This window comes from Salarchaeum japonicum (assembly GCF_020614395.1).
GTDB lineage: Archaea > Halobacteriota > Halobacteria > Halobacteriales > Halobacteriaceae > Salarchaeum > Salarchaeum japonicum.
Window position 1 is genome coordinate 1,625,329 of sequence record NZ_CP085324.1, and the last position, 53,018, is coordinate 1,678,346.

Consider the following 53,018-nt stretch of genomic DNA (forward strand, 5'->3'; position numbering starts at 1 on the left):
ACCAACGCCGGCCCGTCCTCCCGGACGGCCGTCCGATACCCCACGACTTGCACGCCCGAGAGAACGGGCGCAAGAAGTAAAGCGTCTGCTATCGCCCGAGGTCGTAGAACTCGTCGTTGGGCCGCATGTCCGCGACGGTGGCCATGCGGTTGCTGAGGTTGAAGACGGCGACGACGCTGGTGATGTCCCAGATCTCCTCCCGGCTGAAGCCGGCGTCGCGGAGCGCGTCCACGTCGCTGTCGGTGATTTCGCCGGGGGATTCGGTGAGTTTCACCGCGAAGTCGAGCATCTCGCGGTGGGCGTCCCCGAGGTCGGCGAGGCGATGGTTGGTCGCGAGTTGGTCTGCGAGTTTCGGCGCTTGGTTGTAGATGCGGCAGAGCGCGCCGTGCGCGACGACGCAGTAGAGGCAGTCGTTCACGCCGCTGACGGTGACGACGAGCATCTCGATTTCGCCGCGTTCGAGCGTGGAGTCCTCGACGAGCGCGTCGTGGTAGTCGAAGAAGGGCCGGAAGTGCGAGGGCTTGTACGCGAACGCGGGGAAGACGTTCGGCGTGAATCCGGCGTCCTCGGTTTCGGCGTCGATTCGTTCGCGTACGTCGTCGGGGAGGTCGATCCGATCGGGCACCGGGAACCGACGCATGGCATCATCACCCATACCGGGATGAGTGTGGCGAGCACCAAGTAGGTTCGTGCGGGACGCGAGAACCGGACTCCTAAGTGAATCGTCGCCGTATCCGGGGGTATGACGGAGTTGGAGGGGTACGCGGAGGCGCTGCGCGAGGACGTCGGGGAGACGCTCCGAGGAGTCGCAATCGCCGACCTCCGCGCGAGAGAGTTCGACGTTATCTACATGCGCGAGGACATCTGGCAGCTGTACTCGGACGAGACCCAGCAGGAGATATTCGAGGACGCGGTGTTCGAGACGATGGGGATGGATCGAAAGGAGGACTTGTTCGAACCGCTCGGCGGCCTGGAGGCGACTGTGCGCGTGTTCGAGGGCGGTATCAACGTGCTCGCGTGGGCGGACGACCACGGCGTGTTCGTCGGTCTGGGGCCGGACGAGGACGCGATTCCGGCGGCGGTTCGGACGGCGAACGAGATACGGGAGACGCTCTGATGTGCGGGCGGTACGCGGTGTTCCTCGACCCGGCGACGTTCGAGCGGTCGTTCGGCGTGGAACCGCCCGCGGGCTACGAGACGTACAACGCCGCGCCGAGTCAGTCCCTGCCGGTCGTGCGCGAGCGCGGCGAGACGAGTGACAGAGAGGCGGCGACGCCCGCGTGGGGGTTCGTGCCGTCGTGGGCGGGCGACGACTACTCGCCGAACATCAACGCCCGCGCGGAGACCGTGCGGGAGACGTCGAGTTTCGCGGAGGCGTACCGGGAGCGGCGGTGTCTCGTGCCCGCGAGCGGGTTCTACGAGTGGCGCGAGGAGTCGGGGGAGAACCGACCGTACTACTTCGAGCGCGAGGACGGCGAGCCGTTCGCGATGGCGGGTATCTGGAGCGAGCGCGTCCCCGAGACCACGCAGACCGGCTTGGGTGCGTTCGCGGGCGACGGGCCGAGCGACCCGGAGCCGGTGGAGACGTTCGCCGTGCTGACGCGGGCGGCGACGGGAACGGTCGCGGACTACCACCACCGCGAGTCCGTCGTGGTCGCGCCCGACGACTACGGGACGTGGCTGTCCGGCGACGACCCGCTCGACGACGTGCTCGCGGAGTCCGCGTCCTTCCGCGCGCACCGGGTGTCGTCGGCGGTGAACGACCCGGGGAACGACGCGCCCGAACTCACGCGTCCGGTGTGACGGGCGGGTCGCTCGCGCGCACCGCGTCCGCCGTCTCCGCGTCCAGGCTCACGAAGTGACAGACCGGGTGGCCGGGCTGGGCGACCGGGTTCCTGAGTAATCCGACCACCAGTCCGCGGTAGGGCGCGACCACGTCCGCGGACGCCGTGCCGAAGTGGTCGTGGACGGTGCAGACCGCGTCCCCGCCGTCGAGTACCGTCCGTTTGTCCGCGTGCATCTCCACGAGGCCGCCGCGGTCGGCGCGCAGCCACGTCTTCTCCACCGTCGCGTCCACGACCCGCCGCCAGTCGGGCGTGACGCGCTCGCCGTCCACCATCCCGAGTTCCGTGAGCACGCTCTCCGTTCCGGCGAGCGCGCGCTCCACGTACGCCTGCTGGAACCGGTGGGCCTCCCCCATCTCCACCGTAATCGTCGGGATGCCGCGCGCGGTGCAAGCGGTGCGGATGGAGTTGTCCTCCTCGCCGATGCCCGCCATCACGACGTTCGCGCCGAACGCGTCCGCGAGCCGCGCCACCTCGTCGTCCGCGAGCTGGGCGCGCGTGTGGAACATCGTCGTCCGGCCGCGCGTCGAGGTGTGGAAGTCGATGCCGTAGTCGCACCGCGAGAACAGGCCGCGGAAGAGTTCGTTCGCGATGCGCTGGGCGGGCGTACTCCGCTCTTTTCCCGGGAACGCCCGGTTGAGGTCCTGGTCGTAGAGCGGGAGGTAGCGCTGCTGGGCGAGGTAGCCGGGGACGTTGACGACGTGCGCGCAGACGAGCGTCCCCGCGATGTCGCTCATACGAGAAGCGAGCGCGCGTGAGAACATAACCGCCCCGGCTCTCGTGAACGCCGGCCGGCCGCCGTCCGAGCGGCCGTGGCGCTCTCAGAGGCACAGCCGGTGTGTACACACCAGCACCAGTACCAGGAACGGCAGACGGCATTAAGCCATCCGTTGCGCGTTCGCTCACGAACTGCGCATTTACCCGCCATACGCACCAGTTTTATATTAAACGAGTGTTCACGTTGACACATGCGTGGTGGGTGGAATGACAAGTGACGCGTCCGGACTGGTCGGCCTGCTCGCACAGCGCGGCGACTACCTGGAGAGCATCGCGGACGGTGTAACGGAGAAACGCGAACTCGTCGCCGCCCACGACGCCTCCCGCTCGACCGTCGACCGCGCCGTCCGCCAGCTCGCCGACGCGGGCCTCGTCGACCGCACGCACGGCGAAGTCTCGCTCACGACCGCGGGCCGCATCGCGCTCGACGCCTACACGACCTTCCGGGACGCCGTCGCCGCGGTCGCGGACGCGAACGGCGTGCTGGACGCGGTGGACGACGACGCCGACCTCGACGTGCGCCTGTTCGAGAACGCCACCGTCGTCGAAGCCGCTCACACGCCCCAGAAACCGATGGAAACCGTCGAGAACGTGCTCCGCGCCGCGAACGAGGTGCGGGTGCTCGCGCCGCTCGTCCTCCCGAGCCACGTCGAAGTCTACCGCGACCGGGTCGCCGAGAGCGGGCTAGACGCCGACGTGGTCGTCACGCAAGCCGTCCTCGACGAACTCGTCACCAACCACCAGGACACGGTGGAGACGTTCGTCGAGAGCGACGACGCCGCGCTCTCCCTCGCGAACGACGACCTCGACTACGGCCTCGTCGTCGCGTCCCTCGACGACCGCGACGTGGTGCTCGTCGTCTGCGGCACCGGCCCCATCGCGGGCGTCCTCCGGAACGACGACCCCGACGCCGTCGCGTGGGCGGACGACCGGTTCGCGGCCGTCCGAGACGGCTCGACCCGCCTCGGCTGACCCACTGACACGCGTGTCACCTCGTTACCCGAGGGTTCGCTTACGTATAAGGCCGTGACGCGCCTACCGTAGTCCATGTCACTCGACACGACAGAGGTGCGTACCGCATGGCAGTAGACGGCGACGCCGGGATTTTCCTCCTGCTCGGCCGCCTGCTGTTCGGCCTGACGCTCGCGTTCATGGGCCTGAACCACTTCCTCAACCTCGAACAGATGACGGGCTACGCCGAGTTCAAGGGCCTGCCCGCGCCCGGGTTCATGACCATCGCGTCCGGCGTGATGCTCGTCCTCGGCGGCCTCGGCATCGCGGCCGGCGCGTACCCCGTGCTCAGTGCGGGCACGCTCGCCGTGTTCAACTTCGTCGCCGCGTTCACGATGCACGCGTTCTGGAGCGTTCCGGAAGACCAGCAGCAGGACGAGATGACGCAGTTCCTCAAGAACATGGTCATCACTGGCGGCGCGCTCGCGTTCCTCGCCATCGGCGGCCAGGACTGGGCGTACGCCGTCGGCGTCTCCCTCTTCTAACCGCTCCCCCGCGGTTCTCGCGACTGCCGAAACTACGATATGCCCGACGCCCGCGTGTTCGGGTATGATATCGGTGGACGGCTTGGCGAAACAGTACGGGAGCGTCCACGCCGTCCGCGGCATCGACTTCGAGGTCGAGGCGGGCGAAGTGTTCGGACTGGTCGGCCCGAACGGCGCGGGAAAAACCTCGACGCTGAAGATGCTCGCCGGCCTCGTCGAACCCACGTCGGGGTCGGCGACCGTGAACGGCTACGACGCCCAAGACCCCGAGATGCGGCGGACGCTCGGCTTCCTCCCCGAGGAAAGCCCGCTCTACGAGGACATGACGCCGCGCGGCTACCTCCGCTTCTTCGCCGACCTCTACGACGTGGAGCGAGAGACGGCGAACGACCGCATCGAGCGCACGCTCGACCGCCTCGATTTGGACGCCCGCGACCGCCCCGTCGGGGATTTCTCGAAGGGGATGAAGCGGAAGGTCGCCATCGCGCGCTCGCTCGTGAACGACCCGGACGTCCTCATCTACGACGAACCCGCGTCCGGCCTCGACCCCCTGACGACGAACGAGGTCGTGGAGTTCACGCGCGAACTCGCCGACCGCGGGAAGACCGTGCTGTTCAGCGCGCACGACCTCTACCACGTCGAGTCCGTCTGCGACCGCGTCGCCATCGCGAACGACGGTCGTATCGCCGCACAGGGCACGCTCGCGGAGATTCGCGACGAGTACGGCCGCATCGAGTACCACGTCTACACGTCCGTCCCCGTTCCGAACGCCACACGGTCGGGCGAGCGCTACGAGGTCACGGTGGACGGGATGAACGGCGTGGAGCGCGTCCGCGAGGAAGCCGAGTCCGCGGGCGGCGAGGTGCTCGACATCCGCACCCGCGAATCGACGCTGGAGGACGTGTTCCTCGACGTGACGCGCGAGGGCCGGGCGTGAATCCGCGCCGCGTCCTCCGCATCGCGCGCTGGGAGGCGACGAAGAGCACCGGGAACGTCGACCGGCGAACCGCCGTCCTCCTCGTCGGCGTCGTCCTCTCGCTCGCCGTCCTCGCGCCCGTCCTGGTCGCCGTCCAGCCGAGTCCCGGCGAGGGAATCTACCGGGTGGGCGTGGACGAGGACAACCGCTACCACGCCGTCGTCGAGCGGAACCCCGAACTCCGCGCCGTGAGCGCCGACCCCCGGGATGTCGCCGATGGCGCGGCCGAACTCAGCATCCGCGGGAGCCAGTTCTACGTCGGGGACTCCCAGAAGTCGCAGGCCGCGCTCGCGGAACTCCGGGCGGCCGTCGTCGCCTACAACGACTACCTGATGAGCCTCGAATCCGACCAGTCCGCCGCGTTCCCCGTCACCGTCACCCTCCAGTACCTCGAACAGGACGCTGACGACCCCGCGAACAGTGACGGCGCGAACGGCGGCGACCCCGCGGGCGGTGACGGCACGTCAGGCGGCGACGGCGGGACGGGCGGCGCTGACCCCACGACGACCGCGCCCGATGGCGGCGACGCCGGTGGCTCCGGCGGCGGCGTGCCTGCGGTGCCCGGCGGCGCGTTCGGCGGGACGCAGACCGGGACGCCGAGTTCGCTGAGCCCGCCGTTCCCGCTGCGCTCGCTCGTTCTCGCGTTCGCCTTCCTCCTCCCGCTGAACGTCCTCATCCAGGCGTACGGGTCGAGCGTCATCAACGAGCGCATCAACCGCCGGGGCGAGCCGATGCTGGTGTCGCCGGCGAGCAGGGGCGACATCGTGCTCGGGAAGACCCTCCCGTACCTCGGCGTCGCCGTCGCCATCACGGCCGTCATCGCGTTCGCCGTCGGCGGCGGCCTCGTGAGCGTGCTCGCCGTCCTCCCGCTCGCCGGCCTGTTCCTCGCGGCGACGTTCGTCGGCGCGATGCTCGCGCGCTCCTACAAGGAACTCACGTTCGTCACCGTGTTCGTCAGCGTCCCCCTGATGGCGTACGCGTTCGTCCCCGCCGTCTTCACCGAAGTCCACCCCATCGCCGCCATCAGCCCGCTCTCGCTCGTCGTCCAGGACTTGCAGGGCGCGCCCGTCGGCCTCGGCGAGTTCCTGTTCGGCACGCTCCCCGTCTCGCTCGCCGCGCTCGTCTGCTTCGCGCTCGGCACCGGCGTCTACCGCGAGGAGGACATGTTCACCCAGCGCCCCGTCCCCGCGAAGGCGATGGACGCGCTCGCCGCCCCCCTCCACTCCGTCTGGCGCGTGGGCCTGTGGACGGCGCTGTTCATCCCCTTCGCGTTCATCGCGGAGCTGTTCGCCGTCGCGAGCCTGTTCGTCCTCCCGTCGTCGCTCGCGCTCCCCGTCCTCTTCGCCGCCATCGCCGTCATCGAGGAAGCGGTGAAGAGCCTGCACGTCCGCGCGGGCTTCCTCCGCTCGCGCTTCCCCGACGACCGCCGCACAGCGCTCGCGCTCGGCGTCGCCGCCGGCCTCGGGTTCTTCCTCGGGGAGAAACTCACGCTCATCACGCAGCTGGTGGGACTCCCCGGCCTCGAACTCGGACAGGCCGCGTTCGGCCCGACGCTCGGCGCGAGCCCGCTCGTCCTCGCCGTGTCGCTGTTCGCGCCGCTCGCCCTCCACACCGTCACCGCGTCGGTGAGCGCGCTCGGCGCGCGCGGCACCCGCGCGAAGTACGTCGCCGGGTTCGGCCTCGCCGTCCTGATTCACCTGGCGTACAACCTCACGGTGGTGAACGCCGTTGCGTGACCGCCTCGTCGTCGGACGGCGCGAACTCGCGAGCCTCCGCTCCGAGAAGACCATCGTGCTCGCCCTGATAATCCAGCTGTTCATCGCCGCGTTCTCCTCCTTCCTCGTCGTCGGCCTGGTCAGCCTCTACAGTCCGAGCGCGAGCCAGGGCGACTACGTCGTGAACGTCGGCGTCGCCGGGAACGCGAGCGACGACCTCGCGCCCGTCGTCGCGAGCGACCGCCGGAACCCCGTGATGTACGGCACCGAGGACGCCGGCCTGTCCGCGTTCGCCGCGGGCGACGTGGACGCCCTCCTGCTCGCGAACCAGTACCCGGACGGCCACGTCAGGGTGTCCGCGTACGCCCCCGAGGGGAGCTTCCGAACGACGCTCGTCGTCGTCCAACTGAAGGACGTGCTCTCCGAGTACGAACGAAATCTCAGGGACGACCTCAGCAGTCAACTCACGCGGGAACCGCTCTCGCTCCCGCCGGAGTCCGCGGGCTCGACCTACTACGGGTTCACGTACACCATCCTCCTCCCGCTGTTGATGTTCCTGCCCGCGTTCATCAGCGGGAGCGTCGTCGCGGACACCCTCAGCGAGGAACTCGAACGTGGCACCTTCGAACTCCTCCGCGTCACGCCGCTCTCGATACCCCAGATAGTGGACGGGAAGAGCCTCGCGATGATCGCGCTCGCGCCGGCGCAGGCCGCGCTCTGGCTCGGCTTCCTCGGCCTGAACGGCATCCGGGTCGACCACCCGCTCCCGATTCTCGTCCTCGCCACCGCGCTCGCGGCCGTGCTGGTCGGTGGCGGCGCGGCGCTCGCGCTCCGCCTCGGCGAGCGCCGGGAGACCCAGCTGGTGTACTCGTTCGGCGCTATCGGCGTGTTCGCGCTCGCGTCCCTCCTCCCGGAGAGCCCGCAGAACGTCGTCGCGAAACTCGCGGTCGGGAGCACGACCGACCTCACCTACCCAACTATCGCGGGGTTCGTCGTCGCCGCCGTCGCGTGCTTCGCGCTCGCCCGGTACGTCGCGGGCGGGATGGACTGACCTACTGGCCGGGGCCGGCGGTGAGGTAGACCGCGACCGCCGCGAACCCGATGCCGGCGGCTTTGCGGAGCGTGAGGTCGTCGCCCAGCCAGACCGCGGAGACCAACGAACTCGTGACGATGAACATCCCGAAGACGGGCACGACGATGCTGACCGGGCCGGTGGCGAGCGCCTGATAGTACGCGAGGATGCCGACGGTGAGGCAGACGCCGGCGGCGTACACGTAGATCGCGCGGGGGTGCGTGAGGTAGGGCGTGACGGGGATATCGACGTAGAGGACGACGGCGAGCGACCCGACGACCAGCACGGCGTTCGCGACGAGCGCGGCGACCGTCGAGGGGATGTCGACCGTCGCGACCTTCATCAGGGGCGCGACCATCGTGTACCCGAGCAGGGCGACGACCGCCCACTTCAGATAGGCTTCCATAGCGGGTGGACTCGGAGCGCGCGAAAGGACGTGTCGGTTCGGAACCGTCGAGTGCCCGCGCGCCCAAGCCGGGAGCGTGCAACCCGGAACGTACACCCTCCTCCTGGAACTCGCGTCGCCCGAGACGGTTCGGTTCGGCGCGGCCGGCGAACGCGACCTCGACCGCGGGTTCTACGCCTACACGGGGAGCGCGTTCGGGTCGGGCGGCCTCAAGCGCGTCCAGCGCCACGCCGAACTCGCGGCGGGCGAGCGCGACACCCGCCACTGGCACGTCGATTACCTGCTCGGCCACCCGGACAGCCGACTCGTCGAGACGTACACCGTCGAGAACGAAGACCGCGAGTGCGAAATCGCGAGACGTCTCACGGACGCGCTCGCGCCCGTGCCGGGACTCGGCGCGTCCGACTGCGACTGCGAGACGCATCTCGCGTACGCCGCCGAACGGGAGCGCGCCGAGCGCGTCCTCGCGACCCTGTACTAGTCGAGCGGCACCCACTCCGTCGGGGAGTCGGTGACGCCGCGCACGCGCGCCTCGCGGGTGCCGTCGTCGGTGACGCGCACCTGAATCATCCCGTCGAACAACTGACTAATGGTGTTCACGACCTGCTCGTCGTGGCTGTCCGGGTCGATGGCGAACAGCCCGAGCCAGTCCCGGCTCTGAATCTGACTCGTGAACACGTGGAGGAAGCGAAAGAGCCGCTGGAGGTCGACGTACATCAGGAGCGGGCTGAGGGAGTCGAAGCCGATGCGGAGGCGTTCGACGCCGTTGTTCTCGGCCTCCCGGGCGAGTTCGGAGAACTCGATACCGATACCGGTGAGTTCGCCCGGCGAGGAGACGTTCCGCACGAAACTCATCTCGCCCTCCGCTCCGCCGCTCCGCGAACTCACGCTGTCGATGATGCGGAAGAAGCTCGTACGGTCGCCGAGGAGGTCGTTGTACTCCTCCGCGATGTCGTCCGCGGGGTTCCGGGACGTGACGACGATAGCGCCCTCGTCGTCGTCCGCGCCGCGGGCGAGCAGACGGAGCAGTAGCTGGCGCTTCCCGGACATGGCCGGCCCGCTGACGAGCAGGTTCGTCCCGGGTTCGACCTCCGAGAGGAGCTCCGGCGGAAACACCCCGTCTAGTTTGTATGGCATTTCTACAGGATGGTGGGATGTGGCGGCGACGCCTCGCCTTGGTTACGCCGACATAGGCCGACGAGGCATAAGTATGTGCGGGATATCGACGTGAGACACTGCCGCGTCTCCCGTCGAATCGGGCGGTTCGTGCCGGAATTCGGAAGGTTCAGCCCGTCCGCCCGACCCGAGACGTGGCGGCCCGACGCGCGTCGTGGTGTCGTCGGCACTCGCTATCGCCTACCGCGGGCCGCACTCGGTCTCGGACTCACGCGCATCTATCCCGACGACGCACTCCGAGGACTAAAACGCGTCGGCACCGGCGGTCACGGGGTTCCCGGCCGCACGTCCGCGAGGTCGGTGAACCGCGCGATGTCGTCGTCCGTCCCCGCGACGACGAGCGCGTCCCCCCGCTCGATGCGGAAGTCGGGCGACGGGTCGGACGCCACGGTGCCGTCGCGCTGGACGGCGACGACCGTACAGCCGGTGCGTTCGCGGATGGCGGCCTCGCGGAGCGTCTGCCCGACGAACGCCGGCGCTCGCGTCCGCACGAGGTCAACCTGGTTGTCGAGGCTCATCACGTCCTCCCCGAGCAGAGTGGACGCCAGCATCCGGCCGCTGACCGTGGCGAGCGCGAGCACGTACCCCGCGCCCGCCGCGTACAGCCGGGGTTCGGCGCGCGTGTCGTTCGCCCGGCACAGTATCTCCACATCCGGGTAGTTCTCGCGCGCGACCAGCGTCGTGAACACGCTCGCGGCGTCGTCCCCGAGCGCGAGCAGGAGCGCGCTCGCGTCCGCCAGCCCCGCCTCGGCGAGCGTCTCCTCCTCGGACACGTCCCCGACCACGTCGACGCCGGGGCGGTCTTCGCGGTCGACGACCGTGTGCGGCACGTCGTTCTCGTCGAGGATTTCGCTGACCCGCGTCCCCATGTCGCCGTAGCCCGCGACGACGACGCGCCCGCGGTCGTGCCGCCGCGCCTCCGCGAGCGTGAGCGCCTTCAACTCTGTGAGGGAGTCGTCGTCCCCGGCGACGAGGAGGATGGTGCTCCGGTCGAGTTCCCGCGTCGGGTCGGGCGCGGCGACGAACTCGCCCGCCGCCCACAGCCCGACGACGTTCGCGCCCGTGCGCTCGCGAACCCGGGCGTCGGCGAGCGTGTTGCCGTCGAGCGCGCTCCCCTGCTGTATCGGCATCTCCGCAACCTCGAAGTCGTCGCCCAGGTCGATGGTCTCCCCGAGGTCGGTGGTGACGGCGTTCGTCACCTTGTTCGCGAGGCTCCGCCCGAGAATCTCGTGCGGGGAGAGCACGCGGTCTGCGCCCGCGTACCGGACGTAGTTCGCGCGGCTCGGGTCAGCGACGAACCCGACGACGCGCACGTCCTCGTCCACCTCGCGCACGCTCAACGCGAGGGTCGCGTTCGTCTCGTCTGACGCGTCCAGCACGACCGCGCGGGCGTCCCGCACCGACACCGCCTCCAGCACGTCCGTGTCCTCGGCGTCCCCGTGCACGACCGTCACACCGTCCTCGTGGAGCGCCTGCGCCTCCTCGCGGTCGGGTTCCACGACGACGTACTCGACGGTTTGCGCATCGAGTTCGTCGATGAGCGCCTCGACGCGGTCGGTGTACCCGCAGACGACCACGTGGTCGGTGAGCGAGACGCGCTCGGGCGGATCGACTTCGAGCCGGCGCTCCACCCACGGCACGACGAACAGGGGGAGCGTCAGGAACAGCATCAGGACGCCCGTGAGCTGCATCGCGTCCATCAACAGGAGGATGCCCGCGGTGTCCCAGCGGCTCGCGTCCTCGCCGTACCCCGTGGTCGTGAACGTCTCGACGACGATGTGGAAGGCGTGGACGAGCGTGACGCGCTCGCCCTCGAACACCGCCATCCCGACCTGGTACGCGAGCGTGTACCCCGCCATGATGACCGCGAGGAGCGCGAGGTAGCCGACGGCGCGGCGCTGCTGTCTCTCCATTCACTCGTCCTTCCCGCGGCCGAAGCATAAAACGAATGCCGCTGGCCGCGGAGGACTCACACATGTCACTCGCCGCCGCGGTCGCGTCCTTCGTCGCCGACCTCGCGCTCGGCGCGTGGTTCGGCGCGATGGCCTTCTTCTCGTTCGTCGCCGCACCGACCACGTTCAGCGTCCTCGGCACCGACGACGCCGGCCCCGTCGTCAACGCAATCTTCCCGACGTACTACCAGATAGGGGTCGGCCTCGGGTTCGTCGCGCTCGGCGGCGTCGCCGTCACCGACGCGCTCGCCGGCCTCGACTACGCCTGGGTGGCGTACGGCGCGACCGCCGTCGCCATCGCGTCGGCGGCGTACGCCCGCTACCGTCTCATCCCGAAGATGGAGGCCGCGGGCGACAACGCATTCTCCGAATACCACAAACAGAGCGTCGCGCTGAACGCGCTCGCCATGCTCGCCGTGCTCGTCGCGCTCGCCGCCACCCACGCGTAACCGGCCGCCCGCCCGGTATGGTCGAGTCAGCGCTTCAGTCCGTGCTCTCCGACCACCGCGTCCTGCTCGCGTGGGCGGCCGTCGTCGCCGTCTCCAGCACGCTCCTCACGGCCGCCGGGACGTTCACGTGCGCGTACGTCTTCGGGGTCGGCTCACCGTCGGCCCGCTGATGCAGGGCGGCGTCCCGTTCGGCGAGGCCGTCCGGGACGCGTTCTACTCGGAGACGCCGTCGATTACCGTGATGGAGGTCGTCGCCATCGGGACGGACGTCTGGCTCGCGGGCGAGGCGCACATCTCGGAACCGCTGTTCTGGGCGGCGCTCGCGTTCTCGCTCTCGGTAGGATTGATCGCCGCCTACCCCGTGAACGTCGCGCTCATCGCCGCCGGCGTGAAAGAAGGAATGGGGAACCCCGCCGAGAGGGGTTAGGCGGAGGCGTCGTAGCCCGCGTCCTCGACCGCGGCGACGAGCGCGTCCGTGTCCGCGTCGCCCTCGACGGTCGCGGTGCCGAGTTCGCGGTCGGCGCTCGCGTCGGTGACGCCCTCGACGCCCGAGAGCGCGTCCTCGACCTTCTGCTCGCAGTGCCCGCACGTCATGCCGCTGACGGTGAGTGTCGTCATACCCGTACACAGGGCACCGCGACTTTTCCACGTTTTCCCTCCGACACCCAACCCGAACCCCGTCGAAACCTCAGAAACGAAGGCCGAACGAGACAGTCGGAATAACGCCTATCAGTCCGTTTCGAGGTTTTCCGGCGGTCGCCGCGCGTTTTTTGGGCGTTCTCTCCCGCATAGTTCTGGTTTTTAGCCTTGGTTTCCACGGTCGCGCGGCGGCTCGACCCCGGGAGAACAGTAACAATCCACTAAAGCGATGCGTCCGTACTCACTTGTATGACCAGGACTGCGCACGTGGACATCACGGGAATGAGCTGTGCGAACTGCTCGCAGACCGTGTCGTCCGCGCTCGAATCGCTTGACGGCGTCGCGGCGGCGAGCGCGAACTTCGCCACCGACGAGGCGACCGTCGAGTACGACCCCGACGCGGTGTCGCTCTCGGCTATCTACGACGCCATCCGGGACGCCGGCTACACGCCGGTGAGCGACACCCGCACCATCGGCATCTCGGGGATGAGTTGCGCGAACTGCGCGCAGACGAACCGGGAGGCCCTCGAATCCGTGCCCGGGGTCGTCACAGCGGACGTGAACTACGCGACCGACGAGGCGCAGGTCGAGTACAACCCGAACGACACGTCGCTCGACGCGCTCTACGACGCCATCGCGGACGCGGGCTACGAGCCGATTCGCGAGGACGACGGCGACGAGTCGGACGCGCGGGAGGTCGCGCGCACCGAGGAAATCGAGCGCCAGCGCAACCTCGTGCTGTTCGGCGCGGTGCTCTCCGCGCCCCTGCTCGGCATGCTCGTGGAGCACTTCTTCTTCCCCGAACTCCTCCCCGACGCCGTGTTCGGAGTCGGCCTCGGCTGGGTGATGTTCGCGCTCGCGACGCCCGTCCAGGTCGTGCTCGGCAAGGAGTTCTACGAGAACTCGTACACCGCCGTCGTGCGGAACCGCACGGCGAACATGGACGTGCTCATCGCGCTCGGTTCCTCGACGGCGTACGGCTACTCCGTCGTCGCGTTGCTCGGCTTACTGCCGAACGCCGGCCTCTACTTCGACACCGCGGCGCTGATTCTCGTGTTTATCACGCTCGGGAACTACCTCGAAGCCCGCTCGAAGGGCCAGGCGTCCAGCGCGCTCCGCGAACTCCTCGAAATGGAGGCCGACACCGCGACCCGCATCCGGGAGGACGGCACCGAGGAGGAGGTGTCGGTGGACGACATCGAGGTCGGCGACCGCCTCAAGGTGCGTCCCGGCGAGAAGGTGCCGACGGACGGCGTGGTCGTGGAGGGCGAGTCCGCGGTGGACGAGTCGATGGTCACCGGCGAGTCCGTGCCGGTGTCGAAGGAACCCGACGACGAGGTCATCGGCTCCACCATCAACGAGAACGGCGTCCTTACAGTCGAGGCGACGAAGGTCGGCTCCGAGACCGCCATCCAGCAGATCGTCGAACGCGTGAAGGAGGCGCAGAGCCGCCAGCCCGACATCCAGAACGTCGCCGACCGCGTGAGTTCCGTGTTCGTCCCCGTGGTCATCCTGAACGCGCTGTTCTGGGCCGGCGTCTGGTACGCGTTCCCGGGCGCGCTCGAAGCGCTCGTGAACGCGCTCCCCGTCTGGGGACTCGTCGGGGGCGGCCCGGGCGCTGTCGGCGTGTTCGAGTTCTCCGTGGTCGTGTTCGCGTCCGCGGTGCTCATTGCGTGTCCGTGCGCGCTCGGTCTCGCCACCCCGGCGGCGACGATGGTCGGCACCACCATCGGCGCGAAACACGGCGTCCTGTTCAAGGGCGGCGACGTGCTCGAACGCGTCGAGGACGTGGACACCGTCGTCTTCGACAAGACCGGGACGCTCACCACGGGCGAGATGTCGCTCACCGACGTGGTGGCGCTCGACCGCACCGCGGCGGACGGCGGCGCGGTCGCACAGGACGAGGCGGGCGCGGACGCCGAGTCGAGCGAGGAGTACGTGCTCCGGATGGCGGCGAGCGCCGAGCGCGGGAGCGAACACCCGCTCGGTGACGCCATCGTCCAGGGCGCGCGCGACCGCGGCGTCGAACTCGCCGACCCCAGCGAGTTCGAGAACGCGCCCGGGAAGGGCGTTCGCGCGACCGTGGACGGCCGCGAGGTGCTCGTCGGGAACCGCGGGTTCCTCGACGACAACGGCGTGGACACCAGCGCTGGCCGCCGGGAACTCGAACGCCTCGAATCCGAGGGGAAGACCGCGATGCTCGTTGCCGTGTCCGGCGAACTCGTGGGGTTGGTGGCGGACGCGGACACCGTGAAGGACACCGCGAAACGGGCGGTGAGCGACCTCCGCGAGCGCGGCACCGACGTGTGGATGCTCACGGGGGACAACGAGCGCACCGCGCGCGCCGTCGCCGAGGAGGTCGGCATCGACCCCGCGAACGTCCGCGCGGGCGTGCTCCCCGACGAGAAGGCGAGCGCCGTCGAGGACATCCAGCAGTCCGGGAACGCGATGATGGTCGGGGACGGCGTGAACGACGCGCCCGCGCTCGCCGCCGCCTCCGTCGGCACCGCCATCGGCTCCGGTACCGACGTGGCCATCGAGGCCGCGGACGTGACGCTGATGCGGGACGACCCGCTCGACGTGGTTCGGGCGGTGCGCATCAGCGAGGGGACGCTCGCGAAGATACGCCAGAACCTCTTCTGGGCGCTCGGCTACAACACCGCGATGATTCCGCTGGCCTCCATCGGACTGCTCCAGCCCGTGCTCGCCGCGGGCGCGATGGCTCTCTCGTCGGTGTCCGTGCTCTCGAACAGCCTGCTCTTCCGGACGTACACGCCCGACCACGACTACCGCCTGCTCGGGTGGCTCCGCCCATGAGAGGGCTGGACGACATCGACCGCGAAATCCTCTCGATGCTCGCGGCGGACGCGCGCACGCCGTACAGCGACATCGCCGACGCGGTCGACCGCGCGCCCCCGACGGTCTCCGACCGCGTCGACCGCCTCCAGGAGCTGGGCGTGATTCGGCGGTTCACCGTCGACCTCGACCGGAGTACACTCGACGCCGGCACGCCCGTCCTCGTCGAACTCGCGGTCGCGTCGGACGCGGTCGAGGCGGTGCGGTCGGCGTTGCGCGGCGCGGACGCGGTGGAGCGCGTGTACGTCACCGCCGGCGACCGCGTGCTCGCGCACGCCCACGTCCCCGGCGACGTGCGGGGGTTCCTCGACCGCGTCCTCCCCGACGAGGGCGTGCGGTCGCGGGACGTGTCGCTGCTCTCGGAGTCCGAGAGCGCGCCCGGCGTCGGGGACGTGTCGCTCGCGCTCTCCTGCGCCGAGTGCGAGAACACCGTCACCGCGGAGGGCGAGTCCCGAACGCTCGACGGCGACACCTACTACTTCTGTTGCTCGTCCTGCGAGGAGCGCTTCGTCGAGCGCTACGAGTCGTTCGCGGACGCCACAAACGCCTAAAGCGTCCGGGTTCTTCACCCATCTATGGCGACGACTGTGTCAGTCAGCGACCTCACGTGTGACGGCTGCGAACGAATCGTGCGCGACGCGCTCACCGACGTGAGCGGCGTCGAATCCGTCGAAATCAGCCAGGAGGACGGCGAGGCCGTGGTGGAGGGCGACGCCGACCACGACCGCCTCCTGCGCGCCGTGGACTACGCGGGCTACGACGGCGACATCCAGGAGTAGGTTACCGGCGAGTAACCCCGTGACAAGCCCGTTACCGAGTGCCTAAGAGGGTGGCGTCCCTTGTCCTAAACGACGATGGACGACGTACTCTCCGAGTTGCCGCCGAGCGCGAAACTCGTCGTGAAGGTGCTCGAATACAACGGCGGCCTGACCCAGAAGGAAATCGTCGAGAAGTCCCGGCTCTCCCAGCGAACCGTCCGGGACGCCCTCGACCGCCTCCAGGAGAACGACCTCGTGGAGAAGGACATCTACATCCCCGACGCCCGCCAGAACCTCTACCGGCTCGCGCTCGCGGAGAGCGACGACGAGGCGGAAGAAGAGGAGGTCGCGGAAGCCGAAGCCCTTCTAGACTAAGTTTTCGGCCGGTTCGAGGTGTTGTTCGCCCCACTCGGCGAGCGACCGCACGACCGGTTCGAGTGACTCGCCGAGGTCGGTGAGCGAGTAGCGGACGCGCACGGGCTTGTCCTGCACGACCTGGCGGTCGACGAGTCCCTTCTCTTCGAGGTCGTCGAGGCTCTCCGAGAGGACTTTGCTGGAGATGCCGTCCACGTCCTCCTGGAGTTCGTTGAACCCGAGGGCGTTCGTGCGGAGGAGGCGGTGGATGATGACCGGATGCCACTTCTTCCCGATGAGGGAGGCGGTCGCGGTGATGGAACACCAGTCGTTGCCGGCGCACTCCACGGAAAGCCGTTGGTCGGCCATACGCGAGTGGAGCGGACGCGCTCGGAAAAACTTACCTCTCGTAACCTACTTACCAGACGAACGCCCGGCGGGGTCTAGAGGTCGCCCGCGTCGGCGAGCGCGCGCACGTCGTCGGCGCGCTCGCGTATCGCGTCCAGTTCGTCCCCGCGCTTGGTATCGACGTGGTGGTAGAGGCCGGCCATCCGGTAGTTGTGCCGGAGGCGGTCTTCGTGTTCCGCGAGGAAGTCCCAGTAGAGCGCGTTGAAGGGGCACGCATCTTCACCGGTGGTCGCGTCGGGGTCGTACGGACAGCCCGCGCAGTGGTCGCTCATCCGATTGATGTAGTTCGCGCTCGCCGCGTACGGTTTCGTCGTGAACGCGTCCGTGCCGTAGACGCCCATCCCGACGACGTTCGGCGTCGTCACCCAGTGGTAGGCATCGACGTAGGCCGCGTGGAACCACGAAGTGAGTTCCGCGGGGTCGACGCCGAACGTGAGCGCGAAGTTCGACTGGAGCATCAGGCGCTCGATGTGGTGGGCGTACCCGTGCTCGCGGACGTGCGCGATGGACTCGCGGAGACACGCCATGTCGGTGTCGCCCGTCCAGTAGAAGTCGGGGAGGTCGCGGGAGTGGTCGAGCTGGTTCGCGTCCGCCAGCCCGTCCTCGCGCAGGTAGACCTGGCGCATGAACTCCCGCCAGCCCAGGATCTGTCGGACGAACCCCTCCAGCGAGTGCAGGGGCACGTCCGCCCGGGCGTCGTACTCGTCGATGGCGCGCTCGATGACTTCCGCGGGGTGGAGGAGGCCGAGGTTGAGCGCGGGCGAGAGCAGGCTGTGGTTGAGCGCCCACTCGCCCGCGACGACGGCGTCCTGGTACGTCCCGAAGTCCGCGAGCCGGTGCTCGCAGAAATCGTCGAGCGCGTCGAGGGCGTCGTCGCGCGTCACCGGCCACCCGAAGACCTCGACCGCGCCCCACGCGTCGTACTCCGCGCGAACCTCGTCGAGGACGCGCTCGGTGGTGTCGTCCGGCGGGAAGCGCGCGGGGTCGGGGAACTCGTAGTCGTCGGGCGGCGTCTCCCGGTTCTGTTCGTCGTAGTTCCACTCGCCGCCGAGCGGGTCGCCGTCGTCCATCAGGTAGCCCGTACGGCGGCGCATCCACCGGTAGAAGTCCTCGTGGGACTGGCCGCCATCGTCCCACTCGCGGAACGCCGCGGGCGAGCAGAGGAAGGACTCGTTCGCCACGAACTCGACGCGTCCGCCCGCGTCCTGGACGAGGTCGCGGAGCGCGTCCGCGCCGCCGCCCGCGGGCCGCATCGCCACCAGCGACTCCTCGGGGTGGTCGTCGAAGAACGCGTCGAGGCCCTCGCGGAAGGTGTCCGCGCGCTCGTAGCGGACGGTCACGCCGTCCTCGCGGAGGCGGTCGCGGAAGTGCCGCATCGCGGAGAACACGAGCGCGAGCTTCTGCCCGTGGTAGGGGTGGCGGGCCGCGAACGCGCGGGATTCGACCATCAGCACGCGGTCGGCGTCCCCGTCGAGGGCGCGGGAGACGGGGCCGCGGCGGGTGAGCTGGTCGCCGAGCACCCAGACAGTCGTCATATCTCCGCCTCGGACGCGACCGGGAAAGCGTCTCCGGCCGGGGCGTGCGCGTTTTATTCTCGAACCGACTATGGAGCCCGTGGAGAACGTCACCGACCGCACGAGCAACCCCTTCGGGATGAACCCGCCGCGGGAGACGCCGGTTCCCGGGTACGGGGACGCGAACGCCGACTTCCATGTCGTGGGCGACCACCCCGGCGTGCACGGCGGCGCGGACACCGGAATCCCGTTCACCGGCACGGAGCGCGCGCGTCGCCTCCAGCGCGCGCTCGCCGCCGTCGGCCTGCTCGCGGACGTGAGCGACCGGCCGGAGGTGGAGAACCTCTATCTCTCCTACCTCCACATGGCCGACGCGGACGGCAGTCCCGACGAGGCGGCGTACCGCGACCTCGAACCGTTCTTCGACGCGGAACTCCGCGCCATCACCGCGCACGTCCTGATTCCGGTCGGGGAGCGCGCCATCGACCACGTCCTGCGCGAGTACACCGCCCGGCACGCCAAGCACGCGCCAATCGACCCGGACGCCCTGCACGCCGAGGAACTGCTCGGCGCGGGCTTCCTCGTCCTCCCCGCGAAAGACCCCGGCGACTGGAGTGACGGCGACGAACGAGCGTTCGTGGACGCGCTCGCGGACGTCCTGGAGCACGACTACCGCCGCGAAACGGACCTGGGGCGCTTCCTCACCGGCCCCGACCCCTACCGCGTCCGCTAACTCCTTACTCCCCCCTGTCGAACCCCCGGGTATGCGACACATCCAGCTCGGGAACACCGAGTTCGAGGGCCGGAACAGCGTCTACCTCCTCGCCGGGGACGGCCCGACGACGCTCGTGGACACGGGCGTCGGCACGGACGGCGTGTACGACGAACTCGCGGGCGCGCTCTCCGACGCCGGGCACGCGGTCGGCGACCTCGACCGCATCCTCCTGACGCACTTCCACGAGGACCACGCGGGCCTCGCGGGACGCCTCCAGCGGGAGAGCGGCGCGGACGTGGTCGTCCACGAGGCGGACGCGCCGCTCGTCGCCGGCGACGAGGAGGCGCGTGCGGCGATGCACGACCGCCAGCGCGACCTCCTGGACGAGTGGGGGATGCCCGCGGAGAAGCAGCGCGAACTCCTCGACTTCCTCGACACCCACGACGACATCCGGGGCGAACCCGCGGACGTGACGCCGGTGGCGGACGGCGACACGCTCGCGCTCGGCCCGTACGAGGCCGAGGTCGTTCACCTTCCGGGGCACGCCGCCGGGCTCGTGGGCTACCTCGTGGAGCGCGAGGGCCGCCGGGAGGCGTTCGTCGGGGACGCCCTCCTCCCGAAGTACACGCCGAACGTCGGCGGCGCGGACGTGCGCGTCGAACGCCCCCTCCGGACGTACCTCGACAGCCTCGACCGCATCGAATCCCTCGGCCTCGACCGGGCGTGGCCCGGCCACCGCGGCCCCATCTTCGCGCCGACTCTCCGCGCGCGAGACATCGCCGACCACCACGCCGAGCGCACCGAGCGCGTGCTCTCCGTGCTCCGCGAGCGCGGGCCGGCGACGCCCTGGGAGGTGAGCGCCGACCTGTTCGGCGACCTGCACGCCATCCACGTCCTCCACGGGCCGGGCGAGGCGTACGCCCACCTCGACCACCTCGAATCGGAGGGCGTCGTCTCCCGCACCGGCCGCGAGTACGCGCTCGTCGCGGACGCGGACGCCGCCGACCTCCGGCTGGACTGATAAAACCCGTACGTGTAATGCAGGCGTAGTATCCGCGGGGAGGGCGCTTTCTTCGAATGCCTGCAGTCCGCAGGCACTGTGCCTCTGAGACCGGAAGCCGTCTCCGGCTTCCACTCTCCACCATACTCTTTGAGCCGCGCGTCCACCGTCGGACATGGACGTCTCTCTCGACCGCCTGCGGGACGACATCGAGGCGAACGCCGCGTTCGGCGCGACCGGCGACACCGGCCGCACGAACCGCACCGGAAGCGACGCGAACCGGGACGCCCGCGACCACCTCGTGGAGCGCATGGAGGACGCGGGCCTCGACGTGCGCGTGGACGCCGTCGGGAACATCGCGGGCCGCTGGGTGCCCGACGCCGCGGACGCCGACGCGGCGGCGGTGGCGTCCGGAAGCCACCTCGACTCGGTGCCGAACGGCGGCATCTTCGACGGCCCGCTCGGCGTGTACGGCGCGCTCGAAGCCGTGCGCGCGCTCCGGGAGTCCGACGCCGACTTCGCGCGACCCGTCGAGGTCGTGTCGTTCACGGAGGAGGAGGGCGCGTCGTTCGCGCCCGGCCTCCTCGGGTCGTCGGTCGCCACGGGAGAGCGCGACCTCGACACCGCGCTCGCGTACGAACACGAGGGGCGGACGCTCGACGCCGCGCTCTCCGACATCGGCTACCGCGGGGACGGCGTGCTCGACGCGAGCGCGTGGGACGCCTGGGTGGAACTCCACATCGAACAGGGAACCCGCCTCGAATCCGCGGACGCGGACGTGGGCGTCGTCACCGACATCACGGGCATCACGCACTGCGAGGCGGTCGTCGAGGGACAGGCCGACCACGCGGGCGCGACCCCGATGGACGCGCGGACGGACGCGCTCGCCGCCGCGAGCGAGTTCGTGCTCGACGTGGAGGACGCCGCCACCGACGCCGCGAGCGGGGACGGAACCGCGGTCGGCACCGTCGGGAGCCTGGACGTGTCGCCGAACGCGACGAACGTCGTCCCCGGCCGCGTCGAACTCGGCGTCGACATCCGGGACGTCTCGAAGGAGACGATGGACGACCTCGCGGCCGCGGCCCGCGACTCCCTCGACCGACTCGACGCGGAGCGCGGCGTCGAGACCGCGCTCTCGCGGCCGTTCGACGTGCCGCCCGCGCCGATGGCCGAGCGCGTCCGGGACGCCGCCACCGACGCCGCGGACGAGAGCGAGTTGGCGAGTCTCGCCCTGCACTCGGGCGCGGCGCACGACACGATGCACGTCGCGCGCGTGACGGACGCAGGCCTGCTGTTCGCGCCCTCCGAGGGCGGGTTCTCCCACAGTCCCCGCGAGTGGACGGACTGGTCGGACTGCCGGGACGCCGTCGCGGTGCTCGCGGGCACCATCGAACGGCTCGCCGGACGGTAGTTACTTCCGCCGGGGCGTCCGAGAGCGGAGCATGAACCGCCGCGCACTCGCGCTCCTGCTCGCGGCGCTCACGTATAGCGCGCTCGCCGCGCTCGTCCCGCCCGCCATCGACCCGTCCGCGGAGTTCGCGGGCGTCCTCGTCGCGTCCGCGCTCCGGAACGTCCTGCTCGCGGTCGCCGCGCTCGCCGCATTGGCCGCCGCGTACGCGCTCGTCCTCGACACCCTCCTCTCGCACACCAGCGACCGCCGCCGCCAGCACCGCCTCCGCTCCATCGTCCGCCTCGCCTTCCTCGCGGTCGGCACCGTCCTCGTGCTCGCCGTCGTCACCGACCAGTGGCTGCCCGCGCTCGTCAGCCTCGGCGTCGTCGGCGTCGCCGTCTCCCTCAGCCTCCAACAGCCCCTGCTCTCCCTCCTCGGCTGGGTGTACATCACCACGAAACAACCCTACCAGGTCGGCGACCGCGTCGCCATCGGCGACTCGAAGGGCGACATCGTGGACGTGGACTACCTCGTCACCACGCTCTGGGAGATAAACGGCGATTTGGTCTCCACGAACCAGCACTCCGGCCGCCACGTCACCGTCCCGAACTCCGTCGTGCTCAGCGCGCACGTCACGAACTACTCCCGGGACGAGTTCCCCTACGTCTGGAACGAACTCTCGATTCAGGTCGCGTACGAGACCGACCTCGACTTCGCGCGCGGCCGCCTCCAGGAGGTCGTGGACGACTACCTCGGCGACGAGATGGCGCGGAACGTCGCGCACTACCGCGAGATGCTCGCCGAGACCCCGGTGGAGATGGAAGTGAACGACCGGCCCACGGTGAACGTCGCGCAGAAGGAGTCCTGGGTGGAACTCCGCGCGCGCTACCTCGTGAAACCGCGGGCGGGAACCCGGGTGCGGAACGACCTCTACGCGCGCGTCCTCGACGAGTTCGGCGACCACCCCGAGCGAATCGCGTTCCCCGTCGGGCGGAACCGCTAAGCCCCTCCGACGGCGTCCCCCGAGTATGAGCGACGTACTCACCGACGCCGCCGCGGACGCCGTGCGCGCCGGCAACGCCGACCCCGACCCCGTGCTCGCGGAGATGACCGACTACGGCCGCGACGAACACTTCCCCATCGTCGGCCCCGACGCAGGCCGCTTCCTCCGCCTGCTCGCCCGCCTCACGGGCGCGGAGCGCGTCTTCGAGTTCGGCTCCGGGTTCGGGTACTCCGCCGCGTGGGTCGCGGACGCCCTCCCCGCCGACGGCGAACTCGTCCTCACCGACTTCGACCCCGAGAACCTCCAGAAAGCCCGCGAGTTCCTCGACCAAACCGGCGACATCGAGAAGTGCGTCTTCGAGGCCGGTGACGCCTTCGAGACGTTCGACGCCCGCGACGGCCCCTACGACCTCGTCTTCGTGGACTGCCAGAAGACCCGGTACGCGGAAGCGCTCGACCGCGCCGTCCCGGAACTCCGCGACGGCGCGGTGGTCGTCGCCGACAACGTCCTCGACGGCCCCGCATCGCCCGCCGACCTCCGGGACGCGTTCGCGGGAGACGCGCCCAGCGACGCCGCTGCCGGCATCGCGGAATACGTGGAGAAAGTGCGCAGTGCGCCGTTCGAGACCGCGATAGTCCCGCTCGGCGAAGGCCTCTCGGTCAGCCGATACAGCCCTTAGTCGCGGAGCGCGAGGAACGCCGCGCCGGTCACCGCGAGCAGGCCGACGCCGAGACCGAACCCGGGCGTGCTACCCGAGGAACCCGAGTCGTCGGACGCCGTCGTGGTGTCCTCGGACATCGTCGTCCCGTCCGTGGTCTCGTCGCTCGTCTGCGTGGTATCCGCAGTCGTCTGGGTGGTCGTAGTCGTGGTCGTCTCGTCCGTGGTCTGCGTCGTCGTCGTGTCGCCGCTGGTCGTGGTGGTCGTCTGCGTGGTGTCCTCGACGTCGAACGTCGCGGTCGCCTGCGAGCCGCTGGACTGCGGGTTGATGTCGAGGGTCACGTTGTACGACCCGGCCTGGTCGGGGTTGACGACGTCCTCGTAGACGACGACGACCTCGTCGCCCTCGTAGAGGCTGTAACTGCCGCCGAGGTCGAACGTGAGGGTCGCGCCGTTGTTGCTGGTGGAGACGCTCGCCAGGTCGTCGCTGACGTTCACGTCCACGGCGTCGCCGGTCTGGTTGTCGCCGCGGTCGATGCCGATGGCGGCGACGTCCTCGACGCTGACGTTACTCGCGTCCGCGCCGGAGCCCTGGTAGTTCACCTGGAAGCCGTTCCACGAGGAGGTGTCGACCGTGGAGCCGGCGGTGAGGGTCGCGGTGTGCTGTGCGGTCGCGCCGGGCGCGCTCGGGTTCGCGGTCAGGGACGCCGCGGACGCCGCGGCGACCCCGCCGGTGAACGCGCCGGCGACGACAGTCACTGCGAGGAGTGCGGCCAGAACGCTTCGCGTGTTTCTCATCACAACACGACACGCGATGGACGGCTTCTTGAAAGGCCTTCGGGCCGAAAAATAACTGGCTTGACTAATGAGAACCGCTCTCGCGGTACTCCGCGGCACGGTCGAGCGCCGCCGATTCCGTCGGTTCGCTCACCCGCTCGTACGCCTCGCCCGCCGGGGCCTGCGTGAGTCGGTCGTACGTCACCGCCCAGTCGCCGCCCGCCGTCTCCCGCACGGAGACGACCGCGTAACCGTCCGCGCGCTCCCACCGCCGCCCCGTGTGTGCGTCCACTTCCTGCCAGTCCATACCGGAACGCGGACGGCCAGCCACTTAGCCCCCTCGTCGGCCGCAGGGCTATTGGCGACGTAGCCCCCGCTCCCGGGTATGCCACTGCTCGCCGTCGACGCCGACTTCGAGATACCCGACGCGGACGCCGACGCGCTCACGGAGCGCCTCACCGAACTCTACAGCGACCACATGGCCACCGGCACCGGCCACGTCGCCGTCGCCGTACGCGACGACCAACACCTCTCGCTCGGCCGCGCCACCGACGGCCCCCTGTTATTCCTGCAGGCGGACGTCCGGGAGGGCCGGTCGTTCGACCGCCGCCGCGCGTTCGCGCTCGCCGCGATGGACGAGGCCCGCGACCGCTTCGGCGTTCCAGAGCCGAACCTGAAAGTCGCGTTCACCGAACACGCCGGCGACGACCTGATGGGGTACGACCGCGTCGGCGGCGCGTGGTCGCCCGAGGAGGATGCCTGACGTACTCGTCGCGGGCGAGACGCTCGTCGACCTCGTCCCCGACAGCCCCCGGCCGCTCCCCGACGTGGAGTCGTTCGCGCGGCGCGCGGGCGGCGCGCCCGCGAACGTCGCCCTCCCCGTAGAAAGACAGTTAGTGGATACGCAAGAACGCCCCGTGTATGTCGGACGACGCCCTCCTCCGCTCCATCCGCCGCTGGCTGGTCGTGCTCGCGTTCCTCGTAGACCTCGTCCTGCTCGCCGCCGCCAATGGCACGCCGCTCGCGCTGTTCGCGGCGTTCGTCGGCGTCCTCCTCCTCGTTCGGTTACTCTGGTCGTTCCTCGCGATGTTCGACGAGGCCTAGATTACGTCGTCGGGGTCGTGGTCGGCGCGCATCCGCTGGGCTTCGGCGGCGTACTGCTCGCGCTCGTCCGGGTCGGTCACGCGCCCGAGGTTCTCCGGGTCGGCGTCCACGGCGGCCGTGGTGTCGCGGCGGTCGCCGAAGCTGGTGAGCGCGCGCTCCTTCCGGAAGTACCGCTCGCCGTCCGGCGTCGCGTACGTGAGGATGATGAGGTTCTGTTCGTCGTCCGAGTACGTGCGTTCGACGAGCCACACGCGAACCGGTTCGTTTTCGGTCGTGTTCATACGAGAAATCGGGGACGCGGACGGAAGGCCGTGTCGCCGCCTAGTACTGGTACTCGTCCTGGCGGAGCTGGACGTACCCGCCGTTCGCGAACTTCTTCTTCGTCTTCCGATAACTCCGGTAGAGCTTGAGGCCGTGCACGCCGACGCTCGCGGTCTTCCGACTGATGAGCGACCCGCCCGTGGACTTTTCGAGGATGCGCCGCGTCACGTCGAACGTCTTGTCCCAGTCGTCGGGGCCGTAGTCCTTCACCACGTCCGCGATGGCGACGTTCCGCAGGAGTTCGTCCCCGATGGCTTCCTTCCACGCCTCGTTGTACTCGTGGAGCATGCCCTCGGCGGCGTACTCGCCGGCGAGCGCGCCCGTCCGCATCGCGACGTGGTCGCCGCCCTCGTGGAACGCCGACGTTGTGCCCATCGCGCCGCCCGCGACCGCGATGTTCGCCTCCGTCGGGGAGTCGATGGGGCGCGTGCTCGAAATCGAATAGGTCTCCGTCCCTTTGGACTTCCCGTACCCCTCCTCGATGACGGGGAAGTCCTCCTCGATGTCGTACTCGTCGCCGTACACCTCTTCGAGGAGGCGTCGAATGTACTCCTTCCCGGACGGAATCTGGTCGTCGTCCTCCCGCAGGAGGCGGTACGCCGATTTGTCGAAGTCGTCGATGTCCATCCCGATGGGCATCGTCAGGCCGACGCGCCCGACGTTGTCCCGGTTCGGGAAGATCCAGGGGTACGCGGTCTCGCCCGGCATCCAGCCCCACCAGAACTTGATGTTGTGCTTCTCGAACACCTCCTCGGGGATCTCCCGGTACTCCTGGTAGGCGATGTGGTTCACCGTGCGCGGCGACAAGACCTCGGAGGCCGCGCGGTCTTCGGGCAGGTACTGGTCGAGGACGGGCATCGTCACCTGGCGCTGCGGGCCGTCCGCGAGAATCACGTACTCCGCCTCGACCTCGCTCCCGTCCGCGAGCGTGAGCGTGTGCGACGGCTCGCCCGAGAGATCGGTTTCGACGTTCCGCACGCTCGTCCCGACACGGTACTCCGCTCCCGCGTCCTCCGCGCGACTGCGGAGCCAGTCGTCGAGGCGCGCGCGGTGGAACGTGAACCCGAACTCGTCGTAGGAGGACTCGATGCCCGTCCGGGTCACTTCCACCGTCTCCGACGGCCCGATGAACTCCGCCTTGTCGAGGCGGTGCTGGTAGACGCCCTCGGGCATCGCCTCGACGTCCAGTTCCGCGATGTCAACCCAGTAGTCGAGGAAGCCCGCGGCGTCCGTCGAATCCGGCCCCAGTTCGGGGCGGTCCGCGCGCGGCACTCCCTTCTCGAACACCACGGCGTCAGCGCCGTGCTCCGCCGCCGTTCGGGCGGCCGACGACCCCGCCGGCCCGCCGCCGACGACCGCCACGTCCACTCGTTCCATACTCCGACATTCGGATACGACGTTAAAAGTATTCGAGATTCAACGCAGTCACCGCGGGGTTTACGTGACAGTCCACGAATACACGCTGTATGGACAGAGGGCGCGCCATCTACCGGTTCGCCGAACTCTACGTCGCGACCCTCGTGTTCGCCGCGCTCCTCACCGCCGGCTGGCTCGCCCTCCCGAACATCGCCGGCGCGCCCGAGCTCGCCGGCGTCTGGTTCGCCGTCGGCGGGTTCGGCATGCTCGTCCTCCTCCTCATCGTCTTCGGCTACCTCACGCGGTAGCTCACGGGAACAGCCCGCGGTACTCGTGCGCGCTCGCGACGCGCTCCATCGCGATGGTGTACGCGGCCGTGCGGAGGTCGGGGATGTCCTTCTCGTCGTAGACGCCGACCATCTCGTCGAACGCCATCGTCATGCGGTCGCGGAGGTCGTCGTTCACGTCTTCGAGGTCCCAGGAGTACTGCTGGGTGTTCTGCACCCACTCCAGGTAGGAGACGATGACGCCGCCGGCGTTCGCGAGGATGTCGGGGACGACGGGCACGTCGCGCTCCACGAGGACGCTGGACGCGTCGAACGTCGTCGGGCCGTTCGCGGCCTCGATGACCACGTCCGCGCGCAGGTCTTCCGCGACGTCGGTGGTGATGACGTCCTCGATGGCGGCGGGGATGAGGGCGTTCACGTCGAGGCGGAGGAGGTCGTCGTTCGTGATGCGCTTTGCGTTCTCGTACTCGGAGAACGTCTTCCCGTCCGCGACGTGCGCGGCCACGTCCTCGATGTCGAGGCCGTCCGGGTCGTAGATGCCGCCCGTCACGTCGCTGACGGCGACGACGTTCGCGCCGCGTTCGGTGAGGAGCTGGGCGGCGACGCCGCCGACGTTCCCGAAGCCCTGGATGGCGACGCTCGCGCCCTCCAGGTCGGCGTCGAGATACTGGAACGTCTCCTCGGTGATGATGGTGACGCCGCGACCGGTCGCCTCGACGCGGCCCGCGGTCCCGCCGACTTCGAGCGGCTTCCCGGTGACGACGTTCGGCACCGCGTACCCCTGGTAGACGGAGTACGTGTCCATTATCCACGCCATCGTCCGCGCGTCCGTGTTGATGTCGGGCGCGGGGATGTCCATCTCGGGGCCGATCATGCGGCGGATGCCCTCGGTGTAGCGGCGGGTGAGCTGTTCGATTTCGCCGTCGGAGAGCTCCTTGGGTTCGCAGACGATGCCGCCCTTCGCGCCGCCGAACGGGAGGTCGACGAGCGCGGTCTTCCACGTCATCCAGCCGGCGAGCGCCTCGACCTCGCCCATGGAGACGCCGGGGTGGTAGCGGATGCCGCCCTTGTAGGGGCCGCGCGAGCTGTCGAACTGACAGCGGTAGCCGTCGTAGACCTCGACGTGGCCGTCGTCGTGCTCGACGGGGAGGCTGACCTTCTGGGTGCGCTCCGGCGACTTGAGCCGTTCGTAGATGTTGTCGGGGATGTCAACGTACTCGCGGGCGCGATCCATCTGCGCCAGCATGTTGTCGAGCGGACTGTCTGCCATGCCGGTAAGGCTTACACGAACCCATAAGGGCATATCGGACCTCCGCCCGGTGTGTGAAGGAGTGGCGCGGGCGGAGGGTGGTAGACACCGTGCCTCTGGTGGCGCGGCGACCGAACCCATCCACGCGGCCGTCCGCGACACCGGGGGGGTGTTCCGCGGCGACCGCGTCCGGTCAGCGCGCCACGAGTACTCGGAGGGGCGGGCGGACGTTATAGGGTCGTGATTGTCGAACACCGTTCAGACCGTTTACCGGCCGTGAACGGTCGCCCGACAGGACTTTGACCGCCCGCGTCCGTGGTGTTGGTATGTTCGGTCGCGCCCTCGGAACGGTCGTCGAGCAGGCGCTCGACGCGCTCCCGGGACCGGCGGCGCGCGGCGTCCGCCTCGTCGCCCACCGGGGGTTCGCGAGCGTCAACCCCGAGAACACAACGCACGCGGTGACGCGAACCGCCGGCGCGGACGCGGTGGAGGTGGACGTGCGACGCGCGTCCTCGGGCGAGGTCGTGGTGTGCCACGACGCGACCGTCGATAGAGTCACGGACGGCACGGGCCGCGTCGAACGCCTGAGCGCGGGCGAACTCGGCGCGCTGTCCGTGCACGACAGCGGCGCGGGCGTCCCGACGCTCGCCGCCCTCCTGGACGCCGTGCCCGAGCGCGTGGCCGTGAACGTCGAACTGAAGGAGCGCGGCCTCGGGAGCGACGTGGACGCCGCCGCCGACCGCGTCGAGAACGACGTGTGGGTGTCCGCGTTCGACCCGGTCGCGCTCCGGGACTCCTCGCTCCCGCGCGCGCTCCTCTTCGACCGCAACCCCCGGGAGAACCTCGCTATCGCGGACGAACTCGACTGCACGGCGGTTCACCCGAGCGTCGCGCTCTGCCTCGGCACGCGCACCGTCCGGCGGGCGCACGCGCGCGGGTTCGACGTGAACGCGTGGACCGTGGACGCCCCCGGGGTCGCGTGGGCGCTCGCCCGCCGGGGGGTGGACGGCGTCATCGCCGACCGCCCGACCGTCGTGCGTCAACCCTAAATCCGGGAATCGCCCACTCCGTGGTATGCGAATCGAGAACTCGTTCATCGCCGCCGACGGCGTGGGCGAGAAGACGGAACGACGCCTCTGGCGGGACGGCGCGACCCACTGGGACGAGTTCGACCCCGGGATGGTCGGCGAGAAGACGGGCGAACGCATCCAGTCCTACATCCGGGACGCGCGGCGGGCGCTCGACGACGACGACACCCGCGCGCTCGCCGAAACCCTCCCCTCGGGCAGTCTGTGGCGGCTGTACGAGAACGTCCGGGACGACGCGGCGTTCTTCGACATCGAGACCACCGGCCTGGACGCGGCGACGAACGACGTGACGACGGTGAGCGTCCACCGCGGCGGCGACACCACCACGCTCGTGCAGGGCCGCGACCTCACCGCGGACGCGCTCGAACGCGAACTCGGGGACGCGTCGATGGTCGTCTCGTTCAACGGCAAGCGCTTCGACCAGCCGTTCCTGGAGACGAACTTCGACCTCGACCTCGATGCGCCCCACCTCGACCTGATGTACGTCTGCAAGCGCCTCGGGCTCTCCGGCGGCCTCAAGGAAATCGAGAACGACCTCGGCGTCGGCCGCGAGGGAGTGGAGGACGTGGACGGCCGGGAGGCCGTGCGTCTCTGGAAGCGCTACCAGCGACAGGGGGACGACGCCGCGCTCGACCGCCTCGTGACGTACAACCGCCTCGACACGGAGAACCTCCGCGTGATTCTGGACGACGTTTCGGGTCGCCTGCACGACGACGTGTTCGCGCGCCACGTCTGAGCCGATTCCCGGTTCCTGGAACCGACCGCACCCCCCTTACGTTCCGAGAGTATACCGTCGGGTATGTCTCAGGAACGACGCGGCATCCCGCGCCGGGAGTTCGTGAAGTCCGCGGTCGCCATCGGGGGCGCGTCCGCGCTCGCGGCCTGCCTCGACCGGTCGCCCGGCCCGATTCCGACGGGTACCGACGACCCCGCGGCGCTCCCGGAGCGCCAGCACGCGTGGAACGGCGCGCTCGCGGTTGACGACGCGGGGAACGCGCTGAACGCCCGCCACCACGTCCTCCTCCTCCTCGACTACACGGGCGACGGAAAACCCACGGACGCCGACCGCGAGACCGTCGAGGCCGCGCTCCGGTCGCTCGAACGCGCGTACGAACACAGCAACGAGGGACTCCTGTTCACGCTCGGGTACTCGCGGGCGTACTTCGACCGGTACGACGCCGCGCCCGCGGGCGTCGACCTCCCGCGGCCGGAGGCGCTCGCGCCGTTCGAAGACCCCGACGCCGACACGCCGGACGCCGTCCTCCATCTCGCGAGCGACCGCGGGGACGCCCTCCTCGGCGCGGAGGAAGCGCTCCGCGGGAACCAATCGGAGGCGAACGGCGTCGAGACCACGAGCTGGGAGGGCGTGTTCACGGTCGCGGGCCGCCGCACGGGATTCGTCGGGAGCGGCCTCCCCGCCGAACACGACGACGTGTCGGGCGTTCCCGAGGGCGCGGTGGACGAGGACTCGCCGCTCTACATGGGATTCAAGTCCGGATTCCGGGGCGCGCAGGCGAGCGAAGACCGCGTCACCATCCAGTCCGGGCCGTTCGCGGGCGGCGCGACCCAGCACGCGAGCTACATCGAACTCAACCTCGACCAGTGGTACGAGCAGGACTCGCGCTACCAGCGCGTCGCGAAGATGTTCTGCCCCGCGCACGCCGAGAACGACCGCGTCGAGGGCGTCGGCGAGAACCTCGGGGCGAGCAGCGGCGTCGCGTCCTGCGAAGCGCCCGAGAAAACGGCGCGCGAGCAGGGCGTCGTCGGGCACTCCCAGAAGATGGAGGGCGTGCGCGAGGACGGGTCGCCCCTCATCCTCCGCCGCGACTTCGACTCGACGGACGGCGGGCGCGCCGGCCTCCACTTCGTCAGCCTCCAGCGCGACATCGGCGAGTTCGTGGAGACCCGGGAGGCGATGAACGGGACGGACGCCGCCGAGGAGTCCGCGGTCGGCCAGCGAAACAACAACGGGATTCTCCAGTACATGAACGTCGTGAGTCGCGGGAACTACCTCCTGCCGCCGCGTTCCGAGCGCGCGCTCCCGAGGGCCGAACCGTGAACCGCCGTCGCTTCCTCGCGGCCGCCGGCGTCTCGGGAACCGTGGGGCTCGCGGGCTGTCTGGACGCGCTCGGGTTCGGCCGGCAGTCCTCGCCGTACGCGCCGCCGCTCGTCGAAGACCGGCCCGACGCCGTCTACTACCCGACGCACGTCGAGGGGATGAAATCGTTCGGCACCGCGACGGACGGCCCCTACAAGTGCGCGCTGACGTACAGCTACCCGCATCGGTTCTGGCTCCTCACCAGCAATCCCGACGACCCGACGAACAAGGTCGGAATCAGGAGCGAGGACTCGATGCACGTGATGCCGGTCGTCTGGCACGAGGAGACGGGCGTCGTCCCGCCCGCGGCGAACCCGAGCGTTGAGTTCGCGCTCGCGGACGGCGACGAGTCCGTGCCGTCGGTGTCGCCGTGGCCGATGCTCTCCCAGCCGATGGGCGTCCACTTCGGGGACAACGTCGCGCTCCCCCGGAACGGCGACTACACCGCGACCGTCCGCGTCGCGTTCGGCTCCACGAAACGCACCGGCGCGCTCGCGGACGCCCCGGACGCCGCCGAGTTCGCGTTCGAGTTCACGTACCTCGCGGAGCGCGTGGACACCATCGCGTACCGGACGCTCGACGACGCGGGCGAGCGCGGCGCGGTCGAACCCATGCAGATGGACGTCCCGGTGAACCAGCTCGCCCCGCCCGCGGAGCTACCCGGCAGTCTGGTCGGCACGGGAACGAGCGGCGACGCCGACGTGGCGGTGGTCGTCGCGGACGACGCCGCGCGCTTCGGCGGCCGGGAGTCCGAGCGCTACCTCGCCGTCTCCCCGCGCACGCCCTACAACCGCTTCCCGCTCCCGCTGGCGTCTGTCTCCGCGACGGCGACCACCGGGGGCGAGACTGTTCACGACGGCCCGCTGACCGCGACGCTCGACCCCGAGCTCGGCTATCACTACGGCGCGCCCGTCGCCGACGCGCCCGACGAGGTCGCGGTGTCGTTCGACGCGCCGCCGCAGGTCGCGCGCCACGAGGGCTACGAGACCGCGTTCCTCGACATGCCCACCGTGTCGGTGTAGTTTCAGGGAGTTCAAGCCCTTCGACGCGTACTACTCGATATGAGCGACGACGACAGCCACGAGCACGTCGTGCCCGGGTCCGAGGAGGAACTCGACTCGGCGGACGTGCGCGGCTACGACTTCCGCGGCGACTTCGACTTCTTCGAGATGCTCGACTCGTACGAGACCACGGGCTTCCAGGCCACGCACCTCGCGCAGGCCGTGGACATCGCGCGCGACATGCGCGACGACGACGTGACCACCTACCTCACGCTCACCTCGAACATCGTCTCCTCCGGCCTGCGAGAGACGGTCGCCTACCTCGTCCGCGAGGGCTTCGTGGACGTCATCATCACCACCTCCGGCTCCATCACCGAGGACGTCATCAAGACCGCGAAGCCGTTCAAGATGGGCGAGTGGGACGCCGACGAAGCCGAGCTCCGCGAACGCGGCATCAACAGACTCGGGAACATCTTCGTGCCCTCCGACCGGTACGTCTGGCTGGAGGAGTACCTGAACGACTTCTTCGAGGACTTCTTCGCCGACGAGAAAATCCGCACGCCGACCGAGTTCTCGAAGGAACTCGGGGAGACGCTGGACGACGAGGACTCCATCCTGAAGAACGCCGCCGACCAGGACGTGCCCATCTTCTGTCCCGCGCTCACCGACGCCGAGGTCGGGAACTTCCTCTACTACTACCGGCAGGGCTACGACTCGGAGGTCGGCATCGAGATTCTGGACGACTACGATTCGCTCATCGAACACGGCCTGCTCGCGGAGGAGACCGGTCTCATCGCGGTCGGCGCGGGCGTTCCGAAGCACCACGCCATCATGACGAACCTCTTCCGCGGCGGCGCAGACCACGCCGTCTACATCTCCACGGGCATGGAGGGCGACGGCTCGCTCTCCGGCGCGCCGCCCGAGGAAGCCGTCTCCTGGGGGAAAATCAAGGACGACGACACGAACTACGTCCAGATAGAGGCGGAAGCCACGCTGGTCTTCCCCCTGCTCGTCGCCGGCGCGTTCAAGCGCGACTAATCGTGAAAGTGTACTGGACGCCACAGAGCGAGTAGGGGGAGACGCGCACCGGCGACCCACAGTATGCGTCGATACATTCGAATACAGTAATAACAATACAAAATAATTTATACTTAGATACTATTGGTAAAATATGAACCGGCGCAGTGTACTCGTTGCAACTGGTGCAGCGACGGCCGGTCTCGTTACCACAAGCGGCTGCCTCAGCCGTTCCAACAAGGATTCTCGTGCGAAATTATGCTTTGTGCGGGTATTCAACGAAGACGACCAGCCCCGGACGCTTGAGTTCGCCGTGGAAGCACCCAGCGAAGACGGGGCCGGAACGACAGACGTATTCGTGGACTCCTACGATCTCGAGCCTGGCTCATTGAGGCGCATAGAGCCAGACGTAGGCGCCAGCGGTCAATACGTAGTTCGAGCCTCCTCCGAAAGCGAGACAGTCCGTGTTTCGTTGTCAGAGAAGGTGGCTAATGCGGAGGGACAGCCCGAGGGGATCGCGTTGACCTTTCGGATGGTCAGCGGCGACCCCTTACCGTGGGACTGGACGATATTCCCGGAGTGTTGACGGCGACACGGGAAGCATAACCAATTCTGTATCGCCGTATTCGGTTTATAGTGCGTAGCGTTTTCGGTGGTGGCGCTCCACGCCCCGGGTGATGGCTGCGCGACCACCGATGACTGACGACGGGGAGGAACCGGACGCGGTGGCGTTCGGTATCGCGGCGGTGGACGAACACCTCGAGAGTATCGACTGGCCGGCGACGCCGTCGGAAATCACGGCGGCGACCGGCGACCCGGAGGTTCCGTACGAGGCGAGCGGGCGGACGCTCGCGCTCTCCGAGGCGCTCGACGAGACGGGCAGAGCGGAGTTCGAGTCACGCCGGGACTTGCTCGACGCCCTGCATCCGGTGTTCGAGGAGCACCGGCAGTCCGCGGGGCCGGGCATCCTCTCGTGGCTCCGGAACGCCCTGCCGGTTTAACCGTTCTCGCGTCCTCCACTCTCGTATGACCGTTCTCGATATCGAGTGTCCGGACTGCGGGCGGGTGGAATCGGTTCGAAAGGAAGGGGTGGGCCGGTACAAGTGCGCGGAGTGCGGACGGGAGTTCTCGCGGGCCGACCTCAGTCGATGAACGCGCGGAGGGCGTCGGGGTCGGCGGTCTCCCCGCGTATCGCGTAGTGGGCGGCGCAGGCGTTCGCGAGCGCGAGCGACTCCACCCAGGAGCCGTCGGCGGCGCGAGCGTGTGCGAGACCCGCGCTGAACCGGTCGCCAGCGCCCGTGAATCGAACCGGGTCGCTCGTCGGTTCGTTCGGCACGAACGCGAGCACGTCCCGGGTGGCGGCGACGGCGTGTTCGACCTCGTGGATGACGAACGCGTCAGCGCCGAGCGCGTCGCGAACGCCGCTCGCGAGCGACGCGTCGTCGTCGAAGGACGTGTCGAGCGCGTCCGCGAGGAACTCGGCTTCCCCGCGGTTCGCGCTCACGACGACCTCGTAGCGGTCGGTGAGCGCGCTGACGGCGTCCGCGAACCCCGGAACCGTAGCGGGGTCGATGACGGTCACGTCGCCGGGGTCGAGGACGAGCACGCCGCCGTCGGGGTCGCGCTCGCGGAGTTCTCGAAGGGCGTCGGTCGCGTGGGGGAAGGACGCCCAGTTCGTCCACACGACGGCGTCCGCGGCGAGCGCGTCGTCGAGGCGGGGGCCGAGCGCGCGTTCGAGCGTTTCGAAGCGCCACGTCTCGATGCCCGTGGACTCCTCGGTGAGCATCACCGCGTCCGACTCGAACTCGTAGATATCGACGTGAGCGGGCGCGCCCATCGAGTACGCGTCGAACGGGAGCGTCTCGAAGATGTCGTGGTCGAGGTGGCCGGCGAGCGTGAGGTCGTCGGCGAGCGCGTGGAACTGGAGCGCGGCGTTCACCGCCTGCCCGCCGGGGTCGGTGGTTTGGTGCTCGACGTAGAACGACTTCGCCTCGCCCGCGGCGATGCGGCGGCCGAACGACTCCCGGGAGCGCACCGCGCCCGCCCGGTCTTCGACCGTGTACCGGCGGTCGACGCTCCCGTCGGGGAGGGCGGTCGCGGTGACGGACGCGTCCAGCACGCCGCGCGCGTCCGCGAGGCGGCCCGTGCGTTCGTCCATACGCGTCCCGGGGGCTTCCGCGGGGTTAACTATTCGGCCAGCGCGGCGTCCACGGCGTCGAGGAAGCCGTCCGCGTACGCGCCCGCGACGACGTGGTCGGCGGCGGCCTTCGCGTCGTCGTCCGCGTTCGCCACCGCGTACCCCGTGCCGACGGCTTCGAGTAGCTCCACGTCGTTCGCGGAGTCCCCGACGGCGACGAAGTCTCCCATCGCGTAGTCGAGGTCGGCGACGAGGGATTCGAGCGCGCGACCCTTGTGCATGCCGGGGGATTTCACGTGGTACGCGAACCCGGTGTCCACGACGTGCAGGCCGTGTTTTTCCGCTATTTCGCGGAGGGGGGCGAGCGGCTGGTCGCGGCTCACCGCGACCTCGGTCTCCCGCCAGCGGTTCACCAGGTCCACGTCGCCCCAGCCAAGACTGTGGCCGCGCGCGACGTACTCGTCCACCACGTCCTGGGCGGCCTCGCGGTCGCCGTGGAAGTGTAATCGGTCGCGGTCGCGGTCGTAGGAGACGCCGCCGTTCTCCGCGACGACGCGCTCCGGCACGCCGATAAACCCGCAGAGCGCGACCGGATACGGGAGCGCCTTCCCCGTCGCGACGACGACGGGCGCGTCCCACTCGCGGAGCACGTCGAGCACGCGGGAGTCGATGGAGCGGTCGGCGCGACTGAGCGTGCCGTCGATATCGACGGCGAGCGGCGGAACCATATCCACTCCTGTGCCGGCCGCGAGAAAAACCCTATGCGCCGAGGCCGCCAGCGTGCACGTAGTCCAGGAACTCGTCCACGATGCTCGCGTCGTACGTCCAGAATCCGTGGAAGGTGCCGTCGTCGCGCTCGCTCGCGATGAGCGCGAGCTTCCGCGAATCCCGGCCGTCCCCGTCGTACACGACGAACCACGACTCCCGAACCTCCCGCACGTCGTCCGTGTGGAACGTGAGGTCGAGCTCGCGCTGGGGGCGCTCCCAGTCCGGAAGCCCGTACACGTGCACGTCGAGGCCGCTCCGTGCAAGCTGGGTGTAGACGCTCCACTGGTCGTCCATCTTCGAGAGCGACTGGAACCCCACGCGGAGTTCGCCGCGGCCGACGTTGTACGCGGCCACCTCGACCTCCCGGGACGCGATTATCATACTGCGTTTGTCGAAGGACGTGAACGTCGTGGTGTCGTCGTGTTCGAGCACCGCGGGGTAGCTGTCGCGCTCGAAGTCGGGATTGGAGACGATACCCGCCTCGAACGCGATGACGGAGTCCACGTCGTCCAGGTCGCTCGCGGCGACCACGTCACCGGCCTCGTGAAGCACGGCGAAGTTCGCGGGAGCGTGCTCGCCGCGGGATTCCGCGACGGTCACGGTGACGCGCTGCGGGCCGAAATAGTCGCGGAGGCGGTCGACGACGCTCTCGTCCAGGGGGTCGTAGACGGTGAGCGTTCGCCCCTCGCTCTCCACGCGTCCGACGAGCGAGCGGATGGAGTCCATCACGTCCGTGTGGGTGCGTGACGGGTATAAATCCGTGGGTCTATCAGGCTCGCCAGTCCCGCGTCGTGCGGTTCAGGCGCTCACAGCCGTCCGCGGTGACGACGACGAGGTCTTCGATGCGGACGCCCCACTCGCCCTCCCGGTAGACGCCGGGTTCGACGCTGAACACCATTCCCTCGCGGAGTTCGCGGTCGTTCCCCGCGACGATGTAGGGTTCCTCGTGCACGTCGAGGCCGACGCCGTGGCCGGTGCGGTGGACGAACTCGTCGCCGAACCCGGCGTCCGCGATGACGTCGCGCGCGGCGGCGTCCACAGTCTCGCAGTCCACGCCGGGTTCGACGGCCTCGACGGCGGCCCGCTGGGCCTCGACGACGGTCTCGTGCGCCGCTCTGTACGATTCGGTCGGCTCGCCGTCGAAGACGACCGTCCGGGTCTGGTCGCTCGGGTAGTGGGCGACGCGCGTCCCGAAGTCGAACACCACGGGGTCGCCGGCCTCGATTTCGCGGTCGCCGTGGTGGTGGTGGGGGAGCGCGGCGTTCGGCCCGGACGCGACGATGGTCTCGAAGGACGTGCCCGTCCCGCCGTGGTGGTCGAGGCGGTCGGAGACGTACCGCGCGAGGTCGGTTTCGGTTCGCCCGACGGCGTCCGCGCCGAGCGCGCGCACGTCCCGCATCGCGGCGTCCGCGGCGTCGCTCGCCCGGCGGATGGCGTCGCGTTCGGCGTCGTCCTTCCGCACGCGGAGCGCGGACAGCACGTCCGTCGCGAGGCCGAACTCGGCGTCCGGGAGCGCCGTCCGGATGTCCATGGAGAACCGCGCCCACATCGTCTCGTCGAGGAGGACGTTCGAGCCGAGGTCGAGGTCGTTCGCGATGGCGCGGACGTGCTCGACGGGGTCGTCGCCATCGCTCCAGACGCGGATGTCGTCCACCCAGGTCTCGTCGCGGAGCTGGTCTTCGTAGAGCGCGGGCGCGAGGAACGCGGCGTCGTCGGGCGTGACGAACAGGAAGAAGTGGCGTTCGCCGGGGGTTTCGTGGAAGCCGCCGAGGTAGTAGAGGTTCGGGCTCGGGAACAGTATCAGGGACTCGTCCGCGTCGAGTCGTTCCTGGCAGGCGCGGGTGCGGCGTTCGAAGGGCGTCATGTCCCGGGGTTCGGCGGCCACGACCTAAATCCGCCCGACCGGCGACGAGCTATCACGTGTCACGACGAGTATATATTCTCGGGACGCCTCTCCAAGGGTGGTGAATAGTGATGAAGAGTAGTCCCTTCGACGAGATGGATCGCATGTTCGAGCAGATGGACCGCGCGTTCGACGACATGCGGGCGCGCTGGAGCAACGAATCCGGTGATTCAGGCGTCTACGGCGGCCTCCACGGCCTGACGCACGACTGGCAGACCACGGACGACGCCCACACGCTCGTCGTCGACCTCCCCGGGTTCGAGCGCGAGGAACTCGACGTGCACGCCGAGGACGGCGTCGTCGTCATCGACGCGGAACACGAAGCCGACGCGGAACACGGCGTCCGCGGGCGACGCGTCCACGAACGCCTCAGCCTCCCCGCTGACGCCGACGTCGAGAACGTCCAGGCGACCTACCGGAACGGCGTGCTCGAACTCGCGTTCGGCCGCACCCACGAATCCGGCCGCCGTATCGACATCCAGTAGTCGGTCGCTACGCTTTTTCCCCCTCGCGCGGAGAGGTGACGTATGGCGTTTCCCTCGTCCCTCACGACTGCGCTGACTTCGCGCCCGAAACAACTCCTCGGAGCCGGGTTCGGCCTGCTCGGCACGGGCCACTTCGCGTTCTGGACGCAGTCCTCCGCCGCGCTCTCCGACGCCGTCGCCGCCGGCGACTACGCGGCCGCGATTGCACCGCTCTCCGAGTACGCCGCCGGCCACCCCGCGTACTTGCTCGCCGTCCTCGCCGGTATCGCGCTCGTGTGGGCGCAGTGAGTACGACCGACTCCTCGCGGAGCTGGCGCGGCGTCACCGCGGTCGCCGCCTGGCAGGTCGTCGCGTCCGCGACGTACTACGCGGTGTTCGCCGCGACCTCCTCGTTCCGCGACACCTACGGATTGAGCGGGTTCGAGGTCGGACTCGTGGTGTCAGTGATGACGCTCGGGTACACGCTCTTCCTCTTCCCGATGGGGGCCGTCGTGGACGCGTACGGCGACCACCCCGCGATGGTCGGCGGCCTCGGCGGCCTCGCTATCGGCGCGGCCGGCGTCGCCGCGTCCGGCGCGGGCCTCCCGCTCGCCGGCACCTACCCCGGCCTGCTCGTCGCCGTGTTCGTCCTCGGGTGCGCGTACGCCACCGGGATGCCCGCGACGAACCGCGCGGTCGCCAGCCGCGCCCCCCGCGGCCGGTACAACCTCGCCGTCGGCCTGAAACAGGTCGGCGTCACCGCCGGGAGCGCCATCAGCGCCGTGTTCGTCACGAACCACCTCGTCGTGCCGACGTGGCCCGCGAGCTTCGCCGTCATCGCCGCCGTCGGCTTCGTCGTCGCCGCCGGGTACGCGCTCACGTTCGACGGCACGGGCGGGAGCGGTCGCATGGAGTTCCCGGACATCCGCGCCATCGCCGCGAACCGCCTCCTGCTCGTCCTCTCGCTCGCCGGGTTCTTCCTCGGGGCCGCCATCTTCACCCTCACCGGGTACACCGTCCCCTACATCGAGGACGCGACGCCCGCGACCACCGCGTTCGCCGGCGCGACGCTCGCCCTGATGCAGGTGTCGGGGAGCGTCGGCCGCATCGGCGCGGGAAGCATCGCAGACCGCATCCGCGGCACCGCCGCGCGCGCCAGCCTCCGCGTCCTCACCGTCCAGGTCGCCGCGGCCGCCGTCCTGTTCTTCGCGCTCCCCGAGGCCAGGGGCGTCTGGCTGCTCGTCGTGTTCGCTGGTCTCGGCCTCGGCCTCCTCGGGTTCACCGGTCTCTACCACGGCGCGGTCACCGCGCTCGCCCCCGAAGGGAAGTCCGGGGCCGCGACCGCCGCCGGCCAGATCACGCTCAACATCGGCGGGCTCGTCGTCCCGCCCCTCTTCGGGCTGGTGGCGGACACCGCCGGCTACACGCTCGGCTGGTACCTGCTCGGCCTCGGCGTCGCCGCCTCCACCGCGATGGTGGTGTTCGCGCTCGCCCGCTACGACTGACCCCTCGTTTCTGGCAGTTTGCGTCTGGAATCACCCGGGCCACGCCGTCCCGCGCCGGACTCGTAAACTCTATTTCGCTCTATCAAACCACTGTAGGAATCGTCAGGAGTCGGGCGCGACGGAACGTTTTTGACTGACCGGTCAGTAAATCCAGTGGAGTGCGGAGCCAATGACCGACATCACCGGCGACATCGAACGCGAACTCGACCGAACCCTCCCGACGGACGACGCCCTCCTGGCCGGCCTCCGGGAACCGCTCGACACCGACCACTGGTACGGCGAACTCTCCCTCCACGTGCACGACGCGCTCGCGGACGCGCGCCACGACGGCGCACCGGCGGCCGCCGCGGGCGTCGAGTGCCTGCGCGCGTACGCTCGACTGCGCGGCCGCGTGCTCGTCCAGTTGAACGACGACGTGGCGCACTCGTTCACCGCCGACCCGACGCGCGCCCTCCTCGCGAGCGACCACCTCTACGCCGCCGCGTACGCCGCGCTCGGGCGGAGTGGCGGCCCGGCAGAGCTGTTCGGCGCGGTGACCCGGGTCTCCCAGCGCATCGCCGCCGCGTTCAGCGCGCGCTACACCGAGGACTCCCGGGACGTGCCCGACCCGGGGTCGCTCGTGGACGATACCACGGGCGCGCTCGGCGAGGCCGCGGCGACCGTCGGCGCGATTCTCGCGGACGCGACGCCCGCACAGCGCGACGCCGCCAGCGCGCTCGGGCGCGGCCTCGGCGCGCTCGAATCCATCCGCCGCACGGACGACACCGCGCCCGGCGACCGCCACGTCGTCCTCCCCGACGTGGACGAGTCCCGACTGGACGCCTACGCCGAAACCCGCCGCGGGGACGTGCGGCGCGCGCTCACCGACCTCGCCGCGGACGCTGACGTGTCCGCGCTCCGCGCGCTCGTCCCCGAGTGACGTGCGAGGGGCTTTTACGCGACTCCGTGCAATCCCGTGGTATGTCGGAGGCCCGAACGACCGGCGAGTACCGCGTTCGCTCGCGGACGCCCGACGGCGCGGCGTTCGTGCTCGTCCCGCTGGACGGCGACGACCCGGTGCGCGTCGAGGACGACGACGCCGACGTGGAACCGGGAAACCGCGTTCGGGCGACCCTCGCGTGGACGGACGGCACCGCGCGTTTCGAGACGGTCGAAGTCGTCGAGGACACCCGAATCACGTACGTCCGCGGCGCGACCGGCCTGTTCGAGGACGCGCTCGACGCCATGGAGGAAGCGCGCCGCGAGGGCCTCGGCGTGAACTCCCGCACCACGTACAGCACCGACGGCGAACCCAACGGCGCGGTCTACACGGTCGCCAGCCAACCGGGCGAGCGCGACCTCTACACCGAATTCCGAGACGGCACCGCGCCGCTCGAACCCCTCCTCGACCGACTCGACGACTTCGAGGACTGCCCCCACCACGTCTTCGTCCTCGACCCCGCCGAACACGACTTCCTCGTGCTCTACCTCGTCCTCCGCCGCGACAGCGTCCTCGAACGAACCGTCGCGGACACCTACGCCTGACTACGATTCGGCGAGCCGCACGAGATCCGTCAGGGTCTCGTTCACGGGCGTGTCGATACCGTGCTCGCGGCCGCGCGAGACGATTTCGCCGTTCAGCGCGTCGATTTCAGTTTTTCGCCCGCGGTCGAGGTCTTGGCGCATCGAGGAGTGGTTTTCGGCGGTGCGGCGGGCGACCCGGGACGCGGCCGCGACGGGGTCGGTGGTGAGTTCGACGCCGTCCGCGGCGGCGACGGCGGCGGCTTCCTCGACGGCGCGGCGGAGCACGCGCTCGCCGGGGTCGGTGTCCGCGAGGCGGCCGTTCGGAACGCCGGCGAGCGCGGTGGCGGCGTTGATGCCGACGTTCACGAGGACTTTCTCCCAGACGGCGCGCGGCGCGTCCGCGACCACGTCGGTGTCGATGCCGGCGTCGGTCAGCGCGCGAGCGAGCGCCGTCGCCGTCTCGCTAGTGTCGGTGAAGTAGTTCCCCACGGCCGTGTCGCCGACGCCCGCGTGCCGGACGTGACCGGGGGATTCGAGCGTCGCGCCGTGGCTCGTCGTCCCCGCGAGCACGCGCGACTCGGGCACGAACTCCGCGATGGTTTCGGGGTTCCCGAGGCCGTTCTGGAACGTGCAGACCGCCGCGTCGGCGAGCAAGGAGGTGGCGTCGGCGAGCGCGCTCCGGGTGTCGTACGCCTTCACGCACACCAGCACGACATCGACGGGGCCGACGCCGGCGGGGTCGGTGGTCACGTCCACGGCGACGCGCTCCGTCGTGCCGTCCGGGAGCGTGAGGCGGAGACCGTCCCGGTCGAGTGCGGTGACGTGGTCTCCCGGGCGGCCGACGAGCGTCACGTCCACGCCGCTCCGCGCGAGACGACCGCCGAACAGTGACCCGATAGCGCCCGGGCCGAGCACTGCGACGCGCATACCGCGGGTTCGACGCCCGCCTACAAAAACACTAGAAGTCGGCCTCGCGGAACGCTTCCTCCGCGTCGTCCAGGTCGTCCATCCGGGCCTGCGTCTGCGATTCGAGGGCGTTCGCGTGCTCGTGAAGCCGGGAGAGCGCGTCGCTCGTCTGCTGTTCTTCCGGGGGAAGTTCGGATTCGAGCACGGCTATCTTCGACGTGGTCGCGTACAGCTCCTGGAGTGTATCGTCCAGCGTGAGCCGCGTGTAGAGGTCGTTCACGGCCTCGACGAGCTCCTCCCGCGTCACGGGTTTCGTGAGGTAGTCGTCGAACCCCATCTCCACGATGTCCGCGTCGGGTTCGACCGCGGTGAGCATCGCCACCCGGCAGTCGTAGCCCGCCTCGCGGATGCGGTCGAGCACCTCCCCGCCTGACATCCCGGGCATCCGGCGGTCGAGCAACACCACGTCCACGTCCTCGTCGAGTTCCGACAGCGCTTCTTCGCCGCCGTACGCGGTCTGGACGTCGTACTCCTGGTCGAGCCAGATGGCGTACGTGTCGGCGAGGTCGGTGTCGTCGTCGACCGCGAGAACCGTGGGGGTTCCCTCGGCGTCGTCCGACGACGGTCGTTCCGGTGGCATAGTTCGGGAGGGCGGCGTCGCCCCTTGTTCGTATTCACGCCTTACGGCTTGTATAACCTTGTGGCCGGGGAGAACCAGTCGCTACTGGAAGCGCGAACCGCCGTAAACGCTCGCTGGCCGCGTTACTGTTCCGCGCCGCAGACGAGCACGGGGCGGTCGGATCCGAGGATGACGGCCTGCGTCACGCTCCCGAAGAGGGCTTTGCCGGTGGGGGTGCGTTTGCGGGACGCGACGCAGATGGCGTCGACGTCGAGGTCGCGGGCCGTGTCGAGGATGGCCTCCGAGGGGTCGCCGCTCGTCTCGTGGAGCGTCACCTCGATACCGGCGGCCTCCAGGGTGTCCTTCGCGTGTCGCGCGGACGCGAGCTGGCCGATGGACGCCCCCGTGGGGTTGTCCTGGAAGTCGTGGAAGACGTGCGCGTGAATCTCGTCCTTGCCGGGGAGGTCTACCACCGCGTCGACCTGCGCCTCGGCGTGCTCGTCCTCCTCGTCCACCGCGAGTAGTATCTCGTACATCGTCCCGGTGTGCGTCCCCGAGGGTCATACCGCTTTGGGTGAGTGTCACTCGCGCGGCGGGTCGAGCGCACCGCTTACGGCGCTCGCGGGAGAACGCCCGGTATGGCCGAACCCGACCTCGACCTCGACGCGTGGCGCGAGCGCGTCCGCGAGCACCGCGCGGAGAAACGCCGGTTCGTCCGGGAGAACATGGAACTCCCCGAGACCGGCGACGACCTCGTACTCTACGACCTCGACCCCGACTTCCGGGTGGTCGCGCGCCTCCAGCGCGCCCAGAACCCCGAAGTCGTGCGGATGGAACTCACGCGCGGCCCCGACGCGGAGTACGAGCGCGCCGCCACGCTCGGGTTCACGCTCGACGGCGACCACCACGTCCTCGCGGGCTACCACGCCCCGAACCAGGACGGCCTGTTCGTCCCGTTCACCGACGACACGTCGGGCGGCGAGACGCCGAAAATCGGCCGGTACGTCGAACTCGACGTGGAGGGCGTGGAGTCCGGGAGTCAGGTCGCGCTGGACTTCAACCTCGCCTACCTGCCCTTCTGCGTGCTGGACGAGAGCTACGCGAGTCCCGTGCCGCCGGCGCGAAACCACGTGCCCGCGGCTATCCGGGCCGGAGAGAAACACGTCGAAATCGAATAAGAACCGCAACGGAGAGAGCGAGCGTCAGCGACCGCCGGCGGCGTTACGCGCCGACCTCGGTGGCTTCCAGGAGTTCCTGATAGCGGTTGCGGATGGTGACCTCGCTCACGTCGGTGACCTCGCTGACCTCGCTCTGCGTGACCTTCTGGTTCACGAGCAGGCTCGCGGCGTAGATTGCGGCCGCGGCGAGGCCGACCGGACTCTTACCGCTGGTGACGCCCTGCTCCTGTGCGTTCGAGAGGAGTTCGCGGGCGCGGCGTTCGACCTCGTCGCTGAGGTCGAGTTCGCTCGCGAACCGCGGGACGTAGCTCGCGGGGTCGGCGGGCGCGACTTCGAGGCTGAGTTCCCGTACGATGTAGCGGTACGTGCGCTTGAACTCCATCTCGTCGATGCGGCTGACGGTCGCGACCTCGTCGATGGAGCGCGGCGTCTGCATCTGGCGGGCCGCCGCGTAGACGGACGCGGTAGCGACGCCTTCGATGCTGCGGCCGGGCAGGAGGTCTTCGTCGAGCGCGCGGCGGTAGATGACGGACGCCGTCTCCCGTACTTCCTTGGGGAGGCCGAGCGCGCTGCTCATGCGTTCGATTTCGCCGAGCGCCTGCTTGAGGTTTCGCTCCTTGCTGTTGCGGGTGCGGAAGCGCTCGTTCCACGTGCGCAGTCGCTGCATCTTCTGGCGCTGGCGGCTGGACAGGCTGTTTCCGTAGGCGTCCTTGTCCTGCCAGCCGATGTTCGTGGAGAGGCCCTTGTCGTGCATCATGTTCGTGGTGGGCGCGCCCACGCGGGATTTCTCGTCTTTTTCGGCGGAGTCGAACGCGCGCCACTCCGGCCCGCGGTCGATGCCGTCCTCCTCGATGACGAGGCCGCACTCGGCGCAGACGGTCTCGCCGTGCTCCTCGTCGTTGACGAGTTTCCCGCCGCATTCGGGACACGTGGTGGTGTTCTCTCGCTCGTCGCTGGTCTGTTCCTCGGTGCGCTGGCGGTCGCTGGAGTACGTTCGTATCGTGGTCTCGCTCATGGTGAATCTCCGAAAGCGAGGGAAAGCTTCAAACGCCTTTCCCTCACGCTTCCTAACCATTGATAGGTGCGAAACAAACTTAAATCTTCCGCAAACCTTGTGTAACCTTACCACACAACGATTGCCGGTAGAGCGCTATCAGGCCCGATAATCCGGCCTTTTAGCCTGGCCGAAAACGCGCGCGTTCGAGCGTAAGGTTTAGAACCCGACTGGGGCACCCACTCATCACCCACCCCACCAATAATTTTATCCCCGAACGTCCAAAACATTAATCTCGTATGGTGGGGCAGACACCGCGCCCGAGCGTTCTCGTCGTTGACGACCCCGACCGGCACGACCGCTACCAGACGTGGCTCCCGGCGTACGAGGTTCACACCGTCGAGAGCGAGCGAGCGGCCGCGGACGCCCTCACGGACGACGTGCACGTCGTCCTCCTCGACGACGCACGACGCCGCGACGGAACCCTCGTGGAACGAGGCCATCGCCACGGCGCGCGCGTCGCCCTGCTCGCCGGGAACGACCGCCGCGCGGACGCCACCGTCCCCGACCCCGACGACCGCGAGACCGTCGTGAACACCGTCGAATCCCTGCTCGCGCACACCGCGTACGACGCCGACCTCGACGAGCTCTTCGTGCTCTGCAAGCGCCGCGCCGCCCTCCTCGCCGCGAACATCGACCGGTCGGAGGCGGTCGCGGCGCTCTCCCGCCGCATCGACGCCGTCACTGCCGAACTCGACACCACCGTCGCCGACTTCGCGACCGACGACTTCCAGGCCGCCTTTCGAGACGTGGACAGCCCACGGTCTGACCGCGAAACCGAGAGAGGGCGGCGACGGAAGACTTATTCACACAGAACGCAGTGACACAAACCGAGAGGCGACGATGTCGGAACGTGTTGACACGGTGACGGTGCTCGTGCTGGGCGACCCACAGGACTCGGTAAGCCAGTACGCCGCCACCACCGACCACGACGTTCGCGTCGGCGACTCCCCCGCCGACATCGACGACGACACGCACGTCGTCGTGGTGGACGCCACGTCCGACATCCCGATTCGCGCCGTGCTCGACCGCGTCCGCGACCGCGGCTACACGTGCGGCCTCCTAATCTTGAACGACGGCGACCGCCTGACGCGCGGCATCGACCTCGCGCTCCCCGCGCCCGCGTCGCCCGAAGAGGTCGCGGACGGCGTCGGGCGCGTGTTCCGCCGCGTCGCGTACGAGGCCGTCGTGGACGACCTGTTCGCGCTCTGCGAGCGCCGCGCCGACCTCCTCGACGACGGCGACGAGGACGAACTCGACGAGGTGTCCGAGCGCATCCGGGAACGCCGCGAGTGCACGGACGACATCGCGGCGACGTTCGACGACGACGACTACCGCGCGGCGTTCCGCGACCTCGACTAGCCGTCCAGGTCGCGCGCGATGTCCGCGAGGCTGTCGCTCGGTTTCTCCGTCGCGTCGTAGTACGCGGTCGTCCCGGGTTCCCGGAGTCCGTACGCGTACCCGGCTTCCACGATATCGACGTACACCGACCGGCCGATGTCGAGGGTCGTGCCGTCGAGCCACGAGACGAGCTGGTTCTCGCCCTCGCCGGGCGTGCGCGCGAGCCGCGGCGTCTCGTACGCGCCGCGAATCACCGGAGCGCCGCCGCGCTCCTCGATTCGCGCGCGGTACTCGGTGCCGTCGAGGACGAGGCGCACGACCTCGCCGACGGGGAAGCGGTCGGCGTCGCCGTCGGGGAGTTCTATCTGGGGACGGGTCGTCCGGCCGTACCGGCCGATGGTCGCGGTGACCGTCTCGACCGCGGGGTTGTCGGACGCGATTCTGTCGGGCATACGCGAGCGATGGCGGCGCGGAGAGAAAAGCCGTGCGTCTACCGGTCGGAGCGCCACGCGCTGAACCGAATGTACGCGTAGAGCACGAGTCCGGTGAGGCCGAACAGGAGGCCGAACCAGATGAGCATCGCGGCGACGACCTGCGCGAGGTCGTTCCCGAAGAACTTCGCGATACCGAACCCGAGCGCGATGAGGAGCACGTCCACGAGGACGAGTTTCAGTTTGAACTGATTGAGGTACACCCACTGGAACACCGGGTTCGGGTCGCCCGCCTCCTCCGCCGTGTTCGCGTCTGAGAGTCCAACCATACCCCGGCGTACGGCCGAGCGCATCTATAAGTTCGGGGGTTCGCGGGCACGGTCGAACGCGGCGCTTTTCATACTGCACGCCCAACTCGCGGGTATGGCCGCGCCAACGCCGGAGGACGACCGCGAAACCGGCTCCCGGAAGCGGGCGTTCCTCTACATCTCGCCGTTCCTCGCGCTCGGCATCGCGGACGTCGTCCTCCTCCTGATGTGGGGTCTCGACGGCCTCTGGGGATTCATGATTCTCCCGCCGATTCTCTTCATCAGCGCCATCGGCTGGATAGCGCTCCGATACGGCTTCGTCTAGTCAGCTCTCTATAAGTTTCCCTCCTGCCGTCACGGAACGCAAGAGCGCCCCCAGGCCGTAGGCGACCGTTCCGACGACGAATGCAAACGCCACGCCGAACTGAAGGGTCGTCTCCAACCCACCGAGGAGTTCGGCGCGAGCGGAGCCGTACATGTACGCCGTCCGTCGTGGCGTGGTGTACCGACCCGTTCCCGTCCACGCACCGCTCAGATAGCCGACGAGAGGCGGGAAGACGTGGAGCCACACGCGAACGAGCCATAGGGAGACCACGGCCGGGAGGAGACCCGCCCTGAGGACGCCAGCAACGAATGGAAGAAGGGGCATGAGCGAGAGCCAGACCCAGGGAATTTCGAAGAATCCAATATTGGCCCCGAGGAGGAATGCAACCGACGCGAGACTCAGGAGGACGCCTGTTGATACCAGAAGGACACGCCGAGGACGCCCGCCACCGAGGAGTAAACCACGACCACGAGCGAGCAGACCCATATAGCCCCTATACCAACCAATATAGTTAATTATTTTTCTAAAATTGGAGAAAGTTATAGTTTCGGGTCGCGCCACTACGGTCGCTCGACGCTCGTGAACTCGAAGCGCGCGCCGCCGGCCTCGCTCTCCATCGCTTCGACGGTCCAGCCGTGCGCCTCGGCGATGCGTGAGACGATGCGGAGGCCGAGGCCGGTTCCGTCCTCGCTCGTCGTGTAGCCGGCTTCGAACAGTCGGTCGGTGTCCACGTCCGCGAAGCCCGGGCCGTCGTCCGCGACGGCGAACCCGCCCTCGATGTCGCGGACGGTGACCGTCACGGACGGGCCGCCGTGTTCTATCGCGTTCCGATAGAGGTTCTCGAAGAGCTGGGTGAGCCGGCTCGAATCGGCGAGCACGTCGCGGCTGGCGGTGGCGTCGAGGGTGGCGTCGGCGGTATCGACGGTCTGCCACGCGGACTCCGCGACGCCGCCGACCTCGGCGGGCCGGAGTTCGTCCACCACGTCGCCGTCCCTGGCGAGCGTGAGGATGTCCTCGATGAGGCGCTCCATGCGCTCGTGGGCGTCCGCGACCCGTTCGAGGTGCTCGCTCTCGCGCTCCTCGCGGGCGAGGTCGAGGTGGCCGGACGCGACCGTCAGGGGGTTGCGGAGGTCGTGGCTGACGATGCTCGCGAACTCCTCCAGTTGGGTGTTCTTCTGCTCCAGGTCGGCGCGGTACTCGCGCTGTTCGAGTTCGTAGGACAGCCAGCGCGTGAGCAGTTCGACGAACGTCCGCTCCATCTCCGTGAACTCGCGGCCGCGGGCGGTGTCGGACGCGAAACACACCGTCCCGTAGAGGTCGCCGTCCACGGTGACGCGCCCGCCAATGTACGTCTCCAGGTCGAACGCGTCGTAGGCGGGGTCGTCCGCCCAGCCGTCGTCGCCCGCGTGTTCGATGGCGAGCAAGCCCTCGTCGGTCTCGACGGTCTTCCGGCAGTAGGACTCGCCGAGCGGACACGACTCGCCGGGCTGGAGGAGCGGGTGGTCGCCCGTGGACGCGGCGATGTACTGGGTCGTCTCGCTGAGTTCGGAGACGAACCCGAACGGGAGCGAGAGGTACTCCGCGCCGATGTCGAGGACGGCCTGGAGTTTCGCGTCGAACGACCGGTCGCGGTCGGACGTGACCTCGTAGAGCCGCCGGAGCGCGTCCACGCTCTCCCGGAGCTCTGCCGCGGTGCGGCGTTCGTCGGTCACGTCCCGGAAGTAGACGGTGAGACCGGTCTCAGAGGGGAACGCCCGCACCTCGAACGTGCCGTCGAGCGGCGGGTAGTCGAGTTCGAACGACACGGACTCGTTCGACTCGACGGCGTGCACGAACTCGTCGCGGAGTATCGTCTCCTCGGCCTCCGGGAACGCCTCCCAGAGCGAGGTGCCGAGGAGGTCGGCGGCGTCCCGCTGGAGGAGGGTTTCGGCGTGGTCGTTGACGAACGTGAACGCCCAGTCGTCGTCGAGCGCGTACACGGCGTCCGTCATGCGGTCGAACGCCTCGCGCTGTGCGCGCTCGATCGCCGTGAGGTCGGTCACGTCCCGGTAGAACCAGACGAAGCCGTACCGGCCGCCGTCGTCGGTGTAGACGGGCGCGGAGTGCTGGTCGAGCACGGTTCCGTCCTGGAGTTGGAGGCGGTGGTGGTGGCTGCTGTCCGGGTGCTCGTACTGGGCTTCGACGACCGTCCGGAAGTGCGCGGGGTCGGCGGCCACGTCGAGCACGGCGTCGAACGCGTCCTCGCCGTCCACGGCGTCGAGCACCGACTCGGGAACCCCCCAGATGTCGCTGAACCGTTCGTTGTAGGCGGTTATCGCCCAGTCGTCGGTGGTGACGAGGATGCCGTCCGGGCTGGTTTCGAGGAGGGAGTCGAGGAGGGACGCCCGGTAGGGGTTCGCGCCGTCCGTCGCGGGCCGGGTCACCGCTTCCCGGAGGACGCGAACCACGCCCTCGGTGCCGTCCCACTCGACGCCGCGAGCGGTGGCGTCCACGGGAACGGCGTGGTCGCCGACGGTGACGACGAGTCGTTCGACCGCGTCCGGGTCGCTCCGCAGGGTTGGAGGAGACCGGAACAAGTCGTCGAGAGAACGGCCGAGCACGTCGGCGTCGGGGCCGGCCGCGAGCAGGTCGATGGCGGCGGGGTTCGCGTACGTCACGCGGCCGTCCTCGGTGACGACTATCGGGTCGGGGGAGGCTTCGAGGATGGTTTCGGCGCGCTCCGTCGTGGTGTCCGACTCCTCGTCGAGGCGGTAGCGCGCGACGGCGTTCCGAATCCGCTGGGCGAGCACGCGGTACTGGTCGCTCCCGGACTCCTTCTGCATGTAGTCGGTGACGCCCGCGGTGATGGCGTCCGCGGCTATCTCCTCCGACCCCCGGCCGGTGAACAGGACGAACGGGAGGCCGGGGTGGTCGGCGCGCACCGATTCGAGGAACATCAGGCCGTCCACGTCCGGCATGTCGTAGTCGCTGACGACGCAGTCCACGTCGTCCAGGCGGTCGTAGGCCTCGCGGGCGCTCGTCGCGGTGTCCACGCTGATGTGGTCGTCGAAGCGTTCCAGGTAGGTCGCGACGAGGTCGGCCATCCCCGGTTCGTCGTCCACGCAGAGCACGGAGATGTCAGCCGACGCGCGATTCATACGTTCTCTCGTTCCGGGAGACACAACTAGGTGTCGCCCTCGTGTCCGGAATCCGGAGAGTTCTCGCGCGCCGACCCCCGAATCGGGCGTTCCGCGCGAACCTTGCGTCGGCGGGACGGACTATAAACGCATTTCACCGCCCGGCAGGAAGACCGCTCGATGGACCGAGGGTTCGACCACATCGGGAGCGCGGAGTTGGACGAAGCGACGAAGGCAGAACTGCGGAACGTCACCGACGGGTTCTTCGAGCGCCCGCTGGAGAAGGCCGGGAACTTCGACTGGGAGGAGTTCAAGCGCAACGAGGCGTTCAAGGCCATCATGATGCCGTCGCCGCTGTTCTGGGTGCTCGCGAACTTCGAGCGGAGTTTCACGCAGAAACTCGGCCAGCAGATGTACGAGGAGTTCGGGCGCGCGGTGGCGAACACGAACGACGCGGTGGGCGCGGCGGAGACCCAGTACGCCTGCACGGGCCTCGAAATCGGCCGGGACGAGGAAGACCGCATCGAGACCATCATCTCCGAGTTGGCGGACGGCGAGCGCGACCCGGACTGGGACGCCGAGAAGCGGGAACTCCGCGACATCGACGCCCCGCCCGAGACCCGGAAATCCATCGGGAAGGTGACGTGGGACCTCTGGGTGGAGGACTTCCGGGACGGCCGGCCGCTCGCCGCGGAGATCAAGACGCCGAAGCCGAACCGCGACCAGACGATGGAGTCGAAGCGCCAGATGCTGAAGACGGTCGCCGCGTACAAACACCGGGACGCCCCCACCCCCATCTGTCGGTACGTCTTCCCGTTCAATCCGTACGGGAGTCTCGACGCGTACGAGTGGTGGCCGCCGCAGGCGTTCTTCGACGTGCGCGCCGAGGACGGGATGCTCGTCGCGGACGGCTTCTGGGACGCCATCGGCGGCGATGGGACGATGGAGGGCCTGTTCAACTTCCTGCTCGACGAGTCCGAGGGGAACATCGAGAAACTGAAAGAGTTAGCCGGGGACGAGACGCTCTAGTCCGCGAGCGACAGCGTGCGACGCGGGCGTCGGTCGGGTACCCGAAACCTAAATACCGCCACGGCTAACGGGAGGATAACTGATGAGAGCAATCGACTTATTCTGTGGCGCTGGTGGCTTTAGTGCCGGTTTCGAGGCCGCCGGTATCGACGTTCTCTACGGCTGTGATATCGCGGAGCGCGCCCTGGATACGTTCGACGCGAACCACGACGGCGACGGCGTCCACCACGACATCAGCGAGGGCGTCCCCCCGGAACTCGCGGACGTGTCGGTCGATATCGTCTTCGGAAGCCCGCCCTGCAAGGGGTTCAGTGACGCGCGCGGGTCGCGGCGGCTGGACGACGAGCGCAACCAACTCGTCTTCTCCTTCATCCAGTGGGTCGAGCACTTCCAGCCGAAGTACGTGCTGATGGAGAACGTCGCGGGGATGACCACCATCAGCGACGAGTTCCTCGAAGCGATAGAGCGCGAGTACGCGGACGCCGGCTACACGGTGGACTGGGAGACGCTGAACGCGGCGGACTTCGGCGTCCCGCAGACCCGGGAGCGCGTCATCTACGTCGGCGTCCGCGACGACCTCGACGTGGAACCCTCTCTCCCCGAGGGCGGGTATCGGGACGCGAGCGACGGCCAGCTCACGCTGTCCGGCGAACTGATGCGGAGTTGGACGACCGTCGCCGACGCGCTCGAAGACCTCCCCGAGCCGACCGAGGACGGCGCGGTCAGCCTCCCGCCGCTCTCCGACTACCCCGAGAACGACTACCTCCCGCTCGTCCGCGACGGCGTCGAGGAGACGTGGAACCACGTCGCGAAGGAGCCGTCGGACGACGAGGACACCCGCCACATCGTGGACGAACTGCGGCCGGGCGAGATGTACCGGTCGAGCCGGTTCGGCGACCGCTACCGACAGGTCTGGGAGTTGCTCTCCCACCGGTTCTCCGCGGTCGAACAGGACGCCCTCCACTTCATCGCGCGC

64 protein-coding genes and 2 pseudogenes (2 of these 66 only partly in view) are annotated in these 53,018 nt (G+C 69.2%); 40 read left to right on the forward strand and 26 right to left on the reverse strand.

The annotated features are described in order from the left end of the window. Positions 1-53, reverse strand: the start of a protein-coding gene (locus tag LI334_RS09120; RefSeq protein ID WP_227260337.1) for a DUF2797 domain-containing protein. 706 nt of this gene lie to the left of the window's left edge; only the first 53 of its 759 coding nucleotides appear in the window; its start codon is at positions 51-53; its stop codon lies off the left edge, out of view. A 35-nt stretch (positions 54-88) separates the two neighbouring features. Continuing rightward, positions 89-655: a peroxidase-related enzyme gene (locus LI334_RS09125; protein ID WP_227260339.1), complete on the reverse strand. Its 567-nt coding sequence runs from the start codon at positions 653-655 to the stop codon at positions 89-91. 87 nt (positions 656-742) lie between these two features. Between LI334_RS09125 and LI334_RS09130 the strand changes: the two genes are divergently transcribed. Then, positions 743-1,117 carry a hypothetical protein gene (locus LI334_RS09130; RefSeq protein ID WP_227260341.1) on the forward strand — a complete coding sequence of 125 codons (375 nt, stop codon included), beginning with the start codon at positions 743-745 and terminating at the stop codon, positions 1,115-1,117. Continuing rightward, entirely contained in the window at positions 1,117-1,803 is a 687-nt protein-coding gene (locus LI334_RS09135; protein ID WP_227260343.1) for an SOS response-associated peptidase, read from the forward strand. Before LI334_RS09130 ends, LI334_RS09135 begins: the two co-directional genes overlap by 1 nt. Here LI334_RS09135 and LI334_RS09140 read toward each other — a convergent pair. Beyond that, positions 1,787-2,581: a succinylglutamate desuccinylase/aspartoacylase family protein gene (locus LI334_RS09140; RefSeq protein WP_227260345.1), complete on the reverse strand. Its 795-nt coding sequence runs from the start codon at positions 2,579-2,581 to the stop codon at positions 1,787-1,789. The two genes, LI334_RS09135 and LI334_RS09140, sit on opposite strands and share 17 nt — an antisense overlap. Positions 2,582-2,828: 247 nt before the next feature. Between LI334_RS09140 and LI334_RS09145 the strand changes: the two genes are divergently transcribed. From LI334_RS09145 to LI334_RS09165, 5 genes are all read left to right on the forward strand, one after another. Beyond that, on the forward strand, positions 2,829-3,593 hold the full coding sequence (locus tag LI334_RS09145) for a helix-turn-helix transcriptional regulator (protein ID WP_227260346.1): 765 nt from the start codon (positions 2,829-2,831) through the stop codon (positions 3,591-3,593). A gap of 107 nt (positions 3,594-3,700) precedes the next feature. Next, on the forward strand, positions 3,701-4,117 hold the full coding sequence (locus LI334_RS09150) for a DoxX family protein (protein ID WP_227260348.1): 417 nt from the start codon (positions 3,701-3,703) through the stop codon (positions 4,115-4,117). Between the two features lie 64 nt (positions 4,118-4,181). Continuing rightward, positions 4,182-5,054 carry an ABC transporter ATP-binding protein gene (locus LI334_RS09155; protein WP_227260350.1) on the forward strand — a complete coding sequence of 291 codons (873 nt, stop codon included), beginning with the start codon at positions 4,182-4,184 and terminating at the stop codon, positions 5,052-5,054. Then, positions 5,051-6,829: an ABC transporter permease subunit gene (locus LI334_RS09160; protein ID WP_227260352.1), complete on the forward strand. Its 1,779-nt coding sequence runs from the start codon at positions 5,051-5,053 to the stop codon at positions 6,827-6,829. Before LI334_RS09155 ends, LI334_RS09160 begins: the two co-directional genes overlap by 4 nt. Continuing rightward, positions 6,822-7,859, forward strand: a complete 1,038-nt coding sequence (locus LI334_RS09165; RefSeq protein WP_227260354.1) for an ABC transporter permease — start codon at positions 6,822-6,824, stop codon at positions 7,857-7,859. Before LI334_RS09160 ends, LI334_RS09165 begins: the two co-directional genes overlap by 8 nt. Position 7,860: 1 nt before the next feature. On the opposite strand, the gene LI334_RS09170 is transcribed toward LI334_RS09165, so the two are convergent. Continuing rightward, positions 7,861-8,286, reverse strand: a complete 426-nt coding sequence (locus LI334_RS09170; RefSeq protein ID WP_227260356.1) for an EamA family transporter — start codon at positions 8,284-8,286, stop codon at positions 7,861-7,863. A gap of 76 nt (positions 8,287-8,362) precedes the next feature. On the opposite strand from LI334_RS09170, the gene LI334_RS09175 reads away from it, so the two are divergent. Continuing rightward, positions 8,363-8,767 (forward strand): GIY-YIG nuclease family protein, encoded by a 405-nt coding sequence (locus LI334_RS09175; RefSeq protein ID WP_227260358.1) that lies wholly within the window; start codon positions 8,363-8,365, stop codon positions 8,765-8,767. Here LI334_RS09175 and LI334_RS09180 read toward each other — a convergent pair. After that, positions 8,764-9,423 carry an RAD55 family ATPase gene (locus LI334_RS09180; protein ID WP_227260360.1) on the reverse strand — a complete coding sequence of 220 codons (660 nt, stop codon included), beginning with the start codon at positions 9,421-9,423 and terminating at the stop codon, positions 8,764-8,766. The two genes, LI334_RS09175 and LI334_RS09180, sit on opposite strands and share 4 nt — an antisense overlap. A 305-nt stretch (positions 9,424-9,728) precedes the next feature. After that, on the reverse strand, positions 9,729-11,375 hold the full coding sequence (locus LI334_RS09185; protein ID WP_227260362.1) for a potassium channel family protein: 1,647 nt from the start codon (positions 11,373-11,375) through the stop codon (positions 9,729-9,731). A gap of 62 nt (positions 11,376-11,437) precedes the next feature. Between LI334_RS09185 and LI334_RS09190 the strand changes: the two genes are divergently transcribed. After that, positions 11,438-11,863: a DUF4149 domain-containing protein gene (locus tag LI334_RS09190; protein WP_227260364.1), complete on the forward strand. Its 426-nt coding sequence runs from the start codon at positions 11,438-11,440 to the stop codon at positions 11,861-11,863. Positions 11,864-11,970: 107 nt separating this feature from the next. Further along, a pseudogene (locus LI334_RS09200) lies at positions 11,971-12,290 on the forward strand (DUF4396 domain-containing protein); the annotation flags it as partial. Here the strand turns inward: LI334_RS09200 and LI334_RS09205 are convergent. Beyond that, entirely contained in the window at positions 12,287-12,481 is a 195-nt protein-coding gene (locus LI334_RS09205) for a heavy-metal-associated domain-containing protein (protein WP_227260370.1), read from the reverse strand. The pseudogene LI334_RS09200 and the gene LI334_RS09205 sit on opposite strands and share 4 nt — an antisense overlap. Before the next feature lie 270 nt (positions 12,482-12,751). On the opposite strand from LI334_RS09205, the gene LI334_RS09210 reads away from it, so the two are divergent. The 4 genes from LI334_RS09210 to LI334_RS09225 all read left to right on the forward strand — a co-directional run bounded on the left by LI334_RS09210 (position 12,752) and on the right by LI334_RS09225 (position 16,491). Beyond that, a complete protein-coding gene (locus tag LI334_RS09210) occupies positions 12,752-15,319 on the forward strand; it encodes a heavy metal translocating P-type ATPase (protein ID WP_227260372.1) in 2,568 nt (855 codons plus the stop codon). Continuing rightward, positions 15,316-15,909 carry a winged helix-turn-helix transcriptional regulator gene (locus LI334_RS09215; RefSeq protein WP_227260373.1) on the forward strand — a complete coding sequence of 198 codons (594 nt, stop codon included), beginning with the start codon at positions 15,316-15,318 and terminating at the stop codon, positions 15,907-15,909. Before LI334_RS09210 ends, LI334_RS09215 begins: the two co-directional genes overlap by 4 nt. Positions 15,910-15,933: 24 nt before the next feature. After that, positions 15,934-16,137 carry a heavy-metal-associated domain-containing protein gene (locus tag LI334_RS09220; protein WP_227260375.1) on the forward strand — a complete coding sequence of 68 codons (204 nt, stop codon included), beginning with the start codon at positions 15,934-15,936 and terminating at the stop codon, positions 16,135-16,137. A 75-nt stretch (positions 16,138-16,212) separates the two neighbouring features. Beyond that, positions 16,213-16,491, forward strand: a complete 279-nt coding sequence (locus LI334_RS09225; protein WP_227260377.1) for a helix-turn-helix transcriptional regulator — start codon at positions 16,213-16,215, stop codon at positions 16,489-16,491. Here LI334_RS09225 and LI334_RS09230 read toward each other — a convergent pair. Further along, complete coding sequence (locus tag LI334_RS09230) at positions 16,483-16,839, reverse strand: winged helix-turn-helix transcriptional regulator (protein WP_227260379.1); 357 nt, start codon at positions 16,837-16,839, stop codon at positions 16,483-16,485. The genes LI334_RS09225 and LI334_RS09230 overlap by 9 nt on opposite strands. Before the next feature lie 74 nt (positions 16,840-16,913). After that, positions 16,914-18,413, reverse strand: a complete 1,500-nt coding sequence (locus LI334_RS09235) for a cryptochrome/photolyase family protein (RefSeq protein ID WP_227260381.1) — start codon at positions 18,411-18,413, stop codon at positions 16,914-16,916. A 79-nt stretch (positions 18,414-18,492) separates the two neighbouring features. Here LI334_RS09235 and LI334_RS09240 point away from each other — a divergent pair, with 79 nt between their 5' ends. The 5 genes from LI334_RS09240 (at position 18,493) to LI334_RS09260 (ending at position 23,179) form a co-directional block, all read left to right on the forward strand. Next, a complete protein-coding gene (locus tag LI334_RS09240) occupies positions 18,493-19,125 on the forward strand; it encodes a uracil-DNA glycosylase family protein (RefSeq protein ID WP_227262334.1) in 633 nt (210 codons plus the stop codon). 31 nt (positions 19,126-19,156) lie between these two features. Then, on the forward strand, positions 19,157-20,128 hold the full coding sequence (locus LI334_RS09245) for an MBL fold metallo-hydrolase (protein WP_227260383.1): 972 nt from the start codon (positions 19,157-19,159) through the stop codon (positions 20,126-20,128). A 154-nt stretch (positions 20,129-20,282) separates the two neighbouring features. Beyond that, on the forward strand, positions 20,283-21,518 hold the full coding sequence (locus LI334_RS09250; protein ID WP_227260385.1) for a Zn-dependent hydrolase: 1,236 nt from the start codon (positions 20,283-20,285) through the stop codon (positions 21,516-21,518). Between the two features lie 31 nt (positions 21,519-21,549). After that, entirely contained in the window at positions 21,550-22,500 is a 951-nt protein-coding gene (locus LI334_RS09255; protein ID WP_227260387.1) for a mechanosensitive ion channel family protein, read from the forward strand. 25 nt (positions 22,501-22,525) lie between these two features. After that, entirely contained in the window at positions 22,526-23,179 is a 654-nt protein-coding gene (locus LI334_RS09260) for an O-methyltransferase (RefSeq protein ID WP_227260388.1), read from the forward strand. On the opposite strand, the gene LI334_RS09265 is transcribed toward LI334_RS09260, so the two are convergent. Continuing rightward, a complete protein-coding gene (locus tag LI334_RS09265; protein ID WP_227260390.1) occupies positions 23,176-23,955 on the reverse strand; it encodes a hypothetical protein in 780 nt (259 codons plus the stop codon). The genes LI334_RS09260 and LI334_RS09265 overlap by 4 nt on opposite strands. Before the next feature lie 64 nt (positions 23,956-24,019). Next, positions 24,020-24,241 carry a DUF7543 family protein gene (locus LI334_RS09270; protein ID WP_227260392.1) on the reverse strand — a complete coding sequence of 74 codons (222 nt, stop codon included), beginning with the start codon at positions 24,239-24,241 and terminating at the stop codon, positions 24,020-24,022. Between the two features lie 78 nt (positions 24,242-24,319). Here LI334_RS09270 and LI334_RS09275 point away from each other — a divergent pair, with 78 nt between their 5' ends. From LI334_RS09275 to LI334_RS09285, 3 genes and pseudogenes are all read left to right on the forward strand, one after another. Beyond that, positions 24,320-24,697: a tautomerase gene (locus LI334_RS09275; RefSeq protein ID WP_227260394.1), complete on the forward strand. Its 378-nt coding sequence runs from the start codon at positions 24,320-24,322 to the stop codon at positions 24,695-24,697. Then, a pseudogene (locus LI334_RS13125) lies at positions 24,690-24,824 on the forward strand (carbohydrate kinase); the annotation flags it as partial. The gene LI334_RS09275 and the pseudogene LI334_RS13125, both read left to right, overlap by 8 nt. Before the next feature lie 31 nt (positions 24,825-24,855). After that, positions 24,856-25,038: a hypothetical protein gene (locus LI334_RS09285; protein WP_227260396.1), complete on the forward strand. Its 183-nt coding sequence runs from the start codon at positions 24,856-24,858 to the stop codon at positions 25,036-25,038. On the opposite strand, the gene LI334_RS09290 is transcribed toward LI334_RS09285, so the two are convergent. Beyond that, positions 25,035-25,319 carry a hypothetical protein gene (locus LI334_RS09290; RefSeq protein ID WP_227260398.1) on the reverse strand — a complete coding sequence of 95 codons (285 nt, stop codon included), beginning with the start codon at positions 25,317-25,319 and terminating at the stop codon, positions 25,035-25,037. The two genes, LI334_RS09285 and LI334_RS09290, sit on opposite strands and share 4 nt — an antisense overlap. A 40-nt stretch (positions 25,320-25,359) precedes the next feature. Then, positions 25,360-26,736, reverse strand: coding sequence for an NAD(P)/FAD-dependent oxidoreductase (locus tag LI334_RS09295; RefSeq protein ID WP_227260400.1), 1,377 nt, complete (start codon positions 26,734-26,736; stop codon positions 25,360-25,362). An 89-nt stretch (positions 26,737-26,825) separates the two neighbouring features. Between LI334_RS09295 and LI334_RS09300 the strand changes: the two genes are divergently transcribed. Further along, positions 26,826-27,023, forward strand: coding sequence for a hypothetical protein (locus LI334_RS09300; protein WP_227260402.1), 198 nt, complete (start codon positions 26,826-26,828; stop codon positions 27,021-27,023). Between the two features lies 1 nt (position 27,024). On the opposite strand, the gene LI334_RS09305 is transcribed toward LI334_RS09300, so the two are convergent. Next, the gene (locus LI334_RS09305) at positions 27,025-28,272 is read right to left on the reverse strand and encodes a Glu/Leu/Phe/Val family dehydrogenase (RefSeq protein WP_227260404.1); all 1,248 of its coding nucleotides are present in this window, start codon (positions 28,270-28,272) and stop codon (positions 27,025-27,027) included. 305 nt (positions 28,273-28,577) lie between these two features. On the opposite strand from LI334_RS09305, the gene LI334_RS09310 reads away from it, so the two are divergent. The 6 genes from LI334_RS09310 to LI334_RS09335 all read left to right on the forward strand — a co-directional run bounded on the left by LI334_RS09310 (position 28,578) and on the right by LI334_RS09335 (position 34,456). Further along, positions 28,578-29,300, forward strand: a complete 723-nt coding sequence (locus LI334_RS09310) for a glycerophosphodiester phosphodiesterase (protein ID WP_227260406.1) — start codon at positions 28,578-28,580, stop codon at positions 29,298-29,300. Positions 29,301-29,325: 25 nt separating this feature from the next. After that, positions 29,326-30,075, forward strand: a complete 750-nt coding sequence (locus LI334_RS09315) for a ribonuclease H-like domain-containing protein (protein ID WP_227260408.1) — start codon at positions 29,326-29,328, stop codon at positions 30,073-30,075. 63 nt (positions 30,076-30,138) lie between these two features. Beyond that, positions 30,139-31,398 carry a Dyp-type peroxidase gene (locus LI334_RS09320; RefSeq protein ID WP_227260410.1) on the forward strand — a complete coding sequence of 420 codons (1,260 nt, stop codon included), beginning with the start codon at positions 30,139-30,141 and terminating at the stop codon, positions 31,396-31,398. After that, positions 31,395-32,459 carry a DUF7350 domain-containing protein gene (locus tag LI334_RS09325; protein ID WP_227260413.1) on the forward strand — a complete coding sequence of 355 codons (1,065 nt, stop codon included), beginning with the start codon at positions 31,395-31,397 and terminating at the stop codon, positions 32,457-32,459. Before LI334_RS09320 ends, LI334_RS09325 begins: the two co-directional genes overlap by 4 nt. 39 nt (positions 32,460-32,498) lie before the next feature. Next, positions 32,499-33,476, forward strand: a complete 978-nt coding sequence (locus tag LI334_RS09330) for a deoxyhypusine synthase (protein ID WP_227260415.1) — start codon at positions 32,499-32,501, stop codon at positions 33,474-33,476. A 656-nt stretch (positions 33,477-34,132) separates the two neighbouring features. Beyond that, positions 34,133-34,456 (forward strand): DUF5789 family protein, encoded by a 324-nt coding sequence (locus tag LI334_RS09335; protein WP_227260417.1) that lies wholly within the window; start codon positions 34,133-34,135, stop codon positions 34,454-34,456. Positions 34,457-34,596: 140 nt separating this feature from the next. On the opposite strand, the gene LI334_RS09340 is transcribed toward LI334_RS09335, so the two are convergent. Genes LI334_RS09340 through LI334_RS09355 form a run of 4 tightly spaced genes read right to left on the reverse strand, consistent with a single transcriptional unit; the run spans position 34,597 to position 38,224 of the window. Then, a complete protein-coding gene (locus LI334_RS09340; RefSeq protein ID WP_227260419.1) occupies positions 34,597-35,613 on the reverse strand; it encodes a PfkB family carbohydrate kinase in 1,017 nt (338 codons plus the stop codon). A gap of 29 nt (positions 35,614-35,642) precedes the next feature. Beyond that, on the reverse strand, positions 35,643-36,320 hold the full coding sequence (locus LI334_RS09345; RefSeq protein WP_227260421.1) for a phosphoglycolate phosphatase: 678 nt from the start codon (positions 36,318-36,320) through the stop codon (positions 35,643-35,645). Positions 36,321-36,351: 31 nt separating this feature from the next. After that, positions 36,352-37,086 carry a DICT sensory domain-containing protein gene (locus LI334_RS09350; protein WP_227260422.1) on the reverse strand — a complete coding sequence of 245 codons (735 nt, stop codon included), beginning with the start codon at positions 37,084-37,086 and terminating at the stop codon, positions 36,352-36,354. Positions 37,087-37,129: 43 nt separating this feature from the next. Further along, complete coding sequence (locus tag LI334_RS09355) at positions 37,130-38,224, reverse strand: aminopeptidase P family protein (protein WP_227260424.1); 1,095 nt, start codon at positions 38,222-38,224, stop codon at positions 37,130-37,132. A gap of 110 nt (positions 38,225-38,334) precedes the next feature. Here LI334_RS09355 and LI334_RS09360 point away from each other — a divergent pair, with 110 nt between their 5' ends. The 5 genes from LI334_RS09360 (at position 38,335) to LI334_RS09380 (ending at position 41,756) form a co-directional block, all read left to right on the forward strand. Then, on the forward strand, positions 38,335-38,748 hold the full coding sequence (locus LI334_RS09360) for an Hsp20/alpha crystallin family protein (protein WP_227260426.1): 414 nt from the start codon (positions 38,335-38,337) through the stop codon (positions 38,746-38,748). 42 nt (positions 38,749-38,790) lie between these two features. Continuing rightward, on the forward strand, positions 38,791-39,036 hold the full coding sequence (locus LI334_RS09365; RefSeq protein WP_227260428.1) for a hypothetical protein: 246 nt from the start codon (positions 38,791-38,793) through the stop codon (positions 39,034-39,036). Next, entirely contained in the window at positions 39,033-40,232 is a 1,200-nt protein-coding gene (locus tag LI334_RS09370) for an MFS transporter (protein WP_227260429.1), read from the forward strand. Before LI334_RS09365 ends, LI334_RS09370 begins: the two co-directional genes overlap by 4 nt. A 169-nt stretch (positions 40,233-40,401) precedes the next feature. Continuing rightward, positions 40,402-41,151, forward strand: coding sequence for a polyprenyl synthetase (locus tag LI334_RS09375; RefSeq protein ID WP_227260431.1), 750 nt, complete (start codon positions 40,402-40,404; stop codon positions 41,149-41,151). 41 nt (positions 41,152-41,192) lie between these two features. Then, positions 41,193-41,756, forward strand: coding sequence for a DUF6663 family protein (locus tag LI334_RS09380; RefSeq protein WP_227260433.1), 564 nt, complete (start codon positions 41,193-41,195; stop codon positions 41,754-41,756). Here LI334_RS09380 and LI334_RS09385 read toward each other — a convergent pair whose 3' ends face one another. The 3 genes from LI334_RS09385 to LI334_RS09395 form a co-directional block, all read right to left on the reverse strand. Next, the gene (locus LI334_RS09385; protein ID WP_227260435.1) at positions 41,757-42,662 is read right to left on the reverse strand and encodes a ketopantoate reductase family protein; all 906 of its coding nucleotides are present in this window, start codon (positions 42,660-42,662) and stop codon (positions 41,757-41,759) included. A gap of 31 nt (positions 42,663-42,693) precedes the next feature. Further along, complete coding sequence (locus tag LI334_RS09390; RefSeq protein WP_227260437.1) at positions 42,694-43,281, reverse strand: response regulator transcription factor; 588 nt, start codon at positions 43,279-43,281, stop codon at positions 42,694-42,696. Positions 43,282-43,403: 122 nt separating this feature from the next. After that, the gene (locus LI334_RS09395; protein WP_227260439.1) at positions 43,404-43,796 is read right to left on the reverse strand and encodes a universal stress protein; all 393 of its coding nucleotides are present in this window, start codon (positions 43,794-43,796) and stop codon (positions 43,404-43,406) included. A gap of 102 nt (positions 43,797-43,898) precedes the next feature. On the opposite strand from LI334_RS09395, the gene LI334_RS09400 reads away from it, so the two are divergent. Continuing rightward, positions 43,899-44,438, forward strand: a complete 540-nt coding sequence (locus LI334_RS09400; protein ID WP_227260441.1) for a DUF1684 domain-containing protein — start codon at positions 43,899-43,901, stop codon at positions 44,436-44,438. Positions 44,439-44,481: 43 nt separating this feature from the next. Here LI334_RS09400 and LI334_RS09405 read toward each other — a convergent pair whose 3' ends face one another. Beyond that, the gene (locus LI334_RS09405; protein WP_227260443.1) at positions 44,482-45,453 is read right to left on the reverse strand and encodes a transcription initiation factor IIB; all 972 of its coding nucleotides are present in this window, start codon (positions 45,451-45,453) and stop codon (positions 44,482-44,484) included. Between the two features lie 278 nt (positions 45,454-45,731). Here LI334_RS09405 and LI334_RS09410 point away from each other — a divergent pair, with 278 nt between their 5' ends. Then, positions 45,732-46,316, forward strand: a complete 585-nt coding sequence (locus LI334_RS09410; protein ID WP_227260445.1) for a HalX domain-containing protein — start codon at positions 45,732-45,734, stop codon at positions 46,314-46,316. A 19-nt stretch (positions 46,317-46,335) separates the two neighbouring features. Then, positions 46,336-46,854 (forward strand): hypothetical protein, encoded by a 519-nt coding sequence (locus LI334_RS09415; protein ID WP_227260447.1) that lies wholly within the window; start codon positions 46,336-46,338, stop codon positions 46,852-46,854. Here the strand turns inward: LI334_RS09415 and LI334_RS09420 are convergent. After that, positions 46,851-47,285: a DUF7112 family protein gene (locus LI334_RS09420; RefSeq protein ID WP_227260449.1), complete on the reverse strand. Its 435-nt coding sequence runs from the start codon at positions 47,283-47,285 to the stop codon at positions 46,851-46,853. The two genes, LI334_RS09415 and LI334_RS09420, sit on opposite strands and share 4 nt — an antisense overlap. 38 nt (positions 47,286-47,323) lie before the next feature. Continuing rightward, on the reverse strand, positions 47,324-47,593 hold the full coding sequence (locus tag LI334_RS09425) for a hypothetical protein (protein ID WP_227260451.1): 270 nt from the start codon (positions 47,591-47,593) through the stop codon (positions 47,324-47,326). 94 nt (positions 47,594-47,687) lie between these two features. Between LI334_RS09425 and LI334_RS09430 the strand changes: the two genes are divergently transcribed. Further along, positions 47,688-47,897 (forward strand): hypothetical protein, encoded by a 210-nt coding sequence (locus LI334_RS09430; protein ID WP_227260453.1) that lies wholly within the window; start codon positions 47,688-47,690, stop codon positions 47,895-47,897. On the opposite strand, the gene LI334_RS09435 is transcribed toward LI334_RS09430, so the two are convergent. Continuing rightward, a complete protein-coding gene (locus tag LI334_RS09435; protein WP_227260456.1) occupies positions 47,898-48,383 on the reverse strand; it encodes a hypothetical protein in 486 nt (161 codons plus the stop codon). A 74-nt stretch (positions 48,384-48,457) separates the two neighbouring features. Further along, a complete protein-coding gene (locus tag LI334_RS09440) occupies positions 48,458-51,034 on the reverse strand; it encodes a PAS domain-containing protein (protein ID WP_227260458.1) in 2,577 nt (858 codons plus the stop codon). Between the two features lie 159 nt (positions 51,035-51,193). On the opposite strand from LI334_RS09440, the gene LI334_RS09445 reads away from it, so the two are divergent. Next, complete coding sequence (locus LI334_RS09445) at positions 51,194-52,042, forward strand: TdeIII family type II restriction endonuclease (protein WP_227260459.1); 849 nt, start codon at positions 51,194-51,196, stop codon at positions 52,040-52,042. A gap of 82 nt (positions 52,043-52,124) precedes the next feature. After that, positions 52,125-53,018 carry the 5' portion of a DNA (cytosine-5-)-methyltransferase gene (gene dcm / locus LI334_RS09450; RefSeq protein WP_227260461.1) on the forward strand. The gene runs 480 nt beyond the window's last position, so only the first 894 of its 1,374 coding nucleotides appear in the window; its start codon is at positions 52,125-52,127; its stop codon lies beyond the right edge, outside the window.

Excerpts from the sequence above, each read along its gene's own strand:
- LI334_RS09125 (WP_227260339.1), bottom strand. The coding sequence starts at position 655 with ATGGGTGATGATGCCATGCGTCGGTTCCCGGTGCCCGATCGGATCGAC.
- LI334_RS09130 (WP_227260341.1), top strand. The coding sequence starts at position 743 with ATGACGGAGTTGGAGGGGTACGCGGAGGCGCTGCGCGAGGACGTCGGG.
- LI334_RS09135 (WP_227260343.1), top strand. The coding sequence starts at position 1,117 with ATGTGCGGGCGGTACGCGGTGTTCCTCGACCCGGCGACGTTCGAGCGG.
- LI334_RS09140 (WP_227260345.1), bottom strand. The coding sequence starts at position 2,581 with ATGAGCGACATCGCGGGGACGCTCGTCTGCGCGCACGTCGTCAACGTC.
- LI334_RS09145 (WP_227260346.1), top strand. The coding sequence starts at position 2,829 with ATGACAAGTGACGCGTCCGGACTGGTCGGCCTGCTCGCACAGCGCGGC.
- LI334_RS09150 (WP_227260348.1), top strand. The coding sequence starts at position 3,701 with ATGGCAGTAGACGGCGACGCCGGGATTTTCCTCCTGCTCGGCCGCCTG.
- LI334_RS09155 (WP_227260350.1), top strand. The coding sequence starts at position 4,182 with ATGATATCGGTGGACGGCTTGGCGAAACAGTACGGGAGCGTCCACGCC.
- LI334_RS09170 (WP_227260356.1), bottom strand. The coding sequence starts at position 8,286 with ATGGAAGCCTATCTGAAGTGGGCGGTCGTCGCCCTGCTCGGGTACACG.
- LI334_RS09180 (WP_227260360.1), bottom strand. The coding sequence starts at position 9,423 with ATGCCATACAAACTAGACGGGGTGTTTCCGCCGGAGCTCCTCTCGGAG.
- LI334_RS09185 (WP_227260362.1), bottom strand. The coding sequence starts at position 11,375 with ATGGAGAGACAGCAGCGCCGCGCCGTCGGCTACCTCGCGCTCCTCGCG.
- LI334_RS09190 (WP_227260364.1), top strand. The coding sequence starts at position 11,438 with ATGTCACTCGCCGCCGCGGTCGCGTCCTTCGTCGCCGACCTCGCGCTC.
- LI334_RS09205 (WP_227260370.1), bottom strand. The coding sequence starts at position 12,481 with ATGACGACACTCACCGTCAGCGGCATGACGTGCGGGCACTGCGAGCAG.
- LI334_RS09210 (WP_227260372.1), top strand. The coding sequence starts at position 12,752 with ATGACCAGGACTGCGCACGTGGACATCACGGGAATGAGCTGTGCGAAC.
- LI334_RS09215 (WP_227260373.1), top strand. The coding sequence starts at position 15,316 with ATGAGAGGGCTGGACGACATCGACCGCGAAATCCTCTCGATGCTCGCG.
- LI334_RS09220 (WP_227260375.1), top strand. The coding sequence starts at position 15,934 with ATGGCGACGACTGTGTCAGTCAGCGACCTCACGTGTGACGGCTGCGAA.
- LI334_RS09225 (WP_227260377.1), top strand. The coding sequence starts at position 16,213 with ATGGACGACGTACTCTCCGAGTTGCCGCCGAGCGCGAAACTCGTCGTG.
- LI334_RS09230 (WP_227260379.1), bottom strand. The coding sequence starts at position 16,839 with ATGGCCGACCAACGGCTTTCCGTGGAGTGCGCCGGCAACGACTGGTGT.
- LI334_RS09235 (WP_227260381.1), bottom strand. The coding sequence starts at position 18,413 with ATGACGACTGTCTGGGTGCTCGGCGACCAGCTCACCCGCCGCGGCCCC.
- LI334_RS09245 (WP_227260383.1), top strand. The coding sequence starts at position 19,157 with ATGCGACACATCCAGCTCGGGAACACCGAGTTCGAGGGCCGGAACAGC.
- LI334_RS09250 (WP_227260385.1), top strand. The coding sequence starts at position 20,283 with ATGGACGTCTCTCTCGACCGCCTGCGGGACGACATCGAGGCGAACGCC.
- LI334_RS09255 (WP_227260387.1), top strand. The coding sequence starts at position 21,550 with ATGAACCGCCGCGCACTCGCGCTCCTGCTCGCGGCGCTCACGTATAGC.
- LI334_RS09260 (WP_227260388.1), top strand. The coding sequence starts at position 22,526 with ATGAGCGACGTACTCACCGACGCCGCCGCGGACGCCGTGCGCGCCGGC.
- LI334_RS09265 (WP_227260390.1), bottom strand. The coding sequence starts at position 23,955 with ATGAGAAACACGCGAAGCGTTCTGGCCGCACTCCTCGCAGTGACTGTC.
- LI334_RS09270 (WP_227260392.1), bottom strand. The coding sequence starts at position 24,241 with ATGGACTGGCAGGAAGTGGACGCACACACGGGGCGGCGGTGGGAGCGC.
- LI334_RS09275 (WP_227260394.1), top strand. The coding sequence starts at position 24,320 with ATGCCACTGCTCGCCGTCGACGCCGACTTCGAGATACCCGACGCGGAC.
- LI334_RS09285 (WP_227260396.1), top strand. The coding sequence starts at position 24,856 with ATGTCGGACGACGCCCTCCTCCGCTCCATCCGCCGCTGGCTGGTCGTG.
- LI334_RS09290 (WP_227260398.1), bottom strand. The coding sequence starts at position 25,319 with ATGAACACGACCGAAAACGAACCGGTTCGCGTGTGGCTCGTCGAACGC.
- LI334_RS09295 (WP_227260400.1), bottom strand. The coding sequence starts at position 26,736 with ATGGAACGAGTGGACGTGGCGGTCGTCGGCGGCGGGCCGGCGGGGTCG.
- LI334_RS09300 (WP_227260402.1), top strand. The coding sequence starts at position 26,826 with ATGGACAGAGGGCGCGCCATCTACCGGTTCGCCGAACTCTACGTCGCG.
- LI334_RS09305 (WP_227260404.1), bottom strand. The coding sequence starts at position 28,272 with ATGGCAGACAGTCCGCTCGACAACATGCTGGCGCAGATGGATCGCGCC.
- LI334_RS09310 (WP_227260406.1), top strand. The coding sequence starts at position 28,578 with ATGTTCGGTCGCGCCCTCGGAACGGTCGTCGAGCAGGCGCTCGACGCG.
- LI334_RS09315 (WP_227260408.1), top strand. The coding sequence starts at position 29,326 with ATGCGAATCGAGAACTCGTTCATCGCCGCCGACGGCGTGGGCGAGAAG.
- LI334_RS09320 (WP_227260410.1), top strand. The coding sequence starts at position 30,139 with ATGTCTCAGGAACGACGCGGCATCCCGCGCCGGGAGTTCGTGAAGTCC.
- LI334_RS09330 (WP_227260415.1), top strand. The coding sequence starts at position 32,499 with ATGAGCGACGACGACAGCCACGAGCACGTCGTGCCCGGGTCCGAGGAG.
- LI334_RS09335 (WP_227260417.1), top strand. The coding sequence starts at position 34,133 with ATGGCTGCGCGACCACCGATGACTGACGACGGGGAGGAACCGGACGCG.
- LI334_RS09340 (WP_227260419.1), bottom strand. The coding sequence starts at position 35,613 with ATGGACGAACGCACGGGCCGCCTCGCGGACGCGCGCGGCGTGCTGGAC.
- LI334_RS09345 (WP_227260421.1), bottom strand. The coding sequence starts at position 36,320 with ATGGTTCCGCCGCTCGCCGTCGATATCGACGGCACGCTCAGTCGCGCC.
- LI334_RS09350 (WP_227260422.1), bottom strand. The coding sequence starts at position 37,086 with ATGGACTCCATCCGCTCGCTCGTCGGACGCGTGGAGAGCGAGGGGCGA.
- LI334_RS09355 (WP_227260424.1), bottom strand. The coding sequence starts at position 38,224 with ATGACGCCCTTCGAACGCCGCACCCGCGCCTGCCAGGAACGACTCGAC.
- LI334_RS09360 (WP_227260426.1), top strand. The coding sequence starts at position 38,335 with ATGAAGAGTAGTCCCTTCGACGAGATGGATCGCATGTTCGAGCAGATG.
- LI334_RS09365 (WP_227260428.1), top strand. The coding sequence starts at position 38,791 with ATGGCGTTTCCCTCGTCCCTCACGACTGCGCTGACTTCGCGCCCGAAA.
- LI334_RS09375 (WP_227260431.1), top strand. The coding sequence starts at position 40,402 with ATGACCGACATCACCGGCGACATCGAACGCGAACTCGACCGAACCCTC.
- LI334_RS09380 (WP_227260433.1), top strand. The coding sequence starts at position 41,193 with ATGTCGGAGGCCCGAACGACCGGCGAGTACCGCGTTCGCTCGCGGACG.
- LI334_RS09385 (WP_227260435.1), bottom strand. The coding sequence starts at position 42,662 with ATGCGCGTCGCAGTGCTCGGCCCGGGCGCTATCGGGTCACTGTTCGGC.
- LI334_RS09390 (WP_227260437.1), bottom strand. The coding sequence starts at position 43,281 with ATGCCACCGGAACGACCGTCGTCGGACGACGCCGAGGGAACCCCCACG.
- LI334_RS09395 (WP_227260439.1), bottom strand. The coding sequence starts at position 43,796 with ATGTACGAGATACTACTCGCGGTGGACGAGGAGGACGAGCACGCCGAG.
- LI334_RS09400 (WP_227260441.1), top strand. The coding sequence starts at position 43,899 with ATGGCCGAACCCGACCTCGACCTCGACGCGTGGCGCGAGCGCGTCCGC.
- LI334_RS09405 (WP_227260443.1), bottom strand. The coding sequence starts at position 45,453 with ATGAGCGAGACCACGATACGAACGTACTCCAGCGACCGCCAGCGCACC.
- LI334_RS09410 (WP_227260445.1), top strand. The coding sequence starts at position 45,732 with ATGGTGGGGCAGACACCGCGCCCGAGCGTTCTCGTCGTTGACGACCCC.
- LI334_RS09415 (WP_227260447.1), top strand. The coding sequence starts at position 46,336 with ATGTCGGAACGTGTTGACACGGTGACGGTGCTCGTGCTGGGCGACCCA.
- LI334_RS09420 (WP_227260449.1), bottom strand. The coding sequence starts at position 47,285 with ATGCCCGACAGAATCGCGTCCGACAACCCCGCGGTCGAGACGGTCACC.
- LI334_RS09425 (WP_227260451.1), bottom strand. The coding sequence starts at position 47,593 with ATGGTTGGACTCTCAGACGCGAACACGGCGGAGGAGGCGGGCGACCCG.
- LI334_RS09430 (WP_227260453.1), top strand. The coding sequence starts at position 47,688 with ATGGCCGCGCCAACGCCGGAGGACGACCGCGAAACCGGCTCCCGGAAG.
- LI334_RS09435 (WP_227260456.1), bottom strand. The coding sequence starts at position 48,383 with ATGGGTCTGCTCGCTCGTGGTCGTGGTTTACTCCTCGGTGGCGGGCGT.
- LI334_RS09440 (WP_227260458.1), bottom strand. The coding sequence starts at position 51,034 with ATGAATCGCGCGTCGGCTGACATCTCCGTGCTCTGCGTGGACGACGAA.
- LI334_RS09445 (WP_227260459.1), top strand. The coding sequence starts at position 51,194 with ATGGACCGAGGGTTCGACCACATCGGGAGCGCGGAGTTGGACGAAGCG.